The sequence below is a fragment of the Dethiosulfatarculus sandiegensis genome (genome assembly GCF_000931935.2).
Taxonomy (GTDB): Bacteria; Desulfobacterota; Desulfarculia; order Desulfarculales; family Desulfarculaceae; genus Dethiosulfatarculus; species Dethiosulfatarculus sandiegensis.
Window position 1 is genome coordinate 1 of record NZ_AZAC01000023.1, and the last position, 57,671, is coordinate 57,671.

The 57,671-nt window shown below is 52.1% G+C and carries 42 protein-coding genes, 1 pseudogene and 1 riboswitch (1 of these 44 running past the window's edge); of the genes and pseudogenes, 21 read left to right on the plus strand and 22 right to left on the minus strand.

Features of this window, described 5'->3' with window-relative positions; translation table 11 throughout:
• The 8 genes and pseudogenes from X474_RS26865 to X474_RS15205 all read right to left on the minus strand — a co-directional run.
• A pseudogene (locus X474_RS26865) lies at positions 1–519 on the minus strand (transposase); the annotation flags it as partial.
• Positions 520–1,066: 547 nt separating this feature from the next.
• Positions 1,067–2,020 carry a chemotaxis protein CheV gene (locus tag X474_RS15170; protein WP_044350095.1) on the minus strand — a complete coding sequence of 318 codons (954 nt, stop codon included), beginning with the start codon at positions 2,018–2,020 and terminating at the stop codon, positions 1,067–1,069.
• A 173-nt stretch (positions 2,021–2,193) separates the two neighbouring features.
• Positions 2,194–3,078 carry a 2-hydroxy-3-oxopropionate reductase gene (locus X474_RS15175; protein ID WP_044350096.1) on the minus strand — a complete coding sequence of 295 codons (885 nt, stop codon included), beginning with the start codon at positions 3,076–3,078 and terminating at the stop codon, positions 2,194–2,196.
• Between the two features lies 1 nt (position 3,079).
• Positions 3,080–5,680 (minus strand): ATP-binding protein, encoded by a 2,601-nt coding sequence (locus X474_RS15180; protein WP_044350098.1) that lies wholly within the window; start codon positions 5,678–5,680, stop codon positions 3,080–3,082.
• Between the two features lie 27 nt (positions 5,681–5,707).
• Positions 5,708–6,706: an ABC transporter substrate-binding protein gene (locus tag X474_RS15185; RefSeq protein ID WP_197282136.1), complete on the minus strand. Its 999-nt coding sequence runs from the start codon at positions 6,704–6,706 to the stop codon at positions 5,708–5,710.
• Between the two features lie 417 nt (positions 6,707–7,123).
• Positions 7,124–9,163 carry a formate dehydrogenase subunit alpha gene (gene fdhF / locus X474_RS15190; protein WP_082464402.1) on the minus strand — a complete coding sequence of 680 codons (2,040 nt, stop codon included), beginning with the start codon at positions 9,161–9,163 and terminating at the stop codon, positions 7,124–7,126.
• 46 nt (positions 9,164–9,209) lie between these two features.
• Positions 9,210–9,971 (minus strand): 4Fe-4S binding protein, encoded by a 762-nt coding sequence (locus tag X474_RS15200; protein WP_052515261.1) that lies wholly within the window; start codon positions 9,969–9,971, stop codon positions 9,210–9,212.
• A 124-nt stretch (positions 9,972–10,095) separates the two neighbouring features.
• Positions 10,096–12,138 (minus strand): FAD-dependent oxidoreductase, encoded by a 2,043-nt coding sequence (locus X474_RS15205; RefSeq protein WP_044350104.1) that lies wholly within the window; start codon positions 12,136–12,138, stop codon positions 10,096–10,098.
• Positions 12,139–12,699: 561 nt separating this feature from the next.
• Here X474_RS15205 and X474_RS15210 point away from each other — a divergent pair.
• The 9 genes from X474_RS15210 (at position 12,700) to glyA (ending at position 22,346) form a co-directional block, all read left to right on the plus strand.
• Positions 12,700–13,200, plus strand: coding sequence for a DUF2325 domain-containing protein (locus X474_RS15210; RefSeq protein ID WP_044350106.1), 501 nt, complete (start codon positions 12,700–12,702; stop codon positions 13,198–13,200).
• Between the two features lie 607 nt (positions 13,201–13,807).
• The gene (locus X474_RS15225; protein ID WP_044350111.1) at positions 13,808–14,551 is read left to right on the plus strand and encodes a GntR family transcriptional regulator; all 744 of its coding nucleotides are present in this window, start codon (positions 13,808–13,810) and stop codon (positions 14,549–14,551) included.
• Positions 14,548–16,050, plus strand: a complete 1,503-nt coding sequence (locus X474_RS15230; protein WP_044350113.1) for a xylulokinase — start codon at positions 14,548–14,550, stop codon at positions 16,048–16,050. Before X474_RS15225 ends, X474_RS15230 begins: the two co-directional genes overlap by 4 nt.
• Before the next feature lie 27 nt (positions 16,051–16,077).
• Positions 16,078–16,890 (plus strand): BtpA/SgcQ family protein, encoded by an 813-nt coding sequence (locus tag X474_RS15235; protein WP_044350114.1) that lies wholly within the window; start codon positions 16,078–16,080, stop codon positions 16,888–16,890.
• Between the two features lie 168 nt (positions 16,891–17,058).
• Positions 17,059–18,012 carry an ABC transporter permease gene (locus X474_RS15240; protein WP_044350116.1) on the plus strand — a complete coding sequence of 318 codons (954 nt, stop codon included), beginning with the start codon at positions 17,059–17,061 and terminating at the stop codon, positions 18,010–18,012.
• Between the two features lie 33 nt (positions 18,013–18,045).
• Positions 18,046–19,014 carry a sugar ABC transporter substrate-binding protein gene (locus X474_RS15245; protein ID WP_044350118.1) on the plus strand — a complete coding sequence of 323 codons (969 nt, stop codon included), beginning with the start codon at positions 18,046–18,048 and terminating at the stop codon, positions 19,012–19,014.
• Between the two features lie 104 nt (positions 19,015–19,118).
• Positions 19,119–19,886 carry an ATP-binding cassette domain-containing protein gene (locus tag X474_RS15250; protein WP_044350121.1) on the plus strand — a complete coding sequence of 256 codons (768 nt, stop codon included), beginning with the start codon at positions 19,119–19,121 and terminating at the stop codon, positions 19,884–19,886.
• Between the two features lie 316 nt (positions 19,887–20,202).
• Positions 20,203–20,982, plus strand: a complete 780-nt coding sequence (locus X474_RS15255; protein WP_044350122.1) for a FadR/GntR family transcriptional regulator — start codon at positions 20,203–20,205, stop codon at positions 20,980–20,982.
• 122 nt (positions 20,983–21,104) lie between these two features.
• Positions 21,105–22,346: a serine hydroxymethyltransferase gene (gene glyA, locus X474_RS15260; protein ID WP_044350195.1), complete on the plus strand. Its 1,242-nt coding sequence runs from the start codon at positions 21,105–21,107 to the stop codon at positions 22,344–22,346.
• A 72-nt stretch (positions 22,347–22,418) separates the two neighbouring features.
• On the opposite strand, the gene X474_RS15265 is transcribed toward glyA, so the two are convergent.
• The 8 genes from X474_RS15265 to X474_RS15300 all read right to left on the minus strand — a co-directional run bounded on the left by X474_RS15265 (position 22,419) and on the right by X474_RS15300 (position 35,190).
• Positions 22,419–22,667: an LDCC motif putative metal-binding protein gene (locus X474_RS15265; protein WP_156360789.1), complete on the minus strand. Its 249-nt coding sequence runs from the start codon at positions 22,665–22,667 to the stop codon at positions 22,419–22,421.
• 77 nt (positions 22,668–22,744) lie between these two features.
• Positions 22,745–23,053 carry a hypothetical protein gene (locus tag X474_RS15270; protein ID WP_044350125.1) on the minus strand — a complete coding sequence of 103 codons (309 nt, stop codon included), beginning with the start codon at positions 23,051–23,053 and terminating at the stop codon, positions 22,745–22,747.
• Positions 23,054–23,522: 469 nt separating this feature from the next.
• A complete protein-coding gene (locus tag X474_RS15275; RefSeq protein WP_044350127.1) occupies positions 23,523–24,515 on the minus strand; it encodes a DUF3089 domain-containing protein in 993 nt (330 codons plus the stop codon).
• A 487-nt stretch (positions 24,516–25,002) separates the two neighbouring features.
• The gene (locus tag X474_RS15280; RefSeq protein ID WP_044350128.1) at positions 25,003–26,403 is read right to left on the minus strand and encodes a sigma-54-dependent transcriptional regulator; all 1,401 of its coding nucleotides are present in this window, start codon (positions 26,401–26,403) and stop codon (positions 25,003–25,005) included.
• A 136-nt stretch (positions 26,404–26,539) separates the two neighbouring features.
• Entirely contained in the window at positions 26,540–27,577 is a 1,038-nt protein-coding gene (locus tag X474_RS15285) for an HD domain-containing phosphohydrolase (protein WP_044350129.1), read from the minus strand.
• 238 nt (positions 27,578–27,815) lie between these two features.
• Positions 27,816–32,417: a PAS domain-containing hybrid sensor histidine kinase/response regulator gene (locus X474_RS15290; protein WP_197282137.1), complete on the minus strand. Its 4,602-nt coding sequence runs from the start codon at positions 32,415–32,417 to the stop codon at positions 27,816–27,818.
• A gap of 373 nt (positions 32,418–32,790) precedes the next feature.
• On the minus strand, positions 32,791–33,885 hold the full coding sequence (locus X474_RS15295) for an NADH:flavin oxidoreductase (RefSeq protein ID WP_044350130.1): 1,095 nt from the start codon (positions 33,883–33,885) through the stop codon (positions 32,791–32,793).
• Between the two features lie 9 nt (positions 33,886–33,894).
• A complete protein-coding gene (locus X474_RS15300; protein ID WP_044350131.1) occupies positions 33,895–35,190 on the minus strand; it encodes a nickel-dependent lactate racemase family protein in 1,296 nt (431 codons plus the stop codon).
• A gap of 370 nt (positions 35,191–35,560) precedes the next feature.
• Here X474_RS15300 and X474_RS15305 point away from each other — a divergent pair, with 370 nt between their 5' ends.
• The 7 genes from X474_RS15305 (at position 35,561) to X474_RS15335 (ending at position 44,942) form a co-directional block, all read left to right on the plus strand.
• Entirely contained in the window at positions 35,561–36,292 is a 732-nt protein-coding gene (locus X474_RS15305; RefSeq protein WP_044350132.1) for a GntR family transcriptional regulator, read from the plus strand.
• 92 nt (positions 36,293–36,384) lie between these two features.
• On the plus strand, positions 36,385–37,914 hold the full coding sequence (locus tag X474_RS15310) for a UxaA family hydrolase (RefSeq protein ID WP_044350133.1): 1,530 nt from the start codon (positions 36,385–36,387) through the stop codon (positions 37,912–37,914).
• Between the two features lie 43 nt (positions 37,915–37,957).
• Entirely contained in the window at positions 37,958–39,622 is a 1,665-nt protein-coding gene (gene ilvD, locus X474_RS15315) for a dihydroxy-acid dehydratase (RefSeq protein ID WP_044350134.1), read from the plus strand.
• 310 nt (positions 39,623–39,932) lie between these two features.
• Entirely contained in the window at positions 39,933–41,009 is a 1,077-nt protein-coding gene (locus tag X474_RS15320) for a TRAP transporter substrate-binding protein (RefSeq protein ID WP_044350135.1), read from the plus strand.
• 123 nt (positions 41,010–41,132) lie between these two features.
• The gene (locus tag X474_RS15325) at positions 41,133–41,654 is read left to right on the plus strand and encodes a TRAP transporter small permease subunit (protein WP_052515263.1); all 522 of its coding nucleotides are present in this window, start codon (positions 41,133–41,135) and stop codon (positions 41,652–41,654) included.
• A 12-nt stretch (positions 41,655–41,666) separates the two neighbouring features.
• Positions 41,667–43,052: a TRAP transporter large permease gene (locus X474_RS15330; RefSeq protein WP_044350136.1), complete on the plus strand. Its 1,386-nt coding sequence runs from the start codon at positions 41,667–41,669 to the stop codon at positions 43,050–43,052.
• Positions 43,053–43,244: 192 nt separating this feature from the next.
• Positions 43,245–44,942, plus strand: a complete 1,698-nt coding sequence (locus X474_RS15335; protein WP_044350137.1) for an L-lactate permease — start codon at positions 43,245–43,247, stop codon at positions 44,940–44,942.
• A 76-nt stretch (positions 44,943–45,018) separates the two neighbouring features.
• Here X474_RS15335 and X474_RS15340 read toward each other — a convergent pair whose 3' ends face one another.
• Positions 45,019–45,825 (minus strand): mechanosensitive ion channel family protein, encoded by an 807-nt coding sequence (locus tag X474_RS15340; protein ID WP_044350201.1) that lies wholly within the window; start codon positions 45,823–45,825, stop codon positions 45,019–45,021.
• Between the two features lie 245 nt (positions 45,826–46,070).
• Between X474_RS15340 and X474_RS15345 the strand changes: the two genes are divergently transcribed.
• A complete protein-coding gene (locus X474_RS15345; protein WP_044350138.1) occupies positions 46,071–47,060 on the plus strand; it encodes a radical SAM protein in 990 nt (329 codons plus the stop codon).
• Between the two features lie 383 nt (positions 47,061–47,443).
• On the opposite strand, the gene X474_RS15350 is transcribed toward X474_RS15345, so the two are convergent.
• Both X474_RS15350 and X474_RS15355 read right to left on the minus strand, forming a co-directional pair.
• Positions 47,444–48,202, minus strand: coding sequence for a PEP-CTERM sorting domain-containing protein (locus tag X474_RS15350; RefSeq protein ID WP_044350139.1), 759 nt, complete (start codon positions 48,200–48,202; stop codon positions 47,444–47,446).
• Positions 48,203–48,282: 80 nt separating this feature from the next.
• Positions 48,283–48,362: riboswitch (cyclic di-GMP riboswitch) on the minus strand.
• A 155-nt stretch (positions 48,363–48,517) separates the two neighbouring features.
• On the minus strand, positions 48,518–49,882 hold the full coding sequence (locus X474_RS15355) for an MFS transporter (RefSeq protein ID WP_052515264.1): 1,365 nt from the start codon (positions 49,880–49,882) through the stop codon (positions 48,518–48,520).
• Between the two features lie 532 nt (positions 49,883–50,414).
• Between X474_RS15355 and X474_RS15360 the strand changes: the two genes are divergently transcribed.
• From X474_RS15360 to X474_RS15370, 3 genes are all read left to right on the plus strand, one after another.
• Positions 50,415–51,170, plus strand: a complete 756-nt coding sequence (locus X474_RS15360; RefSeq protein ID WP_231688341.1) for a FadR/GntR family transcriptional regulator — start codon at positions 50,415–50,417, stop codon at positions 51,168–51,170.
• Positions 51,171–51,298: 128 nt separating this feature from the next.
• Complete coding sequence (locus tag X474_RS15365) at positions 51,299–52,714, plus strand: sigma-54-dependent transcriptional regulator (RefSeq protein ID WP_044350140.1); 1,416 nt, start codon at positions 51,299–51,301, stop codon at positions 52,712–52,714.
• A 185-nt stretch (positions 52,715–52,899) separates the two neighbouring features.
• On the plus strand, positions 52,900–53,337 hold the full coding sequence (locus tag X474_RS15370; RefSeq protein WP_044350141.1) for a hypothetical protein: 438 nt from the start codon (positions 52,900–52,902) through the stop codon (positions 53,335–53,337).
• Between the two features lies 1 nt (position 53,338).
• Here X474_RS15370 and X474_RS15375 read toward each other — a convergent pair whose 3' ends face one another.
• A complete protein-coding gene (locus X474_RS15375; protein WP_197282138.1) occupies positions 53,339–54,277 on the minus strand; it encodes a homocysteine S-methyltransferase family protein in 939 nt (312 codons plus the stop codon).
• Positions 54,278–54,454: 177 nt separating this feature from the next.
• On the opposite strand from X474_RS15375, the gene X474_RS15380 reads away from it, so the two are divergent.
• The gene (locus X474_RS15380) at positions 54,455–56,437 is read left to right on the plus strand and encodes a GNAT family N-acetyltransferase (protein ID WP_082464407.1); all 1,983 of its coding nucleotides are present in this window, start codon (positions 54,455–54,457) and stop codon (positions 56,435–56,437) included.
• Between the two features lie 273 nt (positions 56,438–56,710).
• Here the strand turns inward: X474_RS15380 and X474_RS15385 are convergent, their stop codons facing one another.
• Together X474_RS15385 and X474_RS15390 are read right to left on the minus strand one after the other, a co-directional pair.
• Positions 56,711–57,163 (minus strand): CBS domain-containing protein, encoded by a 453-nt coding sequence (locus tag X474_RS15385; RefSeq protein WP_044350143.1) that lies wholly within the window; start codon positions 57,161–57,163, stop codon positions 56,711–56,713.
• Between the two features lie 74 nt (positions 57,164–57,237).
• Positions 57,238–57,671: the 3' end of an MFS transporter gene (locus X474_RS15390; RefSeq protein ID WP_197282139.1), read on the minus strand. It continues 769 nt past the right edge of the window; only the last 434 of its 1,203 coding nucleotides appear in the window; its start codon lies beyond the right edge, outside the window; its stop codon occupies positions 57,238–57,240.

The window sequence follows — 57,671 nt, forward strand, 5'->3', positions numbered from 1 at the left end:
TGACCCGCAGGGCGTCGAAGATCACCAGAGGGTAAAGGGCGTCCAGGGGCCGATTCTGCCATTCCCGAACCTCTTCCATAACGGCGTCGGTCACTCGCGAAATCAGGTCGGGCGAAACCTGGACTGCGTATAGCTCCTTGAGATGTGACTGGATTTCCCGGACCGTCATGCATCGGGCATACGAGGAAATGATCTTGTCGTCAAAGCCGTCGAAATGGCGCTGGCCCTTTTTGATCAACTGAGGTTCGAAGCTGCCGTCGCGGTCGCGGGGGACTGACAACTCATTTCGCCACCGCTTGACTTCACCCGCTTTTTGCCGAGGCCGTTTCGGGTGTTGCCGCTTTTGGCTTCCGGCTTCTTACCTTTCTCGTACCCCAGGTGGTGCGTAAACTCCGCTCCAAGCGCCTTCTCAACCAGGGCCTTCTTCAGCTCTTGGAATATTCCGTTTTCTCCCAACAGGTCTTCGGGCTTCTCATAGCCCTTGAGCAACTCATCAAGCAACTCGTCCTTGGTAGCCATTGCGCGTAATCCTCCGATGAAGGGGTGATTATCTCACAATTGACTCCATACACGAAATTCCTGACACTCCTCGGTAGGCTATCGCTCCGAAAATGGACCTGTCGTCAAGACCTTTGCATATCGGGGCGGTATAGTAGCCCGCATCAAGACCAACTGATTCCACCTTAAAATCAAAACGCTCTATCTATTTTACGAAGTAAGTGGTCCTGTGGAACCAACTCCACGATGATCACAAATTCTAACTCTGTCTGTTTATAGCCCTGTTCTTTTAGCATCACTCGTAATAAAAAATCCCCGCCGATAGGCGAGGACTTTGTCAACAGCCTGAACGCGGGCCAAGGACACACCCCTGAAAAATCTTTGATTTTCCGGGGACCCCGAATGACGGCCCGCCGAATTGCGAGGCTTTCTTAAGGTGAGTAATTCGAGCCACTTAGCAAAACCGCGTTTTTGCTAAGTGGTCTCTGACAAAGTCCAGGAGGACTTTGTCAGCAAGCTAAGAAGGCGCTTAAGAGCGCCTCCTTATGGGGGTAAAAAATTTAAAGGTTTATAGAGAAGGCAAAGCCTGATCAGTCAGACAGAAATTGTCTATTATCCGCACCAATTTTTCAGTCTCCGGTTTGGAGCAATAGGCGTTGGCCCCCACTTGGCGGCATTTTTCAGCCATCTCCTTATTAATCAAAGAAGAAAAAACCACCACAGGCACTTGGGTAAGCCCCAAGGTTTGGCGCACTTCCTTGCAAAGGGCCAGGCCGTCCATCTCAGGCATTTCAATATCAGTCAGTAAAAGGCTGAGATAATCAGACATCGACCTTTGCTCCTTGGCCGCCCTTTGGCGCAGGGAGCTGATCGCCTCATAACAGGACTTTCCGTCAATAAAGGTGCGCACTTCGCCGAATCCCAGGCTGGTGAGGATTTTGGCCACCTTTGAACGTATAACCGTTGAGTCTTCGGCAAAGAAAATCCTCACCCTGGATCTGCCCGGTACATTGGGCTGTTCGCTAAAGGCGGATTCATCATAGTTGATAACGCTTTGAGGATAGATCTCGCCTAAAATCTGCTCCATATCCAAAACCAGAACCCTGCGCTCGTCAATGGTAACCGAACCGATGACATGCAAGGTGTTTACGGCCAAGGCATGATTCAACGGCCTGAAATCCCTCCATGAAACCCTGTGGATATCATGAATGCCGTCTGTGACGAAACCCGCGATGGTGTTATTGAAATCCGTAACCACCACAATCTTGCCATGATCTTTTTCATTTTCACCAAGGGCAAGATGACGGTGAAGATTGATCAAAGGGACTGTGTCATTGCGAAAATCAAAGACGCCTTCCACAGAGTCATGACTGCCCGGCAAGACGCTGACATCCACACCTTTGGCGTCTTTGAATTCCCTGATTTTGGCCACATTGATGCCGAACTCCTGATCACCTAATAAAACCACCGCGATCTCGACTTCATTGGTGCCGCTTTCCAAAAGTATGTCTTGACGGGTCAATTAAGCCCCCTTTGCCTCTTAAGGTCTTTGATAAAAAGTCCCGGGTCATACCTCTTAACTAACTGAAGTTTCCACCTGATTATTCTATCTTGCCAAACCCGTTAAAAAAGCACAACCTCAGTCCTTAATCCAACTCATTTAAATTTAAGCCCAAAATAAACGATTTAGAGGAGCTATTCACCTTCGAGGCCGCTTAGTCCTTCCAGCAAAAGAGCTAGGCAGGAGTGATCCAGCTCCCCCTTGCCTTGCGCCAAAAGGGAATCCATCAAGCCCGCCACCAGGGATGTAGCCAAAAGGGGCACACACTGTTCATGTCCTGTTTGTTCGGCAATCTTGAGATCCTTTCTGTGCAGGGCCAGTTTGAAGCCGGGCTCGAAATTCCTCTCAAGATTACGCAGGCCGTGGAGATCCAAAACCCTACTCTGGGCGAAACCGCCCAACAGAGCCTCGCGCACCTTGGCCGGGTCCACTCCGGCCTTACGGGCCAGGGTAAGAGCCTCGGCCACTGCCTGGATGGTCACTCCCACCACGATCTGGTTGCAGGCCTTAGTCAACTGACCTGCGCCGGGTCCTCCCATGTGAACCTGATTTTGGCCCATAATCTCAAACAAAGGCACGGCTCTCTCAAAGGCTGCGGCATCTCCTCCAACCATAATGGAAAGCGTTCCGTTTTGAGCCCCCACATCGCCGCCGGAAACAGGCGCGTCCAAAGTTTTCACACCCAGCTCCAAAAACTCTCCATGCACCTTTTGGGCCGTCTGGGGAGAGATAGTCGACATATCTATAAAAAGCATGCCCTGGCTCAAGCCTTCCCTGACTCCTCCCGGTCCAAGACAAACCTTTTCCACATCCGGAGAATCGGGGAGCATAGAGATGACAATATCGCTTTTTTCCGCCACTTCTTTAGGCGAAGCCGCAGGCGTGGCGCCTTTTTCAGCCAGTTCATTTACCGAACCTTGGGATCGGTTATGGACCACCAGGTCATATCCGGCCTTCATAAGGTTCAAAGCCATTGGTTTACCCATTATGCCCAGTCCGATGAATCCAATCTTTTCCATGTCATATCCCTTTTTCCTGTTTTTTATCCAACACCGAACGCACTGTCTGTAGAAGATCTTTGGCCATGTAGGGCTTATTTAAAAAGGCGGCGACTTTTTCACCGGCAGCCCCCAATTTTCTCGACTCGGGAGCGTGCCCGCTGGCAATAATAATATTAAGTCCTTCATGGTGCGCCTCCAGCTCAACGGCGCATTCCGCCCCGCCCATTTCCGGCATATCCAGATCCAATACAACTAAAGCTATACCATTATCAGATTCTTTGCACAGATTGAGGGCCTTCCCGCCATTATCAGCGGTCAAAACCTTATATCCGAAACGCGTAAGCACTGACGAGGCAAAGCTGAGCACATCCGGTTCATCGTCAACCAAAAGCACGGTTTCCGTGCCTTTTACTTGTTTAGAAGTTTCCGTATCGGTGCGGGAAGCAACTTCTCCGGCCTCCACCAAAGCCGGCAGATAAATGTAGAAACTGGTTCCCTCCCCGGGCCTGCTGTAACAGGTGATCTTTCCCCCATGGGCCTTTACAATGCCGTAGGCCGTGGAGAGTCCCAGACCGGTTCCCTTGCCCGGTTTCTTGGTGGTATAAAAGGGCTCAAAAATACGCGCTATGGTTTCAGAATCCATTCCACAACCTGTATCGGTCACGGTCAGAAGTACATACTGACCCGCGTTAAGATCAGGCAGAGGTTCCTCTACATAAAAATTCTTGGTTTCAAAGGTTAAAATCCCCGACCCATCCATGGCGTCACTGGCGTTTATGCCCAGATTCATCAGAACCTGTTCCATTTGAACGGGATCAACCTGTACCATGTGCAGATCCTCAGCCAAATTGGTTTTTATCTCCACCATCTTGGGGATAGTGCGGAAAAGCATTTCCGCTACGGAATCAACCGATCGGTTTAAGGTTAAGGGTTCAAGGACTAGATCAACCTTGCGGCTAAAGGTGAGAAGTCTGCGAACCAGGGAAACCGCCCGTAGGCCGGCAGACATAATTTGCCCAACATGCTCTTCACGCTCCTTGGCAGACTCTTGCTCCATCTGCAAAAGTTGGCAGTATCCGATTATGGCTTGAAGGATATTGTTAAAATCATGGGCGATTCCACCTGCCAGGGTTCCTATGGCCTCCATTTTCTGAGCCTGCCTGACCTGGGCTTCCAATTTTTTCCGTTGGGTGATATCCGTTACAACGGAGATAAGGCATTCCTGACCACCCAACTTTATCTTTTCGGCAGACCAAAGAACAGTGTTCTTAAGGCCGTCTTTGGTAAACATTTCTGTTTCCGCTTCGCGCAGACTTCCCGTTTCCCTAAGGGCCTGTAAATGGAGTTTTCGGTCCTCGTTTTCGCCCCAGATGCCAAGTTCAACAGAAGTGCAGCCAATTATCTCCTGCCTTTTCTTACCTAAAGCCCGGCAAAAGGCGTCGTTCACCTCCAGAAACCTACCATCATGCAGGGTGACGATGGTCAGCCAATGGGGACTGGCGTGAAAGGCCTTTATGAACTTTTCCTGGCTTTCGGTGAGCGCTGTTTCGGTCTGGCGGCGTTCCTGAATTTCCTGGTTGAGTTCCTGCAAATTTTCTCTGAGCCTTTGGGCCATCAGGTTAAATACCGTGGCCAGATGGCCTATTTCATCCTGGCGGACAACTTCCGCCCTGGCTGAAAGGCACCCCTGCCGAAAACGGTTTACCACCTGCACCAGCCCGTCAATGGGGCCCACAATGCCCTTCAATACCACCAGGGCAAAAACAGCACCAAATATTAAAGCTCCCACCAGGATTAATATAAGTATCTTTAAGCTGTCATAAGCAGGCTTAAGGGCAATATCAGCCGGTAAAAACGCAACCACCTTGAAATTCCGCCCGGGAAACGACACTTTTTGATAGGCCAAGACCACTTCCTCGCCTTTAAGCCCCATTTGCTGGCCCTTTTGGACGATATGCCATGTGGTGCCTTTTAAAACCAAAGATTGATTGGGATGAGCTATTATGCGGTCTTTCTCATCAAGGATAAGCAGGGTATGGCCTGATCCGCCGCTATATCTCCTTACTATCTCCCATACATGCCTTAACCTCACCTCGGCCATAAGGACAGCGGGGACCTTGTCGCTTAACAGTTCATTAACAGGCAGGGAAATAATCATCAAAGGTTCATGGGTGTTTTTATCAAAGCGAACCGGTCCGTAATAAGTGTTTTTTTCACGCAAAGGAATCGTGAAAAATTTTTGCTTTGTAAAATCAGAATGATGCCCTGTAATATCCAGCTCCACCCTGGAGCCCCGGCCAAGCTGCTCTCCTTTTTCACTTAACAGGATAATTTTATTGAAGAACCGGAAACCAAGCTCGCCTATGACAGCATTACATTTTTTTACATCTCCCAAATGGGAGCTTAATAAGCTGGCTGTCAGGGTCATTTTCCCCGTTACTCTAGAAATAAAATCACTAAAACGCTCGGAGACCCTTAAGGCTGTTTCAGCCTGCATCTGGATTGCATCTTTTTTTTGGTGTTCAAACGTGCGCACCGAAAGCAGCAGACCTGTGGCCACAAGGGGTAGGATGGCGACCAAGATAAAAGATATGGTCAAGCGCTTTTTAATGCTAAGCATTGTTTCCTTCAGGATAGGTCACTAAAACTAACGAACTACAATATCCGCCTGTTTCACAATATGTTTGGGTAAAGAGATTTTCAGTTCCCTGGCCTTCGTCAGGTTGATCATTAAAAAAATTTCCGACATTTCAACAGGTAATTCTCCCGGATCTTCGCCCTCCAATATCATGGCCGCCAAGCGGGCCCCTTGCCGGCCACATTGATATTGGGTAAATCCATAACCAATCAAGGCCCCCTTCTTGACTCCGTAGAGATTGGGTGCGCTTACCGGCAAGCCCAGTTCATCGGCCCTTTTGACAAATATCTGCGCATTGGAACAAACCAAAGCATCGGCCGGAAGAAAAATCGCATCCATACTTTGGTCAACGGCTTGGGGCGAATTAAGCAATTCTTCACGGGTTAAAAGAGGGTGTTCCACAATAAAAAGGCCCAGCTCTTTGGCTGTTTGCTTGAGCTTATCCAAGGCAACCCTGGGACTTTTATCCCAAACCATATAGGGGACCCAGACCCGCTGGATATCAGGCTGAACTTTTAACAGCCATTCCAATCTCTTCCCCTCTTGCAGCCAAAAGGAAACCCCGGTTGTGTTTCCTCCCGGACGCTCCAGACTTGCCACCAGGCCTGCTCCCACGGGGTCTGAATTTGGTGCAAAAACAATCGGGGTGCGGCCGTCTTTTACCACCTTTTGGGCCGCCACTGTAGCGGGCATGGTAAGGGTCAATATCAAATCCACTTTTTGATTTAAAAGTTCTCGGGCCGCCTTTTCCAGCTCACTTATGGAGACTACCCCCTGGTAAAAATATTCAATGTTCTGTGGTTCTTTATAACCAGCCCCGGCCATGCCGTCCTTAAATCCCGTAATTGAACCCTCGGCCATAACCGCGTGATTTAAAATCCCGATTCTGACCTTTTCCCGGCCGCATCCAGGAGAAATTAGAAGCAACAGCACCCAAAGGCAGCAAACAGCAAAAATCACCGCATTGGCTTTATCCCTGGAATATCGCCCAAAGCTTATTGATTCCATGATCACCATTACTGTCAATGCCGGGGTTTTAAGAATGTAATTTAACAGTAAAATGAAGAAAGCGAATACGTTGGAGATTTAGATTAAGCGCCATCACGGAGAGTTAGGAAAGAATTACACTCAAATATCCACCAAAAGCACCACTGTTATTTCTAATCTATTATGTTACTACTATTAACCGAAAAATAACAAATCAGGATCACAACCTGTCCCATTAAAAAAAGTTGAAGAATCAATCACTCATACAGACTAAACCATAAGGGGTGCCGCCTCGGCGCTTGGCGGAATCAACGCGGGCAACCTGCCGACTTGTTCCTCATCATGTCAAAAACAGCCCATAACTATTTCATTTTCTCAATAAAAAAAGCCGTTTCAACCAGTTGGGCTGAAACGGCTTTGAGCTGAATTTCTTACAAGTCAGGAGATTCTTTCCACCTTAACTGAACAGACTTTATATTCCGGTATCTTGCAGATGGGATCAAAAACCGGATTAGTAAGCACATTGGCGCTGGCCTCGATAAAATGGAAAGGAACAAAGGCCACGCCAGGCTTGACCCGGTCCGTAATCATGACCTTGGTGGTTATCTCTCCACGCCTGGTGCTCAAGCGGACCTCATCACTTTCCTGAACCCCCATGGCCTCGGCATCTGTGGGGTTGATCTCCACAAAGCCCTCCGGCATCTGCGCGTGCAGGCTGGGAGAGTTTCTGGTCATGGTGCCGGTATGATAATGAACATGGGCCCTTCCTGTGGTGAGCCAGAAGGGATATTCATCATCCACTATTTCAGCCGGGGCGCGCCATTCAATTGCATGGAACAACCCCTTGCCCCTGGCAAACTTGCCATTGGCATGCAGGAACCTGGTGCCCTGATGATCGGGAGTCGGGCAAGGCCAGCAAATACCCTCGCCTTCCAGGCGTTCATAAGAGATGCCGCCATATTGCGGTGTCAGTTGGGCGATCTCCTCCATAATCCCTTTGGCGGAGGTGAAATCCATCTTAAATCCATACCGGTTGGATAAGTCCTGTAGAATCTCCCAATCGGCCCGGGCTTCGCCCACCGGCTCCACTGCCTTGCGGATCCGCTGCACCCTGCGTTCAGTGTTGGTAAAGGTGCCGTCTTTTTCCGCAAAAGAGGCGCCCGGTAAAACTACATGAGCCAATTCCGCCGTTTCATTAAAGAAAATATCCTGAACCAACAGTAGTTCAGCCTTTTTAAGGGCTTTGACTACATGGTTTGAATCCGGATCGCTCATCACCGGATTTTCTCCCACCACCACCAGCGCCTTGATGGAGCCGTCTTCCAGCCCGGCCAGCATATCGGGCAGTTTAAGGCCGGGTTTATTGCTTAAACTGACCTGCCAGGCGTTCTCAAACTTATGCTGCACATCAAGGGCATCCACTTTCTGGTAGCCCGGATAAACATCCGGCAGCCCGCCCAAGTCACAGGCTCCCTGCACATTATTTTGTCCGCGCAAGGGGTTTACACCGGTGGAGGCCCGGCCGATATGACCGGTGAGCATGGCCAGGTTGGCCAGGCATTTCACATTGTCCACCCCGGATGTATGCTGGGTGATGCCCATGCAATAAACAATGGAGCCGTTTTTCGCCTTGGCGTATTTTTCCGCCATGTAAGTCAGGTCTTCAACCTTGACTCCGGTAAGCTGACTAACTCTCTCGGGGGTGTATTCCTGCACCACCTTTTTAAAATCGTCAAAGCCCTCTGTGTTGGCGTCTACAAAATCCTGATTTTGCCAGCCGTTCTTTAGAATTATGTGGGCGATGCCGTTTAAAAGAGCCGCATCCGTCCCCAGGGCGTGGCTGACATAAAGATCCGCCATAAGGGCCAGCTGGATCTTTCTGGGGTCGGCCAGAATAATAGTTGCCCCTTTTTTCTTGGCCCGATAAAGTCGATCGGCCACCAGGGGATGGGCTGTAGTGGTATTGGAACCTATTACAAAAATAACATCTGAATCAGCCAACTCCTCTATGGAGTTGGTCATTGCTCCGGAACCGAATGCTGCGGCCAGACCGGCCACGGTGGAGCTGTGTCAAAGGCGTGCACAGTGGTCTATATTGTTGGTTCCCACCCCCGCCCGGGCAAATTTCTGAAGTACATAGTTGTCTTCATTGCTGATTTTGGCCGAGGCCAAAAAGGCCACTGAATCCGGGCCATGCTCTTTTACTATGCGTTTGAGCTCATCTGCGGCATAGTCCAGGGCATCATCCCAACCAGCCCTTGTCAATTCGCCGCCCTTTTTCAGCAAAGGACTTTTAAGACGGCGGGGACTCTGTACGAATTCATGTACATTCCAGCCCTTTACGCATAATTTGCCCATATTCACCGGGCCTGCCGCATTGGGCAATGTCCCTGTCAGACGGCCGTCCACAGTCTCCAGATAGAAACTGCACCCGCAACCGCAATAGGGGCACACCGTCAGGGTGGTTTTGTAATCCATGTTATTTGCTCCTAAAACCGAAAAGACTTGAGGCGAGTCCAAAAACTCAGCCCATGACAGTCTGTTCAGGACTCTGGTCGGCATCCTGCACCAAGGGCGAGACCGGAAGCAGGTTCTCCTGCCCCAGGACCCTGGAGACCATCCTGTACAGATCTTTCAGCGGGATGCCCGCCGGGCAAGCCTCTTCACACAATCCGCAATATACGCAACGACCCACCATGTGGACCGCCCTGGTAATTAAAAAGTTGGGCGTGGGAGGCAATTGGCGCTGAGGCACCAACGCGTCTTGCTCTACTGTGCACTCCTGACAGACACAGACAGGACAAACGTTTTTACATCCCATGCATTTCATGCAGGTCTGGGTGATGCCGAGCCATTGCTCCATAAGGTCGGGCAAAGTCTCGGCCCCGGTCTGCCCGGCCAGAATTACCGGTTTGGTCTTTTCTCCGGCAACCATCTGGTCGGGCCAGGGTTTATGGCACTGACAATGATTGGCCAGCTCCTCCGGGCAGGAAAAACCCACCACAACCACCCTGTCTTTGTGCAAAGGCGATGTACGATCCTCGTTTATAAGTACATTAAGCGCCCTTTCATCGCATCCTCTGGCCATAAGACCGAAGACTTCCTTGGGAAAACGGGCGGCCAGGTCGAAAAGCACCTTTACCAGGGGATACCGGCAGTCGCCGGGCCTGTCCTTGTCTCCCAGGCATAGGTCGTTCAGCTCATCGGGCCTGGTAAACAGATAAGGGGCTATCTGATCGCCTTGTTGCTTAAGACCCAGAAAGCCCCCGATTTGGCCCGATTCCATCAGAGTTCGGGCTCTTTTTATTACAGCTTCTTTTATCTCAACCACATCCTACCTCGCTGGTCATGCCAATTTGCCGCAAAAGGACGGGCCGTCCACGGCCCGTCCTTTTTACGAGCAAGGCATTCTAATATTTACTGCGGTAGTAGCAGATCAGGCCGCAATTCAGGCAACGCTTGGCCTCCTCCTTTACCGCTTCTTCATCCATACCCAATTCAATCTCACAAGTGGGGTCAACCAATTTTTCTTCATCGGCCATGGGCATGGGTTGCCTGGGGGCCACCTGGTTGAGATTCATCAGCTGATTTACATCCAGCACCTTGGTGAGCGAAGTAAGCATGTGGGCGGGCGGGGTGATTTCGCCTTCGCTCAGGTACTGGTGGGCCGAGGCTGCGGTCCTGCGCCCCGCACCGATGGCTTCCACCGCGGCCCGATAATCGCTTACCGGTTCACTGGACTGAAAGATGCCGGGATCATAATCCGTGGGCAGGCCATAGGGTTTGATAGCCTGCCAGGAATTATCCGCATATTGCCCGTTTTCATCAGGCTCGCCCTTGCGCACAAAAATCAGTCCCGGCAACCTGCCGCTGGCAGCGATGATATTATCGGCGCTCAGCTCGAAAACAGTTTCCTCGCTCCCATTGGGTGCGGTCTTGACCACGACCTTGGACACGGCCCCGGTCTCGCCCTCAAGGCGCACCACCCTGGAGTTAAATTTAATGCTCACACCCTTTTCAGCCAAGGCCTCCAAATCCTCATCCGTAAGGCCCATATCCTTTTGGGTGCGCCTCAAAACGATGACCACGCTTTCGGCCCCGTTCTCCAGGCATTTTTCGCTGGTGGCCAGGGAATCCTTACCGCCGCCGACCATAACCACGGATTTTCCCAGGGAGACCTTCTGCCCCATGGCAAGGGCCATAGTCATGGGCAGTAAAAGTTTCAACCCGGGAAGGGTCTCGTCGGCCCGGTTGGGCTGGCCCATCATCAGGGCGGCGTCCCATCCGCCGGTAGTCAGGACACAGGCTTCAAAACCATCATCAAAAAGGGAGGGCACATCAAAGTCCCGGCCAAACATCTGGCCGCACCTGGCCTCAACCCCCATCTCCAGGATGCCTTCAATTTCCCAATCCAGAATATCTCTGGGCAGCCTGGACTGGGGTATGGCGCTTCTAAGAAGGCCGCCCAGGTTATCCTGGGCCTCAAAGACAACCGGGGAATGACCTAATCTGGCCAGGAAGTAAGCTGCGCTCAAGCCGGCCACACCACCGCCGATCACCGCCACCTTTTTATCAGTGGGCGGGGCCTTGTAGGGCTGAACCCTTTCGCCGCTGGTCCGCTCGAGGTCCGCCACAAAACGCTTCAAGGGGTTTATGGCAACCGCTTCATCCTCAAGGTTGCGGCGGCAGGCCACTTCACAAGGGTGGGGGCAGATGCGCCCGCAGATCAGGGGAAGGGGGTTCCTTTCCTTAATGACCCTTAAAGCCCCGGCGTAATCGCCCTTGGCAGTGAGGTTTATCTGTTTGGGGATATCAATCCCCGCGGGACAACGCCTTTGACAGGGGGCCGTACAGTCATCGGTGGTCTGCTCGTTTAAGATCCTGGTGCTGACACTGGTGAGCCGCATTATGCCCATGGGGCAGGTGCGCACACAGGTTCCGCAGCCGGTGCATTTATAAGGATCAACCACAGGCAGATTATCAGGGCCTATTTCGAGGGCGTCAAAGGGACAGGCAGCCGCACAGGAGCCCAACCCAATACAGCCCACCGGGCACTCCTTGGGGCCACCGGCCAATTGCACAGCCGCCCGACAGTTGGTGACACCCTGGTATCTGTATTTAAGGTCCGAACGCTGGACCGGATAACGACAGCCCACCTGGGCGATCTGAGGTTCGGTTTCCTTTAGCTCAACCCCCAGGATGGCGGCAACCGCCACTCCCACTTCGGGGCCTCCGCCCACACATCCGCCGGGAGACATTTCACCTTTGGCGATAGCCTCTGCCGCCGAGCTGCATCCCGCATAGCCGCATCCGCCGCAGTTCGCCCCGGGCAATTCTTCCTCTATGGCAACCACCAGGGGGTCTTCTTCAACATAGAACACCTTGGCAGCCACACCTAAACCAGCGGCAGCAAGGCAACCGATTCCGCCGATGGCCAAAGCCTCAATCAGCATTTACCCGCCCTCCAAATTCAGTCGTAAAAACCAACTCCGCTTATGCCGATCCGGCTTAGCGGGGCACCTTCAGCTTCTCAAAACACAGCAACGACGCACCATAAGCGAAGTGATCGGCGACTAAAAGCGGCGCACAATTAAGCAGTATTTCCCAATAAGCCGGTTATGCTTGTATATCGCAAAAAAAGCCATCTGGTCAAGAAATGTATAATGATCTCATTTTTAATAGTATTATCAATAAATTAACCCGAGCTTTCCCAGCGCCCTACTCCCTGATTAACTCGTAACTACGGGAAAAGGCAGGAAATTTATAATCTCTAATCATACCCTGTATAGCGCCCCGAAAAGGGAGGGAATGTATTCTGTGCAGCCATATGTCAGAAAAATTAATAATTATTGTTGACAGCTCATTTTGTTTGGTGTACTTAATTTAGCAATTCAAGTTAACCCCACCGGTGAAACCCGGTTTTCCGACCCTTAATGCTTTGGGTTTTTTATTTGGAGTTTATTTTAGGGACACCTAATTTAATTAAAATTTCTTAACCTGGAAGGGGCTAAAAAGTGAAATCAAAGGCAAAACGGAAAAAAGCTAAAAAAATGAACAGTAACCGTTGTTTCAGCATCAATGGCAAGACAAGCGGCGAGCGGGGTTTCAGCCCCAGGAACCAACCAAAGTGCCAGCAGTTCTGTAAAGACAAGGACAGCCTGGTCTATGGCAAACACTGTCCCCTTCCCGATCAAGAATGCAGCTCCTGCCCTCTTAACGGCAAAACCATAGCCCTGATAGGCGGGTTGGACCGGCTGGAGCCCACTTATCGTCAAATGGTGGATGAAATGGGCGGCACCCTTTTGTTCCACACAGGCCGCATGAAAGGCGGCTCGGGCCGCATGCGCCTCACTGTGAACAAAGCCGATCTGGTTGTCTTTATAACCTCGATTAACAGTCACGGCGCCCTTGCCACGGTGAAAAGTGAATGCAAAAGGGCAGGTAAACGTTTTTGCGCCCTGAAGCAAACCGGCGCCAAATCCTTTGCCAGGGCGGTTCAGGGCATGGCCGCCTGAAACCAGATGCTCATAAGTAATAGGATGCTCCCCAAAAAAACTTCTTCCCAGTGATCAACCATTTTTTCTAAGGAGAGGCAGATGTCCCACAACCCGTCAAACCAAATTCCTGCGGATTCCAAAGACCATTCAGAGGGCTGCAAATGCACGGGCAAGGGAAAATGCCGAAACTGCCCCTGCCGCAAACAGGAAAAGTGAAAACAATATCCAGATCCGTCTTTGCCTCTGTCCCGACCATTCAGCCAGAGCCGATCCGGCCCCGCCACTTGGGGCGGATCGGCTTTTTCCTTTTTTAACCTGGTTCGCTCCTTTCCCCGGTCCCTTTTCGCCTAAATAGTCTCGCAAAGCCAGGTAAAAACCCCTATTTTTTTCCGGAACAAAAATCAATACTTGACTTGTATCAAAGTTGTATGCCCTATAATATAAGGCTAAGCCAAGACAATATTCCGATCAATCACCTTATGGGCCGGCTTTGTGCCAAGCCCTATTCATGCCGGCGCCTTATGTGGAAACCAATTTTTCACGGCGTTCTCACCAAACCGGTGGCAGGCATGAAGCCATTTTCGGCACTTTTGAAAAGCGAGGTATTTGATTGGCGACTTTTGACATGAATGAAAATAAAAGCCGCCCCAGGCCCATGTATAGGTTCATAGCCAGGGAGCTGAAGGCGGATATTATCTCAGGTGTATATGCGGACGGTGCTTCCTTTCCCTCAGAGGCGGATCTGCAGAACGCCTATGGCGTCAGCAGAGTGACGGTGCGTTCCGCCCTGAAAATCCTGGAGCAGGAAGGCCTGATCAAACGGCGGCAGGGCAGCGGCACTGTAGTCTCGGGCAGGGCCATTCACAAATCCCTTAATACGCTTTTGGACTTTCACCGCGAGGCAACGCTTCACTTAAGAAATCCAAGAAGCCAGGTATTGAGCCTGGCTGAACGCCCCAGCCGGGCCAGGGAAAGGCTGATTCTGGGGCTGGAAGGCGCAGAAAACTTAGTTGAATTAAAAAGGCTGCGTTTTTTGGACGAAGACCCGGTGGTTTTACAGACAACCTGCCTGCCCCTGGACCTGATGCAGGGCGTAAGCTCCGCGGAATTAAAAAACCGCTCTTTATACGACTTCCTGCAAAAAGAAAGAAATATCCAGCTATCCTATGCCGATTCTGTTTTGGAGCCCTATTCCATTGACAAAAGGGACGCCGCCTGGCTCAAACTGGCCCCGGGAGCAGCCGTGATGCGGGCCCACCGCACGGCGGTCGATAAAACAGGGCGCACCGTGGAATACAGCATCAACCTGATCAGGGGCGATTACTTTAAATATTCCTACAGGCTCATGGCCGATGAGATGGAACCATGAATCCGGTTTTGGCTTTTGATCTCGGCGGCACCTCTTTCAAAGCGGGCCTGCTTAAGGAAACCGGGGAATTTCTGGCTCAGGAGTCTCTTAAATCAGAGATCAGAGTTGATGACAACGGATTTTCGGAAATTGATCCGGAAATCTGGTGGCGGGGATTGATCAGCCTTACCGGCCGGATAATGAAAAATCCAAAAGCGCAAGGGGTCAAACCAGTTGCCATTGTCATAACAGGCCTCACCAGGACCCAGGTGTTTCTGGACAAGGACGGACGTTCAATCAGGCCCGCCATAACCTGGGCCGACGGACGGGCCCTGAAACAGGCCCGGCCCCTTTCCGAGGCGGTTGATTCCCTTTCTTCTACGGAAAAGCCCTATGGGCCGGTGAACGCCTACCACAATCTGGCCCGTCTTTTGTGGCTTAAGGAAAATGACCCACACACCTTGGAAAGCGCCCGCCATATTCTGGAACCCAAGGATTTTTTAAACTTCAGGCTCACAGGCGTTTATGCCTCGGACTTTATTTCAAGCTCCCGTCTCCTGGCCGGTCCTGAGCTTCGCCCCACTCACCGTCTTTTCGAACTACTGGGACTGGAAAAAGACCTCTGCCCAACCTGCAGATGGCCCTGGGAAGAAGTCGGCAAGGTGCAAAAGGGCCTGCCCGGGGTTTTCTCGGATCTGGTCGGCACGCCGGTATTCTCCTGTTCCATGGACGCTTGGTGCGGGGCATTGGGCATGGGCGCGGTAAAGCCTCATGCAGCCTATAACGTAAGCGGCACTTCAGAGGTCTTTGGCATTTGCGGCTTTGTAAATGCAGTCCAAAAAGGCCTGGTCACCATGCCCTGGGGAAAAGGCCTTTATCAGATCGGCGGCCCCAGCCAGGTGGGGGCCGACAGCCTCTCCTGGTTTGGCGAAGCCTTTTTATACCAAAACCAGACGCCTGATCCCCAAGAAGTCTTAAACCTCCTTAAAACCCACAAACGCCACAGTTCGCCCCTTTTATTTCTTCCCTATCTGAGGGGGGAAAGAACCCCCTTGTGGGACCCTGAAGCCAAGGGGGTGTTTTTGGGCGTTTTACGAGACCACAAGGCGGTTGATTTTGCCTGGGCCGTGCTGGAGGGTGTGGCCTTTGCCAACCGCCAGGTATTTGAGCTGGCCACCGGCGGCCAGACCGAACCCTTTGCCGAAGTCCGCATCAGCGGAGGAGCGGCCAATTCAGATGAATGGTGCCAGGTGAAAGCGGACATCCTGGCCAAGCCGGTAATCCGCACCGCTCACAAACAGACCGGGCTTTTGGGGGGCCTGATCTGCGCCTTGACCGGCCTGGGCAGATATTCCACCCTGGAAGCGGCTCAAGATCGCCTGGTCTTGGCGGACCGCACATTCCACCCACAAGAAAACAAAACCCGAGCCTATGACCAACTATATGGCAACTGGCTTGATTTGCAGAAAAAGACTCTTCCCATTTCCCATGCCCTGTCCCATATGACCGGCTGGCAATAAACGGGGAAGCCAAAGAAAGGCAACACAATGAAAAACCTGTTTGAAAAAGATCACGGCCACAAAAATTTCATGATCGGCATGGTGCATACCCTGGCCTTGCCCGGCGCGCCCAAGTATGACAAGGCCGGGGGTATGAAAAAGGTGATCAACCAGGCCCGCGAAGAAGCCAAGTACCTGGAAGACGCCGGTTTCCACGGGCTCTTGTATTGCAATGAATCGGATATGCCCTACCAGACCCGGATGCAGCCCGAAACCGTGGCCGCCATGACGGAAGTGGTGAGCGAAGTTCAGGCCCAAAGCAATCTGCCCCACGGCATAAACATGCTCTTGGACCCCATAGCCTCGCTGGCGATCGCCCATGCCACAGGCGGCAGTTTCGTGCGCGCCTTTTTAACTGGCACTTATGTGGGCGACCTGGGTTTTTACACACCGGACGGAGCAGCCATCCTGCGCATGCGTGAAAATATCGGCGCAACCGATATCCGCATTATCTGTAATGTCACCGCCGGTTTTTCCATTGACCTTGACAACCGCAGCGTGGAGCAGAAGGCAAAAGGCGCGGTCTTTATCGGCCTGGCCGACGCCGTCTGCGTAAGCGGCCCTGCCGCCGGGATGGAAGCGGATTTCAATCTGATCAAAAAAGTCGCCCAAAACGTACCGGAAACACCTATAGTGGTGGGCACAGGGGTCAGCGCGGACAATATCGAAACCCTTTGCCGGGACGCCCAGGCCTTTATAGTCGGCACCTCGCTTAAGGTGGATGGCAAGACCCTGAATCCGGTGGACCCCCAAAAGGCCAAGGAATTCATGGCCCGCGCCAATGCGGTGAAAAAAAACTAGTCCAAAGGGTGTCAAACAGCCCGGTTGGGTGTGACGGTGGGGCCGGGCCTTTAGCCCGGCGCTCAACTCATCCGGGCCACGGTAGGTTAATATACGCTCTGGCGAGGCAATATCATCAGTGAATAAAAAAGCCCGCTTAAGGGCCAGCGATGGGATTATTTTTTCGGCATGAACAAAAAGACCAAAACCTTTCTCGGCAAATACGGCACCGCGTTGGGCGGATTGGGGGTTTTTCTTTTCTTTGCTATTTTTGCGGAGAACTTCCTGAGCACCATAAACCTGCTGAACGTGCTTAAACAGATCAGTTTTTTGACTATCCTGTCCATGGGATTCAGCTTTGCCCTGACAACCTCTGAATTGGACCTTTCCTTTGCCAATGTGTGCAGCCTGGCCACAGTGGTGACAGGAGGTTTGATTCATTTTGATTATCCCGTTTCCCTGGCCATATTCATGGGGCTCATGACCGGCCTGGGAGCCGGCCTTTTAAACGGCCTCATCGTAACCGGACTCAAGGTGCCTTCCCTGATCGCCACCTTGGCGGTTTCTTCCGTGGCCAACGGCCTGGCCTTTTGGATCACCGAAGGTGTGGCCTTTGTGGGGCGCTGGCCCGAGGCCTTTGTCTATTTAGGCAGGGGCAAGATCCTGGGCATACCGGTCCTGGCCATCTGGATGATCATAATAGCCCTGGTGTCGCTTTTCATAATGAAGCAGACCAGGCTTGGCATTCATATGGTCTTTACCGGCGAAGCCGATGAAGCGGCCCGCTTAGGCGGCATCCAAGTCAAACGCATGAAGATACTGGGGCTTGCCCTTTCAGGCCTTTTGGCCGGTGTCACGGCTGTACTTTTGGCGGCCAGCCTTTCCAGCGCGGCCCCGACCTCGGCCGGTGATTTCATGCTCACATCCATGGCAGCCGTGCTTTTGGGCATGACCATGGTGGAGCCGGGCAGGCCCAATGTCCTGGGATCATTCATCGGGGCGCTCACCATAGGCATCCTGAGCAACGGACTGGTGCTCATGGGAGCCCCCTATTATGTGCAGGACATTCTTTTGGGAATTATTATCGTGGCTTCGGTGAGCATCTCCGCCAGCACCATCACCAAAGCCGCCTTTAATGTTTAGTTGACTTTCAACAGCACCAAGGAGGAGGTTCCCATGTCATTTCCCCGTATTGCGGCCATTTGCTGCCTTTTGGCCGCGGCCCTTTTTCTGGCCGCGCCGGCAAGCTACGCGGCTGACAAAACCAAGATAGGCGTGATCGCTTTTCAGATGTCTTCGGAAACCCACGCCCGCACAGCCAAGGCCGCTGAAAAGGCCGCAAAGGCCCTGGGTTGGGACGTCACCCTGCTCAACTCCAGGGGCTCTCTCACAGAACACGCCGCCCAGCTGGAAAACCTGATCCAGGCCAAGGTCAACGGAATTGTGGTCTGCATGGGTAAACCGGTTCAGTTCGACGGCCAGTTCGAGGCCGCCAAAAAGGCGGGCATCCCGGTCATAACTGTGATGAGCGGCACCAGCCCGCACACCCTGTTTGAAATCACGGTCAACGAGTACCAGGTCGGGGCCCAGGCCGCCCTTTATCTGCTTGGCTGCCTCAACTACCAGGGCAACATCATGGCCCAGCGTTTTGAAAGCCACGTGGGCTGCCGCATCAGGGGCAAACTCCTGGATGTGGTTTTAAGCGAAAACAAGGCGGTCAAGGTGATCGGCAATCACACCATGGCCCGCACCAAATCCTGGCGCGAAGACGTCAAAAACGGCATGGAAGCCCTGATCCTGAAAAACCAGGGCAAATTCCAGGGCATCTGGGCCTCTTTTGATGCCCAGGCATTTATTATCGACGATATCCTGAGCCAGCAGGGCATTAAAAAAGGCGATATCGCCCTGGTCAGCATTGACGGCGGCCAGGAAGTCTTCCGCCGCATCAGGGACCCCAAAAGCCTGATGACGGCCACTGTGGCGATTCCCTTTGAGATCATGGGTGAAAAGGCTGTGGAATCCATGGATCAAATCCTGAACCACGGTAAGACGAAAGAAGACCTGGTCCAGGGCCCCTACATGCTGCTCGACGCAGTGCTGGTGGACAAAAACAACGTCCCCGAAGAAGGTAAATGGCCCTTCTGATCTGAAAACGCCCCCTGCCGCCCCGGTCTTCAACCGGGCGGCAGGTTGACAAAACAATTCAAACAGACTTTAAAATCACTGATTGAGTTTTTTAAGGAGAACAAGTGGACGCCCTGCTGGAAGTTAAGGGAATTCGCAAATATTACGGGGCGGTGAAGGCCCTCATAGGTGTGGATCTAAAAGTGCGCCCGGGCGAGGTGCTCGCCATCTGCGGCGACAACGGGGCAGGTAAGTCCACCTTGATCCGTATTGTTTCCGGTGCTGAGACCCAGACCCAAGGCTCCCTTTTTCTGCGGGGTGAAAAAGTGGAATTCCAAAGCCCTGCAGATGCCTTGCGCAAGGGAGTGGCCACCATATACCAGGATCTGGCCCTTGCCCCCAGGCTCACCATTTATCAGAACGTATATATGGGCGCAGAACTTTTAAAGAATACCTTCCTGCCCATGGTCAAGGTTTTGGACAAACCCCAGATGAAAAAGCTGGCCGCCGGGTATCTCTCCAGGCTGAACGTAACGATCCAGGACCTCGAGGCCCCGGTGAACACCCTTTCCGGAGGCCAGCGCCAGGCGGTGGCCATCAGCCGGGCGCTTCGCTGGAACGCGGAACTCGTGATCATGGACGAGCCCACAGCCGCCCTGGGGGTCAAGGAGACCGCCCAGGTGCTGGAGCTGATCCGGCAGCTGAATAAACAAGGCGTCACGGTAATCCTGATCAGCCACAATATGAAAGACGTTGTCTCTGTGGCCACCAGGGTGGCCATCATCAAGGGGGGACTCAAGGTGGGGGAATGCACAACCGAAGACCTCACCCCGGAGGAACTCTCCAATATGGTCATGACCGGTAATCTGGGAGACAAAAACCTGCTTAACTGACCCAAGCCCCCCAAAAAAAGCGTTAAAGACACCGGGCCGTCATTGGAACACCCAAATTTTCAAAAATCAGGGGTGCATCCTTGGCCCGGTTTTTTTATCAATTTCCATGTCTGTTATTGGTACGACCGATAACCCCAATCGCTACAAAGCCCATCTGGCAAACAAAACCTCAAAAAAACACCTCTTTTTTTACGTAAAACAGAATTAGACTCTAAAATTATATTACAAAATGGATAGTTATCTAAAAAGTTCCAAGTTTGAGGCCATGTCATTTCTTGCTTGACTAGGGATTAAACTTCACCATAATAACGTGATTATGGTAGGACCAAACAAATATACCGCTCCCCAAAGCAAACCGGAGACAGTCTTCCACCCGGCCAATCCTGGCAGTGTGTATGCGGATATACTGGCCCAGGTGGAAGAAGCCATTGTAACCGGCACTTTTAAACCGGGAGACAAACTCCCTCCGGAAAGGGAGATGCAGCAGGTCTTCGACTGTAGCCGGGGACCGGTGCGCGAGGCTCTGAAGACCCTGGAGCAAAAAGGTCTTTTAACCATAAAAAACGGCCCCAGGGGAGGGGCGGTGGTCAGGTCTTTGGGCACCAGGCAGTTGCGGGACAGTCTGGGACTTTTGATACGCAATAAAAAAGTGCCGCCCTCCAGGCTGGCCGAGTTCAGGGAGGCGGTGGAAGGTGCGGCCGGCGGCCTGGCCGCTCAGCGCATTTCCCAAACCGAACAAAAAAAATTAAAAGATATGTTTCGGGAAATGGCTCTCCTGGCCAAGGGGGGCGATGCCCCGGACTTCTGGGCCATGGAAAGAAAGATGCATTGCGAGCTGGCCAAGGCCTCGGGCAACCTGATGTTTGAATGGGTTCTCACCTCCATACACCAGGAGCTGCCTTCATACGGAGACCTTTATCCCAGCGCTCAAAAGGGAATCGCCGAATCCCTGGACCATTGGAAAAACCTCTTGAAGGCCATTGACCAGGGAGACATCATGCTGGCGGCTTCACTCTCCAGGCTGCATGTCAGGCTTTCCCATATGCAACATCATCTTACAAAGGACGATTCCCGAGAAGGGCTGAAAAATTCTTGAAAAACCGGTCGCCAAAAAACAGGCGGCCAGTAAATATATGACACATCAGGCCAAGGGCCTGTTGCAAGAAGAACCCAGTTCAAAGGAAACCTGAAATGTCCAAATCAGCAGTTAACCAAAGCATGCTTGCCCCGATCGCCCAAGTTGATCCTGAGATCGCAGAGTTGATCGTAAAAGAAGACCAAAGACAGGATCAAGGCATAGAGCTTATTGCCTCTGAAAACATCACCTCCCTGGCAGTGCGCCAGGCCCAGGGCTCCGGCCTTACCAACAAATACGCCGAGGGCTATCCCCACAGGCGCTATTACGGCGGCTGCGAAGTAGTGGATGAGGTGGAAGACCTGGCCCGGGATCGGGTCAAGGACCTGTTCGGCGCTGAATATGCCAACGTGCAGCCCCATTCCGGCAGCCAGGCCAACATGAGCGTGTATTTCAGTTATTGCCAGCCCGGAGACACCATCCTGGCCATGGATCTGGCCCACGGCGGGCACCTGACCCATGGGGCCAAGGTTTCTTTTTCCGGCCGGATCTATAATTTCGTGCATTACGGCCTGAACCCGGAGACCGAGGCCCTGGATTACGACCAGATCAGGGCCATGGCCAAGAAACACCAGCCCAAGTTGATCGTCACCGGCGCCAGCGCCTACTCCCGCATTATCGACTTTGCCGAGTTCCGCAAAATCGCGGACGAAGTCGGCGCGGCCCTGATGGTGGACATGGCCCACATCAGCGGCCTGGTGGCCACGGGACATCATCCCTCGCCTGTACCGCATGCGGATTTTGTGACCTCCACAACCCACAAAACCCTGCGCGGCCCCAGGGGCGGTTTTGTACTGGCCAAGGCCGAGTACGGCAAAAAAATCAACAGCCAGGTCTTCCCGGGCATCCAGGGCGGACCTTTGATGCATGTAATCGCGGCCAAGGCAGTGGCCTTTAAACTGGCTGCCGAGCCTGAATTCAAGGATTACATGGAGCAGGTGGTCAAAAATGCGGCGGCCATGGCCAATGAACTGGCTGCCAAGGGCCTGCGCCTGGTCAGCGGCGGCACAGACAACCACATGGTCCTGGTTGATGTCACTCCCCTTGGCTTGAACGGCAAGGAAGCGGAGGATCTTTTGGGCTCAGTGGGCATCACGGTGAACAAAAACGCCATTCCCTTTGACCAGAAGCCCCCCAGCCTGGCCTCCGGCCTGCGCCTGGGCTCTCCGGCCGCAACCACCAGGGGCTTTAAAGAGGCTGAGATGGTCACCACCTCCCGCCTTATAGCAGAGGCCTTGGGCAATCCTGAATCAGCCGGGATCAAGGAAAAAGTCCACGCGGAAGTCTTGGAACTTTGCAAAAAGTTCCCCTTGTCCGACGACTGACAGCCGACTCATAAAAGAGCGGGAAGCGTCTTTAAGGCGCTTCCCGCTCTTTGACATTCGATTTTCGACAGCCTAGTGACAGCACGGTCCCTTTTTGCCAAATTGCTTTTCATTGGAGCGGGCCACTCTGTCCAGCCATCTTCCCCACCTGCCCTTTTCCGGCTGACAGGAACATCTACTTTGCAGGAACTTGTCACGGCAGGATTCAGAGCAGAAATACTTCTCCTTGCCTTCCCAACGCAGAGTACGCGGTCTGGATTGCGGGTCAACCTGCATCATGCAGATGGGGCAAGTTACCTTGGACCGGTTTTTAATTCTCATAACATCCTCCAAGCCCCGCCTCTTTAACGAAGTTTATCTCTCTGGATGCACCTTCTGACGCCTGTTAACCCTAACCTTCAGGATTCTTCTGTCTGGCCGGGGTTTTCATCCCCCTGCCATCCGGGTCGGCGCGATTCGGGCCGGGTCCTATATTCCTGTCTCTGATCATATCCCGGTGCGTAATAACGCCCATAGTGGTGATCTTGCGGGTTTTCGTTGCGCCAATATCCCATCTGCTCACCCGGTCTGTGATAGCCGTATCCTCCAGGGCCTCCACAATAGCCGCCTCCCCTGAGGCCGTAGCCATCGGCCCAGGCGCCGTTGCTTATTAACAGAGCCGCCGCAGCCAATACCAAACTCCCTGTAATTGCAAATATTCTTTTCATGGTCACCTCCTTGATCGTTTTGTAGTCATTATCAGAGCAATAACCATGCCTTTTTTCCCGGAAAACGGCCCCCTGCTTATTTCCTAGTTTAATAATAGGGCTTAAACGCCTTTCATTCCACCTTCCCGCTCTTTTTTTATTTCAAATGCCTGTAAATAAATTTCGCAGTTACGAAAACTTCGGGTAACTATTTCTCAAACCGGCATTCGACTACTCAAACCAGGATGCGAAAAGCTCCCCGGTTGTTATTGAGAAAATGCCGTGACAGGAGCAAGACGGAAAGAGATTCGGCCTGAACCAGGGGCTTTCCATGGTCCAGGCCGTTTTTGCATACACAGAATTAACTTTTAACCTGCCTTGGCCGGTTGCTTTATATCAGATCAAGAAGCCGCGGAGGCCGCTCATATGTTCCTGATCTTAAGAATTTTTTACCCGTCAGGCTTAAATTGGCGACCTGCCGGAGGTCTCATTACCTGAAATAGGCGTCTATGCGGTCTTTGACGTTCTTTTGCAGGTTGCGATACCAAAACGCGAAATCAAACTTGTGCAGCACGCCCTGGGGGAAATGCCCTATTTCCAGTTTTTCCGGCGGGGTGGTGACCAGGACCCCATTCTTCCGATCTATCTGCGCACCGGTATAGTGAGGCACTTCGCGCAGCACCTTGCCCCTGAAGTCATCGAAAAACACGGCCCCCATATTTTGATCCTTGTCCGCCGGAGTCTCGTCGGTTCTCCAGTTGAGGGGATTGATGCAGATAGCACCGGGACGCAACACCGGCGAGCCCGTTGCTCCGGGAGCCTGGGTGTTCCAGGAGATGATCACGCCTGTGTCGTCCGCCTTTTGCGCAGGCTTGAGCCAGGGGTATTGTTGCAAGTCCTTGCCTGTCACGGAGTAGCCTATCACGTAAGCCGCCACGAGCTGCTTTTGCAGTTTCGGATCCTTGAACCGGCTGCGTAGAAGATCCAGCATCACCACGGATCCCTGGCTATGGGATGCGAGGATAAACGGCCGCCCCTGGTTCAGAAAATTCAAATAGTAGTCAAAAGCCCGGTGTATGTCGTCCGCCCCTATGCGGAAATAGGAATTCAGCATAGTGTCCTCGGTGGGGTCCAGACATGTGAAGGAAACCTGACGGTAATAGGGTGCAAACAAGTTGGCGGAGTTGGAAAAGACTCCGGCCTGGGCCTTGAGCAGACCCTGCACATCCGCGCGCAGCTCCTGGTTGAAAACGTCCATGTTTTTGGGATAGGCATCGGGATAAATGGTGGGGTACACATAAAACACGTCCACTTTCTTATCCGGGTGCGCGGGTCTGGATGCCCAGCTTATCTCCTTGCTGTAATCCGGACAGGCCGGGACACAATCCGCATTTTTAGCCGTTTTGTCTTGTGCGGCATAGGCTGCACCACACAGGCAAAGGCAAAACAGAGAAATAAAAATTCCTGTCCAGATACTTCGCATACTTTTTTCTCCTTATTGATTATCAAGCCTGACCATACAAACAAAAGGCGGCATAAGGGACAATTCAACCGGGATTACGCGGCAACGGCAGCTTTGGGCGGTTTGGATGGCCCCTAGACAAAACGAGCAACCACTACCACGCATCCTCCTTTTGCTCCAAGGTTGCAAATTAAATATATACATCTAATATGACTTTTAAATCGGATAGATATATTGCCCACAGCATTACCAAACAATAGTAAAACACTACACCGCTCACCGTCAATCATCACCGTGGTTCCAGTTCAATACGTGACCGGCATTGCCTCAAATTGGCGTGACAAAGAAAAACAAAGACACCGGCCCCATCACCCTCTGGCAGACGAGCATTACCTTGTGATGTTTTTTAACCTGCCTTGTTTGTCAGGAAAGTTGCCGTCTGCCGGACAGGGCTTGAAACTGTCGAACCAGATGCCAACGGAGTTCTTTGGAGCCCAAAAGCAGGCCTTTACTTGCGCAGGCGGGGGGCTCCGTGTTTATTCAAAAGGGCATGCATACGGGATTCAGACAACCCCGCTATCTTGGCCGCTTCCTTTACCTTGCCATTGGTGTGGACCATCAAATTGCGCAGGTAGGTGGCATCCATCTCCGCCCGGTAATCTCTTATGCTTGGTATTTTTCCTTGTGAAAAGGCGGGCTGAGGTATTGAAGCACATTCCTGTGATGAGGTCTTTTCAGACTGGGGCAAACCGCTCAGACGAAGGTGGGCAGGCAGATGAAGGGGATAGAGGGTCGGCGAATCCAGAGCCTGGGCCAAGGCGGTCTCCAAGGTGTTTTTCAATTCCCTTACATTACCCGGCCAATCGTATTGCTCCAGGCAATCCAGAAACTCGGGGGAAAACCCCTTTATCGGTTTGTTCTGTTCTTTACAGTTTCGGGCAATATAGTGCAGGGTCAGCTCATAGATATCCTGACGGCGATGACTTAAATCCGGGACATTAATGCGCATGGCCCCCAAACGGTACAAAAGGTCGGAGCGAAAACCACCCAGAGCGGCCAATTCACCCAGATCCCGGTTGGTGGCGGCCAGCAGGCGGAAATCGCTTTTTCTCTCCTTTTTACTTCCCACCGGACGGTAACAATGTTCCTGCAAAACCCGTAAAAAGGCCTTTTGCATGGCAAGAGGCAGCTCCCCCACCTCATCCAAAAATAAAACACCCTGATGGGCATGACCGACCAGTCCGCCAGCGTCATGATCAGCGCCGGTGAAAGATCCCTTTACATGACCGAACAAAAGGCTCTCCACCAGAGTCTCGGGCAGGGCCGCACAATCCACCACCACAAACTCGTTCTGCGCGCGGGAGCTGTTTTCATGAATAACCCTGGCCATGAGCTCCTTGCCCACCCCGGTGGAGCCGGTCAGCAAAACTCCGGCCTCGCTGGCCGCGGCCTGGACCACCTGGTTAAGGCATTGCTTAATGGCCGGGGAACTGCCTATGACCTTGTCGGACTTCAAAAGAAACTTTCGCTGGTTTGCCTTTTTTTCCTCTCGGTATTGCAACACCCTGGTCAGGGACAAGGCGAGACCTGCCATGCTCAAGGGCTTTTGCACAAAATCCCAGGCCCCGTATTTAAAAGCTTTTTCCGCACCGTCCGGGTCACCCGCTCCGGTTATGATCACGACTTCCGGGCGCCCCGGCATCTCCCGTAATTTGGGCAACACATTGAGGCCATGACCATCAGGCAGGTTAAGGTCCAAAAAAACCACATCAAACCGGCCCTTGCGGGCAAGTTCCAGCCCCTCGCTCAAACACCCCCCTGTTGTGGTTTCATGTCCCAGACGGGTCATTTTGGCGGCTACAAGTTCGCAGATGGAATTATCGTCATCAATAATCAGAACTTTAGCCATCAGGCACACCTGTTTTGGAAATAAGATAAGGAAACTTACGACCGGAACACGCCAGTAGGAACCAGGCTCTTGTTTAACTGTAAGCAGAAAAAATGTGAGATCAAAACCAGTCAATCCAACTGGGCATTTCCCGCCCTTACTGGTTCTCTTTGAGAATCTCCATAACGTCCGGCAAGAATTCAATAAAAACATCAAACACATCAGGATCGAAATGCGAAGCCCGCCCCTCGTGCATGATCTCCATCACCTTATCGTGGGGCATGGCTTTTCTATAGACCCGGTCATTACTCAAGGCGTCAAAAACATCAGCCACCGCTGTAATACGAGCCTCCATGGGGATTTCCTCCCCGGCCAGGCCATGGGGATAGCCTTTGCCATCCCAGCGCTCATGGTGGCTCAAGGCTATTCTTTCGGCCATCTGAATAACCGAATAATGCGAGCCATGCAGAATAGAGGCTCCAATGGTGGTGTGGGTCTTCATAACCGCAAACTCATCGTCCGTGAGCTTGCCGGGCTTCAGCAAAATAGTATCCGAGATGCCGACTTTGCCCACGTCGTGCAGAGGAGCCGCGCCCCTTATCTCATCGGCCTGGGCGCGGGACCAACCCAGTTCCTGGGCAAAAAGTGCGGAAAAGAGGCCAATACGCCTTACGTGATCCCCGGTCTCCTCGTCCCTTGACTCCAAGGCGCTGAACAGACGGCTTATCATCTCGCCCTGGGTCTCTCTGATCTCCTCTGTCTGCTGGCTGACGATCTTCTCCAGGTTTTCTGAATAGCGGCGCAATTGGCGCTCGGCCTTGATCAGCCGCATGCCCACCTTGATGCGGACATCCAATTCGGCCGGGTCAAAAGGTTTGACAATATAATCATCCACACCGCCTTCCTTAAAGCCCCGGATCAGGTCCTTGGCCCCTCCCCTGCCGGTAAGGAAAATAATGTAGATATATTGAGACTCATCGCTCATGCTGCGAACCCGCCTGGCCAGCTCCAGGCCGTCCATCCCAGGCATCATCCAATCCGTAACCAGTACATCCACCAAGCCGGCCTGTTCACTGATCATTTCCAGAGCCTCAAGCCCATCCGAGGCCTCTTGCACCTCATGGCCCCAGGTCTCCAGAAAACGCCGAAGAATAGTTCGGGGAATAGTTTCGTCTTCAGCAATCAGGATTCGCATGCATTCGCTCCCTGCCCGGAATTTGTAAAGCTTGCAATCATTAACTGACTATTTAAAATAGTGTTCTTTATTATAAGCCAAAACAATCGACCACCGGAAAGCCGGCCCAAACCAAGACCGGAAGTGCCGCCTTAATTGGTATTCTATCAGTATGAGGTATACATCTGAACCGCCTTTTAACAGAAAAACCAATTATGGCTTTCGCACAGGTCCATGGAAGGTGCACTATCAATCAGGTTCAATCCTCAAACATGCCACGCAACGCTTTATTTAAAGTTTTGATCCAGCTCTTTAAAATCTCAAAGTCCTGTAGAGAATGGGACATATCACCGTCTTTGGCGGACTGCACCAGGGAAATGGCCGCATCAAAAACACTTCCCTTGTCAAAATAACCAATGGTGCCTTTAAGGGCGTGGGACAGTTTGTAGACCTTTTCCAGATCTTTTTCATTCAAGCCTGTTTTTATCTCTTCTATTTTCTGATCCGCACCCTGAAAAAACAACGAAATATTTTCCTTTAAAAAATCACGGTCACCAGAGAAAGTGACCATAAGCTGATCCATATCCAAGGTATATTCACCCGGATCAGGAAAATTTTGCGCGGCACTTAGGTCAGGCTTGGCGATCCCCGAATCTCCTCCGAGCACGGCCTGCTTATTTGCGCCAAATCTCTCAATGACTTCAAACAGCTCTGCCGGATCAAAGGGCTTTGAGACATAACCATCCATCCCGGCCTCAAGGCAACGCTCTTTGTCCCCTTTCATGGCATGGGCGGTCATGGCAATTATCGGGATATGTCCCCCATCTTGCCCGGCCTCGCTTTGCCGGATCATCCTGGTGGCTTCCAGACCGTCCATTAACGGCATCTGCACATCCATCAATATCAGGTCAAAGGTTTGTTCTTCTAGAATATTAAGGGCATCCAGACCGTTTTGGGCAACCTTCGGACTGTGCCCGAAACCCTCAAGCATGCGGCAGGCCACCTTTTGATTCACCGGCATATCTTCCACCAGCAAAATTTTGAGGCTGCGGCCGGTCTTCATTTTTTTAAGGGCTTCGGCCATGGGCCGATCTTGTTTCACCGGCCTGCCGGCCTTCCAGGTCTGCGCAATCGTGTTCATCAATTCCTCGGGGTTCACAGGCTTTATCAGGCTCGCAAAAAGTGCGGGCACGTCTTTAACGGCCGTGGTCTCCCTATCGTCCACACTGGTCAGCACAATGATCGGAATCCGGGCCCCGTGCTCCGATTCCTGCATTGCCCTGATAAGGGCTCCGCCATCCATGTAAGGCATATGCCAATCGGCAAGAACAAGCTCAAAATCCTGTTTACCCTGGTGAGCATTATCGATCATGGCAAGGGCGGATGAGACGCTTTGAGCTTCATGGGCCTCAATCTCCCACATGAAAAGGGTCTCCATAAGTATGCGCCGGTTGGTCTGGTTATCATCGACCACCAGCACTTTTTTACCTTTGAAAAGGCTTTTATCCGACATGACGCTCACAGGGGAAGGCCCGGGGGCCAGCCTGAAATCAAGTTCAAAGGCAAAGGAGCTGCCTTTGCCTTCCTGGCTGGAAAAATCCAATTTTCCGCCCATGAGTTCAACCAACTGATGGGTAATGGCCAATCCCAATCCAGTGCCGCCATATCTTCTGGTAATTGATCCGTCTGCCTGTACAAAAGGCTGAAAAATATAACCTTTTTTTTCTTCGGGTATTCCTATGCCGGTATCTGAAACCCTGAAACCGATCCGGGCTTGATATTCATCCGCATCAATGGGAGCGACCTCTAGCAAAACCTCGCCCCGGGAGGTGAACTTAAGCGCATTGTTAACCAAATTAAGAATTATCTGCCGTAATCTGGCCGAATCCCCCACCACATGATCCGGTGTATCGGTAGAAACATGTATTATCATCTCAAGCCCCTTGGCATGTGCTTTAGGGGCCAGGGGCCTTAAGGTGTCATACAGCACTTCCCGCAAGCCGAAATTAATGTACTCGAGGGTTAGTTTGCCCGCCTCTATCTTGGAAAAATCCAAAATGTCGTTAATAACCGTGAGCAGGGCGCCGGAAGACGATTTTATGGCATCCACATACTCTGCCTGATCATTATTGAGCATGGTGCCCGTCAAAAGGTCCGCCATGCCCATAACCCCGTTTAAGGGGGTCCTGATTTCGTGGCTCATATTAGCCAGAAAAATGCTCTTGGCCCGGTTGGCCGCTTCGGCCGCTTCCTTGGCCTCGGCCAGCTCAGAGTTGGTCAGGGTCAGTTCGCTGGTGCGCGCACTTACCCTTGCTTCCAACTCCTGATTGATCTTTTGCACCTCAAATTCGGCGTTTTTACGTTTGGTAATATCCTGACTGATTATCTGAACCTCGCGCAGGCGGCCCTTTTCATCACTTACAGGCTGAAAATTACATAAAAGCCACATTTTACCGGTGGGGAAATGAACAAGATTCTCAAAACGGCTGGATTCTCCGGTCTCCAACACAAAGGCCAGGCTGGCCGCCAGTCCGTCTCTGTCTTGGGGGAAAAGATCATAGATTGCCCTGCCGATAAAATCCCTCGGCTCTCCGCCCAAGGCCCGGGCAAAATACCTGTTCATCATGATAAAACGGCCGTCAAGATCGCAGACCGATGCATAAACGTCTGCCTGCTCAAACAAAAGCCGGTATTTTTCCTCGCTTTGCCTTAATTTCTCCTCAGTTTGAAGCCTTTTGCTTATATCCTTTGCAAAAACACAATCATATTCATCTCCTTCGAATTCGAAAAAGGTACAGGTCGACTCCACCGGGTAGGTTTTCCCATCCTTTGCCTGATGACTGGTACGCCAATTTATAGTTCCGTTCCGCTTGAGTTTTTGCCAAAAATCCACCCGGGTTTCCTTGGACATTTCAGGGTTGATATCCAGGCTGCTCATCTTAAGCAGTTCATCTTTGAAATACCCCAACTTTCGGGATGCGATCTGATTGGCATAGGCAATGGACCCGTCCGGGTGCACTATATAGGCCTCGTCAATGGAATGATCCACCGCAAAACGGATCAGCCGCAGTTCGTCCTCGGCATTTTTACGGGCGCTTACGTCCTCATGAGTCAAAACCACCTGCCTGATCTTGCCGTTGGTGTCTTTGACCGGGTAGAAATAGCTGGTCACCCAAAGAGGCCTGAAGCCCGCAACTCCACCGGGGAGATCGCTCAACACTTGAGCCTCGTATTCAATCAAAGGCACATGAACCGAGACTCCGGAAAAGGCCTTTCGCACATATTCCAGGACCCCCTTTTCGGCAAGTTCATTATCCTCAAAAATATTGTAATTTTCCTTTAAGTACTTCAGCTGGTCATCGTCTAAGCCCCAAATATCCTTAAAGGCCTGATTAAAGCTGACCATGCTTCCGTCGACGTTCAGAATCAGCATGCTAAGGGGAGATTGCTCCACCAGGGTGCGAAATCTGTTCTCAGACTCCAGAAGCTCCCTCTGCGCCTTTTTACGTTCTGTTATATCTAAAAAACTGATCAGATAATGATCCTCGCCACCCCATTCCATAACAGCCAGACTGGCAAGTACTGGTATTTCCCTGTTACAGGCGCTTAAAAGAATCCATTCCTCCTGCCGCATGGCCCGGCCTTTTTCAGCGATCCGCTCAGATATTTCCAGGTCTCCCTCAAAAAAGGACCGCCAATCTCTGCCAAGCACTGTTTCCCTGGTAAGGCCGGTCATCTTAAGGGCCAGCCAATTGGCCTCCTTGATAAGGCCGCTTTGCGCTTCAGCCATCATGATGCCCACATCCAGGAAGGCCAGGATCTTGTCTATGCGTTCTTCCCTTTCCCTCAGGGCCTCGTTGGCCTGCCTTAAATCAGCGGTTCTGGCTTTCACCCTTTGTTCCAAGGCCTCGCGCTTGGCCAAAACCTGATCAGCCATCAGGCGCATTCCGGTAAACAGAAAATCTATTTCCCGGATAAGGGGCCGTTTGGCCGGAGGTTCCGGTTTCTTTTCTTGCCCCACTTCCTTAACCTGGGCTTCAAGCAGGCTGAGAGGCCGGACCAAAAGCCTTTTTCCCACCCAAAAAGCCGCCAAGCCTCCGAAAGCGGCCAATAAGGTCAGCACCAAAACGACCCGGGACACCAATCTGTTTCTGGCTTGCAGAATATCTGCCGTGTTAGCGGTATAGACCAACTTTATCTTGAGATCACCCATTTCATGGGTTACAGTGCTGCCGTTTAACTTATCGCCAATCAAGGCCAATCTCTTGTCACCATGAAATAGAGTCAAACGGCCATTATGGATTTTCTGGCGCAGCCTTAAATCACCCATCACATGTGAAAATGGAATCATCGCCAAAAGAGCGCCTATGACCTTGCCCTGCCGCCTTACCGGTACTGCCAAGCCCAAAAAACACGGGTAGCTCCCAACTTCCAATACAGACCAGCCTTGGGCGGTATTCTCCTTCAGCACAGGCTTGAGCAGGGCAAAATCAGGTTTGGTCCAATAAGGCGCGGTATCATGAAGCACACCGCCATCGGCATTAATGAAAATCAGCCTGTACTTTCTTCCCAAAATGGTAATTGCATCTAGATATTCGGACAGTTGACGCATATTGCCATCAGGCTTGCCAAACGTATCTTTCAGTAACGGCAAGCCGACAAAATCACGCAAAAGAAGGGTGCGGTTTTGAGCATACAGGCGAATGGAATCAACGATGTCTTCCAGGCGGGAGGCGGCAGCGTGTTGAATATATTCTTCATAGGTTCGACTGAACCCCAAAATAGTGATCACAGACCCGACAAAACAAAAAGCCACCAGCCAGGCCACCAGAATCATGCCCATGATTTTAGATATCGGCATTGGGTTCATGGAGTCTTATTACCGCTGTTTATATCTTATCTGCCTTATTACTTAATAATCGGATCTTCACCTGGCATCCACTTTTAAAGCGGGGTTGTCTATTCATCATAAAGGCAGTCTATAAAGAAGCATAGTCAACCACAGGTAAAAACAATTTAACTACCGATTTTTAAGAGCACTTCCCTGAAAAAGCTACAAGGGGATGTGCGACGCTTTTCAATTAATAATATAGTGTAACACGGATATTTTAAATGTCAGAAAACGTGCTGATATTGGCAAAATCCAGAAGGAAGGGACTTAAGCTTTTTTAAAAGGCGGGCAGGTAGTTTAAACCGCCGAAGGCCCCCAAAACAGGCCTCCGGCGGTAGTTAAATCATTTCTCAAGATGGGGGCAAGAAACGCCTTTGCCCGCATAGATTGGTTTGTAGCAAAGATTGTCCGAAAGGCATTCGGCGGGCCTGGTGTCTCCTTTTTGCCAACGCTTGATCAGGTCCGGCTCTCTGATCAAGGGACGACTTAACGAGATATAATCACAAGTCTTTTCATCAAACAATTGTCTGGCAACATCCAGAGATCTGATGCCGCCCACCAAAATCAAAGGGCAGCTGATCTGAGCCCTCACCGCCTTGGCCTGGTTTCTGTAGTAGGCTTCTGTTTGCGGAGTAATCTTTCCCGGCCTGGCCGGACGGAACTTGGGGTCCAAAAGGTTGCCCCCGCTCATTTCAATGGCATCCACCCCGGCCTGGCTCAAAAGGCGGCATGCCACCAGGGAATGGGCTTCGGAAAGTCCGCCGTCTAAAAAATCGCCGGAATTTATCTTGACCAGTACAGGGTAATCTTCCCCTACCTGTTTGCGGACAGCTTCATAAACCTCTAACAACATTCTGGCCCTTTGTTCAATGCCGCCGCCGTAAATATCTGTGCGACGATTGAAAAAAGGCGAAAGGAACTGGCTTAACAGATAGGTGTGGGCTGCGTGAATCTGAACCCCGTCAAACCCGGCGTCCTTGGCCCTTTGGGCGGCCAGGGCAAAATCCCGGGTCAATCGGGCGATATCAGAAACCGTAAGGGCCTCCACCTTTCTGTTGTAACCCTGGGCTGTGGCCGAAGGGGCCACTGCCGGAAGGCCGCTCAGTTCGGTATTGGCCAAAAAACCGGCATGGGCAAGCTGAGCCGCCACCTTGCCTTTGTTTTCATGCACAGCCTTGGTGAGCCTTTCATAGCCCGGCGCCAGGCTGTCATCATAAATCCCAAGCTGGCCCAAACCGGCCTTGCCCTGAATCGTTACATAGGCATGGCTGGCGATGATAAGCCCAACTCCGCCCTTGGCCAACCGGGCATAGTATTCAATCAACTGGTCGGTGACCGCCCCTTTTTCATCGGCCATGCCTTCCCAAGTGGCGGAGCGCACAAAACGGTTGGCCAACTCCATGCCCGCCAACCGATTAATTTCAAACAAATCAGACATATGCCATCCTCACGACACCCCGCAGGCTGCGGCCGGGCGGGGTATTACATAAGGCCCTTCGGGGATTACAACCACTTCCCTGTCCTCTATCTCGTTTACCCAGGCGCTTACTTCAGCGGACAGGTCCATGACTCTGTTCACACCGGTGAGCTCATGATCTTGATCGCCAAGGCCTTCGGTGAACAGGTAAATCCCGCCCGCCCTCATGGCCTTGACCTGCATCTCTGTTTGCCATTCATCTATGTCGGCCCTGGCCTTGGGCAAAAGGCTTGCCAAAAAAGCCTCCGGACCCATTTGGACCAGGCGCCTTTGAGCGTCTATAAAATCGTCTGAGCCTATTCCTTCGCTGCAAGCCGAGGCGATGAACATCCTGCCCCCAGGGGCCAGGGCGTCCATGGCCCCCACCATGCCCTTCACAGTCTGGTAATAGGTGCTGTCCAAAGGATAGCCCGCACCTGATGTTATCACTGTCCGGTATTTTTTAGTCAATGGTATTTCAGTATAGGCGCGAATATATTTAACCGCTTTCAAGTGGCTTTCCCTGATCTCCCCGTAACTGAAAAAGCAGGGACGCCTTTTTTCATCTATCACTACGTTTACACAAAGCACCTTGCCCAAACGCGCCACTATATCCAGTTGTTCCTCATGCAGCGGGTTGCCTTTAAGTATGCAGTTGGCGGCCTTGGGATTCTCTAAAAAAGTGGCGGTGTGGATATGGCCTATGGTGTTTTTGTGACAAATGCCCGGTACGATAACCTTGCGTCCGCCCGAATAACCGGCCATGAAATGCGGTTCCACCAAACCGGTGACAATCTTCAAATCCGCCTCAACAAAACGCCGGTCCAAAAGAATCTTTCCCCCGCTTTGGCTCATGCCCAGAAAAACATGATCCTCGTCTTTCTTGGCATAGTGGTTTTGAACCTTTACCGTATTCAAGACCCAATCGTTTCCGATCAGTTCCCTTAACTCGTCGTCCAGATTGGGGCGATGCAGACCTGTGGCCACCAGCACGGTTATGTTGCCCGGCTCCATGCCTGCTCTGATCAACTCTTTGATGACAGGCTCCAGAATAAGCCCGTTGGGCACCGGCCTGGTTATATCGCAGATCAAAATACAGGCTGTATTTTGGGACTTAGCCTCTTTTTGAAGGGAGTTTGCCGCAAAAGGCTCTGTCAGGGCATTTTCCAGGGCGGCCTTGGGATCAGCCAGCACAGGCATGGTTTTCTTTTCGATCAGGTGAATACCCAGATCGTCCGGCAAGGCCAGAACCAGGCCCCTTCTGCCATAATTCAGAGTGATCTCCACTTTGTTTTGACCTCCCCGGCAAACCGGTATCGGAAAATTATTATTCCCCTATACAAGTTCGGGTCAAAAAACTTTTTGAAACCGGTTTTTTAAAAGGTTGAGTGCGCCTTGGATAAAATTCATATCACAGAGCTTCCGCCAGCGTCAACGTATTGTTTGAAAAGATCTTTTTTGCAATATTACAATAAGTTACAAGGAAGGATAATTTTATTCTTGACTGTTGACACCAGACGATGCATATGTATACAACAAGTTGTTGTATACATATGCATCACACAGGTTGTATATATATGCAGTAACTTACTCATATCCTAATTACCGGCTTAATCAGCCCTTGGGCGGGGAAGTATTTAATCAGGAGATTCAAGAAGTGCCCTCAGAAACAATATTCAAGCTCAAGCGCATTCGCTCCCGGGGCAATCTGGCCGAAAAAGTCTACCAACGACTCAAAGAAGCCATCATCAGGGGACACCTGCCCCCGGGCTGTCTTTTGCAGGAACAGCTTGTAACCAAGGCCATGAGCATCAGCCGCACACCTCTTAGAGAGGCTTTCAACCGGCTGAAAGCGGAAGGGCTTATTGAAGTCACCACCCATAAAGGAGCCAGGGTGGTGGAGTTGAATGCAGGTGAGTTGGATGACCTGTTTGAAGCCAGGGAGGCCATTGAAACCCTTTTCTTCGAACGCTCGGCCAAAAACATAAGCAAGGAAAGCCTGCTGAAGATAAGAGACGACCTGGTTCAGGCGGAAGAAAAGATTCATCAGGCTGTGGATCCCGAGGAGCGGGAACAGGCCATGCACCACTACCTGAGGCTGGACCGTGCCTTCCACGATGAGTTGATAACCGCTTCCGGAAATAAATACTGGCAAAAGGTCTATCTGAACATCAGGGACAGAATTGAAATCTGCGGCTACCAGGCAAGTCAGAAAGACGACTTTCAGATAGTCATGGATCAACACCTGGCAATAATCGACGCTCTTTTACAAGGGGAGACTGATGAAGCCTGCCGGATAATGCGCAGACACATAACGGCAATGAGAAAAAGAGTGGAGGATTTTGCAAAAGAACTCCATCCCCAAAGTCAAGGGGGGCGGCCTGAGTAATCCGCCGATACGGATAACAGGGCCGGGCATAATTTTTCACCAACCTCTTAAGCCGCCAAAACCAAACGGCGGTCATTAATTGGAGAGTCATCTTGGCTGAAGCCAAACCCAGAGTCATCCGCTTGAGGGATGAAGACAGTGTAGCCCTGGCCATACGGAAACTGGACCAGGGAACCGAAATCGAAGAGCTCAACCTCACCACCGGCCAGGAGATCCCCAGCGGTCACAAACTGGCGGTAAAGGCTATAAAAAAGGGTGAGCCCATCACCAAATACGGTCAGGTAATCGGCTTTGCCTTCGAAGACATAAAGGTCGGTTGCCACGTACACACCCACAATGTGGAGGTTAAGGCCTTTAAGCGGGATTACGCCTTTGGATCAGAGACCAAGGAAACCGAATACCTGCCTGAAGACCAATGCGCCACTTTCCAGGGCTACCTGCGCCCCGACGGCCAGGTCGGCACCAGGAATTACCTTGGAGTGCTGGCCACGGTCAACTGTTCGGCTGGGGTTTCCCACCTTTTAAGAAGGGCCATCAGCCAGGAAGAGCTGGCCAAATTCCCCAATGTCGACGGCATTGTGGCCCTGGGCCACGGCAGCGGCTGCTGCCTGCCGCCCGACAGCGAGGCCCTGGCCCAACTCAGGAGGACCATCGCCGGTTTTGCCCGCCACCCCAACTTTGCCGGAGTGCTTCTGGTGGGGCTGGGCTGCGAAGTGAACCTGGTGGACACCCTGGTGGAAAAGGAAGAACTCATAACCGGCCCCAGGCTGCGCACCTTAAATATCCAGGATCTGGGCGGCACCGGCAAAACCGTGGAAAAGGGCGCCGAAATCCTGCGGGAGATGCTCATCCAGGCCAACCAGCAAAAACGCACCCCCCAGCCCGCCTCCAAGCTTAAGGTGGGGTTGGAATGCGGCGGCTCCGACGCCTATTCCGGCCTTACGGCCAACCCCACCCTTGGCGCGGCCATGGACATTTTGGTAAAAAGCGGCGGCACAGCCGTTTTGAGCGAAACGCCCGAGATCTACGGAGCAGAGCACCTGCTCACCAGAAGAGCGGTTTCCAGGGAAGTCGGAGACAAGCTGGTTAAGCGCATTCGATGGTGGGAAGAATACACAGCCCAAAACGGGGCCCAGATCAACAACAACCCCACTCCGGGCAACAAGGCGGGCGGCATCACCACTATCTTGGAAAAATCCTTAGGTGCAGTGGCCAAGGGCGGCTCCACCAACTTAGTTGATGTGCTGCTTTATGCCGAGCCCATCACCCAAAAGGGTTTTTTATTTATGGATACTCCGGGCTATGACGTAGTCTCCATCACCGGCATGGCCGCCGGAGGGGCCAACCTGATCTGCTTCACCACAGGCAGGGGCACGGTGTACGGCTGCGAGGCAGTGCCCACCCTCAAACTGGCCTCCAACTCAGATATTTACAACAGACTTGCCGAAGATATGGACGTAAATTGCGGAACCATACTCGAGGGCGAGACAACAATTCCGGAAAAAGGCAAGGAACTGTTTGAACTGATTCTGGAAACAGCCTCAGGCAAGCAGACCAAAAATGAAAAATGGGGTTTCACGGGCCATGACATGGTGCCATGGCACCTTGGTGCGGTCCTGTAGCCAAACCCGAAAACGCCGAACCTTCCAGGAGGAGGAAAAAATAATGATCAGTGATCGTATGAAACAAGGCCCGCAGCGCCTGGCCCATCGCTCGCTCATGCGCGCCCTGGGTGTGGACAAAGACGATATAAAGCGTCCCATTATCGGTGTGGTCAACGGATTCAACGAAATCATTCCCGGTCATCTTCATTTAAACGATCTCGTCAAGGAAGTTAAGGCCGGGGTCTATATGGCCGGAGGCCAGCCCCTGGAATTCCCCATGATCGGCGTTTGCGACGGCATCGTCATGGGCCACGAGGGCATGCGCCAGTCCCTGCCGAGCAGGGAAATGATCGCCGACAGCATTGAGCTGGTGGCCAGGGGCCATGCCTTTGACGGCCTGGTTATGGTCACCAACTGCGACAAGATAGACCCCGCCTGTCTCATGGCCGCCGCCCGTATTGACATCCCTTGCGTGATCGTAAGCGGTGGAGCCATGCTGCCCGGCGAGTACGCAGGCAAAACCATGGACGTAGCCACTGCCTTTGAGGCCGCGGGCAAGCTGGTCAAAAACCAAATAACCGAAGAAGAGGCCTATCAGGTCGAATGCGGCTGCTGCCCCACGGTCGGCTCCTGTGCAGGCCTTTTCACGGCCAACTCCATGAACTGCATGATAGAGGCCTTGGGCATGGGGCTTCCCTTTAACGGCACCATCCCGGCCCCCTACTCTGACCGCCGGATCATTGCCCGGGACAGCGGCAAGGCCGTGGTTGAGCTGGTGAAAAACGATATCAAACCCTCCAAGATCCTGACCAGGCAGGCATTTTTGAACGCCATCGCCGTGGATATGGCTATCGGCGGCTCCACCAACACCCTCTTGCACCTGATGGCCGCTGCCCAGACCGCGGGAGTGGACCTGACCCTGGAAGACTTTGACAGGATCGGCCGCCAGGTTCCCAACCTGTGCCATATCAGCCCCTCGGGCGAACACCGCATTGTGGACCTGCACCATGCCGGAGGCCTCCCCGCCATTCTGCGCCTTTTGGGCGACAAGGGCCTTTTGGATCTTTCCGCCATGACCGTGACCGGCCGGACCATGGATCAGTCCATTGGCCAGGCCCCGGTCCTGAATGAGACGGTGATCCGTCCCTTTGACGATCCCTACGCCGCTCAGGGCGGCCTGCGCATATTGCGCGGCAACTTGGCTCCCAAGGGGTCGGTGATCAAGGTTTCGGCCCTGCCGGCGGACTGGCAGGGGCACAGTGGACCGGCCAAGGTCTTTGAATGCGAAGAAGACGCAGCCGACTTTGTCTTCTCCGGCCAGGTTGAAGCAGGCCAGGTTCTGGTTATCAGAAACGAAGGTCCCAAGGGCGGCCCCGGCATGCGCGAGATGCTGGTCCTCACCGCCGCCCTGGCAGGCATGGGGCTCAGCGAAAAGGTGCTCTTGCTCACCGACGGCCGTTTCTCGGGCGCATCCAGAGGCGCCAGTGTGGGTCACATCGCCCCTGAAGCCGCAGACGGAGGCGCAATAGCGGCGGTTAATGACGGTGATGTCATTGAACTCAACGTAGCCGAGAGGACCCTTGACCTCAAGGTTGACGAGCAAGAGATCAAACGCCGCGTCGCGGAATACAAGGTTCCTGAGAAACCGGGTATAACCGGGTACCTGCGCAGGTACGCTGCCAGTGTGGGCGGCGCGGATATCGGCGCTGTCTGGAAAGAAGATTAATAACGGGGGCTGTAAGGGTTTGGTTGCCTTTACAGCCCTTTTTCATTAGGGGTTATTTTTTTTACAGTCAATTCAGACGATGTTGCATATTTTGACATGTCTAATTTGACATTAGGACTAAGTTAAGTTGATCCAAATAATTACTAAGTTCTGCTATCGGTTTTTAAGGGAGAGGCCGGTATAGGCCTTCCCCTTTGAAAGCCGGGGAAGATAGGCAAACCCGGGAGGCGCCACCGGCCGCAGCAAGCCAAAAGAAGGCCGCTAACCGGTAAAGACAATGTCTGGTTATTTTCATTAAGGGAGGAACGAGATGCCAAGATTGAAATCCTTAACCCTGCTGGCAACAGCCGTGGCCCTGGCCCTGTTCATGTGCGCCGGTCCCGCAGCAGCCAAGGTGGTCGTCAAAACCCAGCTTCTTTACAACACATCCCTGCCCTGCTTAGGAGAGTCCACCCCCTGGTTTGCCGAGCAGATCAAGATTGCCAGTGACGGCCAGCTTCGTTTCAAGCTGTTTGATCCCGGCAAACTGGTTCCCCCCATGGAGATTCTGGAATCCGTTTCCAAGGGCCGCATCAACGCCGGTTCCACGGCCGCGGGTTTCTGGGCAGGCAAGATCCCGGCAGCTCCCCTTTTCTCCTCCGTGCCCTTTGGCCCGGAAGCGCCTGAATACGTTGCCTGGCTCCTGGAAGGCAACGGCATGAAGCTTTATCAGGAGATGTATGACCAGGCCGGTTACAACGTCAAGGTGCTCCCCATGGCGATCATAGCCCCTGAAACCGCCGGTTGGTACACCAAGGAAGTGAACAGCCCTGAAGACTTGAAAGGCCTCACCATGCGCTTCTACGGCCTGGGCGGCCAGGTTATGCAGAAGCTGGGCGTGAACGTTACGCTTCTGCCCCCGGGTGAAATCTTCCCGGCCCTGGAGAAAAAAGCCATCGACGCCACCGAGTTCTCCATGCCTTCTTTGGACAAGAACCTGGGTTTTTACAAAGTCTGCAAATACAACTACTATCCCGGCTGGCACCAGCAGGCCACCATCACCGAGCTTTTGATCAACAAAGATTTCTGGAATAAAAAACTTAACGACTCCCAGCGCAAGCTGATCGAGCTCACCTGCATGGCCACGGTCCTTAAGATTCTGGCCAAGGGCGAAGCCACCCAGGCCGCCATCATCAGGAGCAATGCTGAAAAGCACGGCGTGAAAAACATGTACTACTCCAAACAGATGTTGGACACCTTCCGCAAGGCCTGGGAAGAGGTTGCCAAAGAGCAGGCGGAAAAAGACGCCTTCTTCAAGAAAGCCTATGAGGATTTGACCGAGTTCCGTAAAAACTACTCCACCTGGAGCCGTTTGGGCTTCCTGCCCAGGGACACAGGCGCTGAGTAGCATTTTAAAACACCACGCTTGATTCTTCCCGGTGCGGGGTTTTTCCACTCCCCGCGCCGGCCAAGTAAAACCCTTGGCTTCAGGCATCCCGGAGTTCAGACACTGGGATGTGCGGTGCAATCAATGGATTCAAACAATACGAAGGCGCCGGAAATAACCCGAAAGATGGATAATTTCATCACCCGGGTCGGACATATTACAGCCTGGCTGAATGTAGTTTTGATAGCCGTAATCATCGTCCAGGTGGTATTGCGCTATGCCTTTGAAATGGGCATGGTCTCTTTGGAAGAGATGCAATGGCACCTGTATGCCGTATTGATAATGCTGGGCCTTTCCTATGACGTAGTACATGACGGCCATATCAGGCTTGACCTTTTACACAGAAAATTTTCCAAACGCACCAAGGAGCGGGTGGAATTCTTTGGCCTGCTTTTCCTGGTCGCACCCATGGTGGTGGTGATTTTCATCCATGGCCTGGATTATGTGGGCACATCGATTAGAGTGGGGGAGAGTTCAGACTCCCCCCTGGGCCTGCCCTACCGCTGGATCATCAAGTCCTTTATCCCCATCAGCATGGCGCTTTTGGGCGTGGCCACGGTCTCCCGCATGATTCGGGCGGCCAAGACGGCCTTCTGCAAGTCCTAAGGAGGTCTTTAAGTGGAAGTTGAACATATCTTAGTCATAGCCATGTTCCTGACCTTCATCGGGCTTTTGTTCACCGGCTTCCCCATTGCCTTTGTGTTGGGCGGTGTGGCCATGCTTTACAGTCTGGTCGGATATCTGGCTGACATTTATCTGGATACAGCCACCGGGCTGGACTTCAACATGATCGGCATGGTGGTCAACCGAATATACAAACTCATGAGCAACTGGGTGCTTGTGGCCATACCCATGTTTGTCTTCATGGGGCTTATGCTGGACCATTCGGGCATTGCCGAACGCATGATGAAAAATATGCAGGACCTTTTCGGCAAGGTTCGCGGGGGGCTGGCTATTACGGTGGCCTTGATCGGCATCATTTTAGCCGCGTCCACAGGTATTATCGGGGCCTCGGTGGTCTTGCTCGGCGTACTTTCCCTGCCGGCCATGCTGCGCCAGGGATACAGCAAAACCCTTGCCCTGGGAACAGTGGCCGCCTCCGGCACCCTGGGTATTCTGATACCTCCGAGCATCATGCTGGTGATCATGGCCGACCAGCTCAGCCTTTCGGTGGGCGATCTGTTCATGGGCGCAGTCTTCCCGGGAGTTATCCTGGGAGCACTCTACATTGCCTATATTCTCATAACCGGCCTGGTCAAACCTCAATCAGCCCCGCTCTCCCCGGAACTGCGGCCCTTGAATATGAAGGTCTTTATCGATGTGCTTAAGACCATCATCCCCCCGGCCGGACTTATACTCCTGGTTTTGGGATCCATATTCGCGGGCATGACCACCCCCACCGAGGCCAGCGGGGTGGGCGCCCTGGGAGCCATGCTTCTGGCCGCCTACAACAAGAGGCTGAGTTTCAAGGTCATCAAACAGGTGACCATCGACACCTTCAAGACCACAGGCTATATCTTCGGCATCTTTGTTGGAGCCACCTGCTTTGCCCTGGTCTTAAGGCTCTTGGGCGGCGACGAATTGATTGAAAACGCGCTCACCGGTCTGCCCCTGGGGCCCTACGGCATTGTGGCCGTTATCCTGGCGGTGGTGTTCTTACTGGGCTTTTTCCTGGATTGGATTGAGATCAGCCTTATCATCCTGCCTCTTCTGGCCCCGGTTATCAAATCCCTGGGATTTGAGATAGACGGCTACGGCGTGGTTGACAACCCGGAGCTGGTCTGGTTCACCATTTTGGTGGCAGTGACCCTGCAGACTTCATTCCTGACACCACCCGTGGGTTTCGCCATATTCTTCCTGCAGGGTGTGGCGCCCAAGGAATGCACCTTAATGGACACCTATAAGGGAGTTATTCCTTTTGTTATCCTGCAGGTGACAGGACTTGCCCTGGTGACCCTCTGGCCCCAGCTTGCCGTGTGGCTGCCGGCGATTGCCTATGATTAAAGGGAAGTCATTCCCAACCGGCCCGCAGCCAATATTCACAAGGCTGCGGGCTTTTTTTACCGCCGCAGGGATAAAAACATCCCAGCGAAAAGATAAATTTAATCTGCTATAATCCCATCTGCCCTTTTGGGAAAAAGCTAAAGATACAGACCTTCACAGACTTACTCCAACCAGCCCAAAGGTAAACACGTTATGCCCGGTTTCACTGCCCCTATTCTGGCCGCCCTTCCCATAGCGCTCGCGCTTTTTCTGATGGTCGGTAGAAAATGGCCTGCCACCAAGGCCATGGCCCTGGCCTGGCTGGCCACTATCCTGACCGGTTACGGCTACTGGCAGATGAGCCCCGGTTTTCTTTTGGCCTCCAGTCTGGCCGGCATGGTCAGCGCCTTAAATGTATTGATAATCGTTTTCGGGGCCATGGTCATCCTCTACACCCTGCAGCAAAGCGGAGCCATGAGTGTCATCCATCAAGGGCTCAGCAATTTAAGCCCGGATCGCAGGGTGCAGACCATTATCATTGCATTTTTGTTTGGGGCTTTTCTGGAGGGAGCCGCCGGGTTTGGAGCACCGGCGGCCATAGCGGCTCCACTTTTGGTGAGCCTCGGCTTCCCAGCCCTGGCCGCGGTGATGGTCTGTCTGGTCTTGAATTCCTTTCCGGTGAGTTTTGGGGTGATCGGTACGGTCATCTGGTTTGGCCTGAAAAACTTAGCCCCGCAGATAAACCAGCTTGCAGGACATGGCCTTGCCTCAGGCATAAACGGCATGGCGGGCTATGAAAGGCTGGTGGGTGAATGGGCAGCCATTTTCAACCTACCGATCATTTTTCTTTTGCCCCTTTTCGTGATTTGTTTTTTAACCCGGTTTTTCGGAATGGAAAAAAGCTGGAGCAAAGGACTGGGGGCCTGGAAAATTTCCTTGTTCGCTTCCTTTTGCTTTGGACTGCCCTATGTCCTGACCGCCTTTTGGCTTGGGGTGGAGTTCCCCAGCCTGGCCGGGGGCCTGGTGGGCATGGCCCTTGTGGTGGGAGTGCTTAAAAAAGGATGGCTTTCACCCGCCGAAAACTGGGACTTCTCACTGAGCGCCCCAAAGGAAAAAACACCTCAAGTAAATCAAGCCCAGCCCCGCTCCCCTGAGCTTAAAAGACCTGCTCTAAGCCAGTTCAGGGCCTGGTCACCCTACCTGATAATCGGCCTGATCCTTTTAGTGACCAGGCTGGAAAACCTTCCCTTTAAAGCCTGGCTCAATTCGATTGTCATTTCGTTTCCGGCAATTTTAGGGCACCCCACTGTGAACGTATCCCTTAAACCGTTTTATCTCCCCGGGATCAATCCTTTTTTATTGGCAGCCCTATTGTGCATATTTCTACACCGCATGACAAAAAAACAGGTTAAAGAGGCTTGGCTAAAGGCGGTAACAGGCCTGAAAAGGCCTGCCATTGCCCTCTTCTTTGCCGTGGCCCTGGTGGAAATATTCAAACAATCGGCCCACAACCCCATGCACATGCCTTCCATGCCCCTTTGCCTGGCCAACGCCGGTGCTGATGCGGCCCAGGGGGCTTGGCCCCTTCTTTCCCCTCTGGTGGGAGCCCTGGGGGCCTTTATCACAGGTAGTAATACAGTCTCCAATCTGCTTTTCAGTGATTTTCAATTCAATATCGCCCGCAATCTTGAATTGCCCACCCAGATTGTAGTTGCCCTGCAGGTGGTGGGCGGATCCATGGGCAATATGGTTTGCGTACACAATATTGTGGCGGCCTCGGCCACAGTGGGATTGGTTGGGGCTGAAGGGGTTATTATCAAAAGAAACGTTTTGCCCCTGTTTTTATATGCGGCAATAGTCGGTGCAGCGGGATTGTTATTTTGCCGGTTCTTGGCGGGAAGCTTGTTTTAAGCCAAACCAGCCAGGGTAAAAAAGGAAAAAGGCGCGGCCTGTAAAAGGTCCGCGCCTTTTGTTATAACAATCAGCCTCAAGCGGCCTGTTCTTCCTTTTTCATGTGCACATCCATCTGCGGGAAAGGAATACCGATTCCCTGCTTGTCAAACTCAAGCTTTATCATCTCTGAAAGATCCCATTTGGCCTTCCAGTAATCATCCTTATCCACATGGACTCGCACCGCCAAATTAACACTGCTGTCGGCCAGCTCCAGTACAAACACCTGGGGGGGAGGATCTTTTTTGGCCCTTTCATATCCCTCGACCAAGCGGTTCAAAACCTCTTTGGCCTTTTCTATATCATCGTCATAACCTATGCCCACCACCAGATCGGCCCGCATCACATCCCTGACCGAATAATTAATCAAACGGTCCCCAAAAACCTTGGTGTTCGGCAGGATAACCGTGCGCCCGTCCGCACACTTCAGGATTGTCTGCATTATGCCTATTGATTCCACCGTGCCGACCATGCCGTTGGTTTCTATGACCTGCCCCAGGTTAAAAGGCCTGAAGATAAGGATCATTATTCCGGCGGCCAAACTGGAAAGGTTGGATTGCAGAGCCAGGCCCACAGCCAAACTGGCCGCACCCAAAACCGCGATAAGAGAGGTGGTCTCAAAGCCCAGTTGATTGAGGGCTGCCATGATCACAATAACGATCAGGAAAAACTTGGTCAGTTTGCCCCCAAACGAGACCAGGGTTTGATCCATATTGCCCTTTTTCATTGCCTTTTGAATGGCCTTTGTCATAAATTTTGCCGCCCAAAGACCTAGAACCAAAATGGCCAGGGCCCCAGCCACTTTTAAGCCATAGAGAGTCAACCAGCCTTGAATTACCTCCACTGAAAACCAACCTTTCCAAGCCCGCAAATTAACTATTCTGGGCTTAATCTTTGGTAATTTAAGCAAAAAACATCCTTGACCACAAAGATCAAGGGTATAGAAAGGCATTTGGAAGCGCCTTTAATTATTGTAAAGGAAAAAAATTTATGTATTAGCAAAAAATAATTTCAAGAAAGTTATAATTTGACACCCATCCCAATAGGTTGAAAAATAATTCCATCGTAAAACCATTACAAAGGGGAGTCATGCAAACCTTTAAGGCCCCCGGCCGCCTTTTAAGCGGAGGATTGATTACCAACTACAAGTGCCCCTCAAAATGCGCCCATTGCCTTTATGCCTGCGGGCCTGAACGATCCTGGCAGTATATTGATTATGAGACCGCTCTTGCCTGTTTCAGGCAAGCGTCCCGGTTGGGAGCCGGTTCCATGCATATTGGCGGAGGAGAGCCTTTCCTTAATTTCAAAGGCCTGGCCAGGGTGATCGAGGCGGCCGGAGACGCCGGGGTTAAGGTGGATTATGTGGAGACCAACTCAGCCTGGTTTACCGACCATGAAACAGCCTGTCGAATCTTGGGCAATTTGAGGCAAAAAGGGCTGACAACGCTTTTAGTATCCATAAGCCCTTTTCACAACCAATTCATCCCCTTTGCCAAGGTGCTCGGCGTAATCAGGGCATGTGAAGAAACCGATCTCAGAGTGTTTCCCTGGATAGCTGATTTTATCCCAGAAATCAGGTCATTGGATGTGGAAAGCACTCACGGCCCTGAGGAATACATGAGAAAATTCGGCGAGGATTACCTGGCTGCCCTGCCCGGCCGCTATTGGGTTCACATGGGGGGCAGGGCCGCTTTGACCTACAATTCGCTATGGCCCCCAAAACCCCTGGAATCTATTTTGGAAGACACCCTTCCTTGTCCTGAACTCTTTGATGTCTCCCATTTTCATATTGACCCGTATGGCAATTACCTGCCCGGCCTTTGCACAGGCCTGGCCCTTGGCATGGAGCTTTTGGGTTCTACTCTCTCCCAAAACGACTTTCCTGTTTTAGGTGTTTTAGCAGCTAAGGGAATTGCAGGGCTTTTTGATTTAGCTCAAAAGGAAGCCGACTTTGAACCCCAGGGGGCCTATTTAAATAAATGCGCCCTATGTCTGGATATAAGAAGTCATTTGGTGAGGCGAGGCTATCCTGCCCGAGAACTCCAGCCCAAGGGATTTTATCGGGCCCTTGAATCATGAGCAAAAAAAGAGCCGCCATTTAAAAAGGCAGCAACTATTACTTGCGGCCAAGGTCCTCCTGGACTTCGGTAGAGGCCAGTCAACAAAGACAATTTTTTCTAACTGGTTCGAATTACTCGCCTAATGGTCTCGCAATTCGGCGGGTGTTCATTCGGGGTCCCCAAAACGCTTAGCGTTTTAGGGGTGTTCATTCGGGGTCCCCAAAACGCCTAGCGTTTTAGGGGTGTTCATTCGGGGTCCCCAAAACGCCTAGCGTTTTAGGGGTGTTCATTCGGGGTCCCCAAAAAATCAACGATTTTTCAGGGGTGTATCCTTGGCCCGCAAAAAAAGAGCCGCCTTTTGGAAGGCGGCTCTTTATTAATCAATTTTGTTCTAAATCAGGTTCAAGCCTTGGCAACCTTGCCCTTTTTGTTCTTACGGCGGCGCACTACGCCCGCACCGAACAGGGCGGAGCCAAAGAGAATCATGGTGCCTGGTTCGGGCACTGTGGAAGGTACGGACTTGCTGGCCAACATGAGTTCCTGGGCCCTGCTCTCGGAGTCCATCTTGTAGACATCCTTGGCATTGGCAGACCAGGTAATGCTGTCAAGACCAATGACGCCGCCGTATTTGGTGGGCAAGGCGTTCAACATGGACTGGGCCAGTTGCCGGATCCAGTAATTAGTGTTGTAGGTCAGGTAAAAATTACCCGAACCAATATCAAATCTGCTGCTGCCGGTGTCATAGACAATGCTCCAGACTGCCGACTGCAAAGCCGCAATGGTTGTACTCAAACTATAATTACCTGTGCTATTGCCAAGCCCGGGCGCAAATTGATGGATTAACCAGGCCGCTTCTTTCTGGTTCTGGTTAAACGATCCAAAGGTCTGCAGGTTGCCCACGTTATAGGTGCCCGTGTCTATTGAATTGCTCAAGTCCACACAATATCCGATAGCGTTAAAGTCTCCGCCACCGGAAGTGTAATTCTTAAGGGTGACATCAAATTGGGCGGTGCTGCCTGAGTCATAGGTGCCGTTCAAATTGTAGGAAACATTACTGCCCATAGTATAGGCCACATCCATCTGCACCGCCTGCGCGGCCAATGGAGTGACCACAAGCAAAGCCAAGGTCGCAAAAATTGAAACGATGATGTTTCTACGCATGACTACCTCTCAAATGCGCGGCTTGTTTTTGCCCCCCTAACCGACCTTGGCTGAAAAACAAAAATCCGGGCCGCCGATTTGGAGGCAACCCGGCCATCTTTAAATTAAAGATCCGTTGGCTTTCCGTCCCCGCCTCACGACGGGTTTGGCTTTTTCTCATTATTTTTTTATGACCAAACCGCCACACCATCCCTGAAGGGCAATTCGGCCACTATACCTACAGATAAGTGATAGATTAAAAAAGCCTATAGTATTTGTCAATATATATGTGCCTAAAAAGGTTTTTTTTTGTATCGTCCAGTAGATTCTTATCATTTAAACATTATACGACTGCGGGTGAGTATCCCTTGCCAGGCAGATTGAAACCAAGGCTATGGCAAAACCTGCCAGATAAATTAAAAATGCGCTGCCATAGGCCTCAGTGGTAAAGGCCTGGGCCGCTCCGGACCGCCACTCCAAAACCCAGCCGACCAGCGGTTGCAGTAGAGAAGCCCCCAAAAAGGGGAATACATTCACCACACCGGTTGCAGTCCCGGCCAAATGCAGAGGGAAAAGTTCTTTCACCGTGGTGACGCACATAACGGCAATGGAGGCCGCGGAACAGCCAAAGATGACAAACCAAAGATAAAAAACCCAAACCGGCAGGCTGTCTATAAAAAAGGTGAGCAAAAACATCAAAAAAACATTAATGGAACTGGCGCCGATCAAAACCTTTTTGCGGGAGTCCAACACCTTATCTGAAAGATAACTCAAGGCAGGAGCGCCCAGGATCAAGCCCAAGGCAATCATGGACAGTATGCCGCCCACCTGAGACTTGCTGAGCCCATACACCTGTTGCAGGTAAGGGCCTCCCCATAGGCCGCCAAAGCTGAAGAAAATGCCGTTGGTCAATAAATTCCATATGGCCAAAGGCCAAAAGGCGGGTGTTTTACAGACCTGGACCACCCCCTGCCAAAGTTCCCGGATACTTTGTTCTTTGGGTTCGATCCGCAAGGAACTCACCGATGGAAGTCCCATCTCTTCCGGGGTGTTGCGCACAAAAAACCAGATGCAACCGGTGAGAAGCATGGATAATGCCCCTATGGCCAAAAAGCATCCCCGCCAACCCAGCAAGTCGCTTAAAAAGACCAGGGGATCGGACGAGGTGTAAACACCTATCCCCCCAACCGCCATTATCAGCCCGGTCATTTTGGCAAACTCGGTTGCTGAAAACCACGAAGTAAGGATTTTTAAAGTAGCCACAAAAACCATGGCCACCCCCAGGCCCACCAGGGTGCGCCCAACAATTGCCCACAACAGACTGTCCGCCAGTCCGAAAACAATGGAGCCCACTGCCGCCAAACCGAAAAACAGGGTGATTGAGCGGCGCGGCCCCCAAGAGTCGCTTAACATACCCACAGGGATCTGCATCACTGCGTAGGCGTAAAAATAGGCCGCGGCCAATGCCCCCATGGCAGTAGCTCCAACCTTTAAGTCGGCCATCATCTCGACCGCTATCACGGCTGGTGAGAGTCTGTGGAAATACACGAAAAGGTAAGCCACCGCCAAGGTGGAAAACACAACCCAGCGATACCTGCCGGGGCCGTTCCCGGGTGCTGGACGGTTAACTTGCTTTTGCTTGGCTGAAGATGCAAGGCCATGGTTGGGCCGGGGCTGATGCCTGCTTGATTGGGTGCTCACGTCTCTCAGATCCTGTTTAGGTGTTTTTTATTGACCTTTTTAAAGACACACTCATCTGTCCGAACTAAGCGGATGTCGTAAAACCCGTTATGGGCACCCAACAGCGGCCTTTTCTCAACTGGTTGTTGGCCAATCAGCCTGCCCCAAAAAAGGATCACAACCAAAAGCCTTAACGCCACTGGAAGGCTGGAGGCGCTGGTTTGGCCAGGGCCTTAAAACAAAAAAGTGTTTTCAGGGAATTTGGCTCAAGCGTGTTATGTATGCCCTATTTGAACCTTATTGAAATCCTCTTTAACATTTGCCTGGGCAAGGCGAACATGACCTGCCTCACCCCACATATAGTTGGTAAGAGGTTTTGCCTTTTGATAAAATGAATTTGCTAAAAAAGCTTTGGATATTAATCTTACTGGCCAGAAAAAAAGCGTCAACCGTTTGAAATGATTATTTATCCAATATAACATCTTGAACGCGGACCTTTGATCCGAGTTCTTATTTTTTCTGGCATATTCCCCCGGGAGACTTGAAATTGTCCGTGACCATCCAAAAAATTAGAAGAATACCCAGCCTTTACGAAGAAGTGGTGGATCGGATTAAAAAGGCCATTTTTGCAGGGGAATACCGTTCCGGCGAGGTTTTACCCAGCGAGGTGGAGATGGCCGAACAATTGGGGGTCAGCCGCCCCGTGGTAAGGGAAGCATATAAGTCCTTACAATCTTTAGGATTTCTAGAGATACGCCGAGGCACCAAAGGCGGAGCCTTTGTCTGCGACCTGGATAACTTAAGCTTTGCGGAAAACATCTCGGACCTGATCAGACTGGGAAAAATCAGCATAGACAACCTGGTGGCCACCCGCCTGTTTCTGGAACCTGAAATTGGACGACTGGCCGCCACCCACGCCACCCTGGAGCAGTTGGATGGGCTGGCTGAAATTGCACAGGAATATGCCGACGTAACCAACCCCAGGGATCAGATCAGGCTTAACTCCAAATTCCACCGATTCATAGGACGCGCCTGCGGAAACCCTTTATTTTCAGTGCTGCTGGACAGCATCATGGACTTTACGGAAACCTTTCTGGAATCCATTTGCCCTCAAAACAAGGTTTTGCATCAACCCCAGGAACACATGGCTATTCACGCCGCACTCTGCGCCCGTGACCAGGACTTGGCCCGGGAGTTGGTTCACAAGCACATCAGCAATATATCCACCCGCATGCACAACCTGCAAAATTCCTATTTAAAGGGCTTTTCCGAACAGGAAAGCAAGCAGGAATCCGAACCCGAAGGTTAACAATGGCCTTGCCCGCAAAAGATTAACTCATTACAATTAAATCATACCAGACTTACATCCGAGTGATTGTAGGTTTTCTTATTGCCGGATCAGCCAGGTTAAACCCTAGACAATCAGGCAAAATACAAATGTCAGAAATCCTTATCATCGATGATGATCAAGCCATCTGCGACCTCTTGACTGAACGCTTAAGCAGGCTGGGGCACGAGGCCAGCTGCGCCACTGATCTTGCCGGTGGTCTAAGCGCTGCTCAAAAGGGAAGTTACGAGGTCATATTCCTGGACGTATGTCTGCCCGACGGCAATGGCCTCATGGCCCTGCCGAGCCTGCGCAACGCGCAAAGCTGTCCCGAAGTGATAATCATGACCGGCCAGGGAGATCCCGACGGAGCCGAGTTGGCTATCAAAAGCGGGGCCTGGGATTATCTTGAAAAAGGCAATTCTCTATCCGACATTCCCTTGATATTGAACAGGGTGCTGCAATACCGCCGGGAAAAGGCCTCCACCAGACCGATGGTGGCGCTGAAGCGCCCCGGCATTGTGGGCAACAGCCCCAAAATGCTCAAATGCTACGATCTTCTGGCCCAGGCCTCGGCCAGCGAAATGAATGTCCTGATCCAGGGGGAAACAGGCACCGGAAAAGAACTCTTTGCCAGGGCCATACATGAGAACAGCAGCCGCAGCCAGGAGCCCTTTGTGGTGCTCGACTGTGCGGCCCTGCCCGAAACTCTGGTTGAAAGCATCCTCTTTGGTCATGACCGGGGGGCCTTTACCGGCGCGGACCGCACTCAGGCGGGCCTGATCAAACAGGCGGACCAAGGCACCCTTTTTCTTGATGAGGTGGGCGAGCTGCCTTTGAACGTGCAAAAATCCTTTTTAAGGGTGTTGCAGGAACGCAGTTTCCGGCCGGTCGGCAATCAAAAGGAAGTTAAAAGCGATTTTCGCCTGGTGGCGGCAACCAACCGCAGGCTGCAGGACATGAGCGAGGATGCATCTTTCCGCAAGGACCTGCTCTACAGGTTGCAGTCTTTGGTTATTCCCCTGCCCTCACTGCGTGAGCGAAAAGACGATATTAAAGAAATCGCGGTTATGCATATTGCCCGCCTTTGCGAACGTTACAGCATCAAAACCAAGGGTTTCAGCCACTCATTTGTGGATTTATTGCAAACCTACTCCTGGCCGGGAAACGTCAGGGAGCTGATCAACGCCTTGGAGCACTCCATTATCGCGGCCGGCGACTCTCCCACCTTGTTTGAACGCCATTTGCCGGAGGCAATGCGCATCTCCCTGGTCAGGGCCTCTTTGGCAACCCACCTGCCCGCCCCCCAAAACCAGGAAGACCTCCCCAATGAAAAAGACGGGCATCTGCCAAGGTTGGCTGAACTGATCAACTCCGAGACCGCCAAATTGGAAAAATGGTATTTAGCCGAGCTTATGAACCGCACCCAAGGCGACCTGAAACAGGCTTTAACCATCTCCGGCCTGGGGCGCACGGCCCTATACGACCGCCTGAAAAAATACGGCATCTCCCGTCAAGGGTCCTGAAAATCCGGTATATGCGAACCTCGTACGGAACTTCCGGATAAATATAAATATCTTTAGCCACCCGGCCCAAGCCCCGAACCAGTAACCACCCGATAGTTAGAGCATATCTGCCATATACTGCCTTCAGGCACATTTTTTGCTGTTACAGATCCAAAGCGACCCAATTCCCTAAGGCAGGTGCCAAGATGCTCTTTATTCTCTATAGTCAAGAACCGAAACTTTTTTACCAAAAGCTGAGTTTCCCGGCGCTTAAGGTTTCCTCCCAGACAAAGGTGGAGGAGTACAGCAACCTTGAAGAACTGGAGGCAAGGTTAAAAAAACCACTGGGCAACACCATGATTGCCCTTTTGGTGCTTAAAACTCCCCGCGAACTGGACCGGGCCCTTTATCTGACGCCTTTGTTGGCCGATTACAAGGTGATACTGGTTCTTCCGGAATTGACCGCAGGGCAGGTGGGAAAGGCCCTTTTGTTAAAGCCCAGTTATTTCACATCCCTTGAAAGCGATTATTCGGACCTAAAGGCCGTATTGAAAAAAATGTTGAATTTTGAAAGGAAAACAAGCCGGGCCTCTTCGATTCATGATCTCTATGTCTCTCACTTGACCAGGCAAAAGGCCTCCTGAATCAAGTCGTTGTTTTTTTATATTGAAGTATCAATTCCTTCAGGTGGTCACTTGTAGTGCCGCAACAACCGCCCAATATGTTTATGCCGTGTTCCATATTCAAGTCGAGCATTCCCCTGACCCAAGCCTTAAGGTCATCAGACTCAAGGGACTTGGCGTTATCCAGTTGGTCATGATCCAAAGACGAGGCATTGGCCTGGTATCCCATGAGCCTGGCCAAGTTTTTTGGCATCATCTCCTTTGGCTTAAGAAAACTGGGATGGGCACAGTTGATCATGAATCCCAAGGGCTTCTGGGGACCCGTTTTCCGATCAATGGTTGCAAAGGCCTCATCCAGGCTGGTTCCGTCCAGAATCCTTCCCTGAGAATTAATTACAAAACTGATTATATATTCCAGACCGGTGCGGGAAAGGGCCTGAGCCATGCCCAGGGCTTCATTTAAGCAAGGCAAGGTGGCGGCCATGAGATAATCAACCCCGGAACCCGCCAGCGCCCTGGCCTGGGGTTCGTGAAATAAAAAGGCTTCTTTTTGGTCAAGCCCTTCTTCGGGCCGGTAGCTGTCGTTTTTACAACCCATAAGACCGCCGATCAGCACCTTGTCCGCCCTTTGGCCGTATTCTTCACGCAGTTTGAGTAAAAAGCCGGCTGCCTCGGCATTGAAATCAACCGAAAGGCCCTCTCCGGCCAGGCGTTCGGGATTGGCCCTCCAGGTGGGGGTGGCCAACAATATCGGCAGATTATGCCCCACTGCCAGATCCACGAATCCCTTATACAATTTTTTTAATGCAGCCCGACCACCTGGCTCTGTTACCAAAAGGGCGTTCTCCAGGCTTGGATGTAGTTCCACCCCGCCTCTGCGCAGGCTCTCTATCACCGCCGCCTCCATTAAAACCAGATCGTTGGCATCAAGACACTCGGCTAATTTTTTTTCTGTATTCACCGCCTCTTCCTCTCCCATATACTTATCTCTAGGGCATGAACCGTAATTCAGGTTTGGCTGGACACATAAACACCGGCATACTATCCTTTGTCAAGGACAACAGGTCGGCCGCTGACTTCAAAGGCTTTAGCCCAATTAAGGATAAAAGGTTTTTCCATTTTGCCCAGGGGTGCGAAAATGGCCAAGAAAAACATACCTCCCTGGAAAAAAAAGATCGTCAGCCCGGAAACGGTTCTGAAAAAACTGGAACCCGGCATGAGTATCTTTGTCAGCACTGGTGCGGCAGAGCCCCGCACCATGATCAAGCATCTCATGGAGAGTGATGACGGCAACCTCCAGGACCTGGAACTCATTCAGCTTTTGAGTTTCGGCGAAGCGGTGGGCGCAGGCGAGGCAGTGGCCAAAAAATTCAGGCTTAAAACCTTTTTCTCCGGTTGGGTGGCGGGAGAGGCCATTACCTCGGGCAAGGTGGACTTGATTCCCAGCCGCTTTTCCCTGATACCCAGCTTGATCCACACAGGCCAGATACCGATAGACGCGGCTTTTGTTCAGATCAGCCCGCCGGATGAGTCAGGCTATGCAAGCCTGGGCATGGCAGTGGACGTGGCCCGCCAGGCAATGAGCCGGGCCAGCCTGGTGGTGGGAGAGATCAACCCCAAGGTGCCTGTGACCTTTGGCGACACCTTTGTCTCTGTGGATGAGCTGGACTACCTGGTGGAATCCACTGAACCGCCGCTTTATTTTCCCCGCTGGCCGGTAGGCGATGTGTACAACAAAGTGGCGGCAAATGTGGCCTCCGTAATTGAGGACGGCAGTTGCCTGGCCTTTTCCATAGGCCCTCTTTTCGAAGCCCTGGCCAAGCATCTTATGTGCAAGAAAAACCTGGGACTGCATACGCCAGTCTTTACAGACGCCCTTATGGATCTGGTCAAGTCCGGGGCGGTGACCAACCGGGCCAAGGGTATATTCAGGGGTAAATGCCTGGTCTCCTACGCCATGGGCACCAAGGAGCTTTTATCCTGGCTCAATAAGAACCCGCTGGTGGAGTTCCAGGGCATGGATAAGGTCTTCCATCCCATGGGAATCGGTCAGAACAGGAAATTCGTGGCGGTTTTTCCGGCCCGCAAGGTGGGGCTCACCGGCCGGGTGGCCCTGCACGTGGGTAAGGGCAACGTCACTGCGGGACCGGGAGAAGGCATGGATTTTATTAACGGAGCCGAACTCTCCCCCGGCGGTTTCACCATATTCGCCCTGCCCAGCCGCAACCTTAAAAACGAACCCAACATAAAGGTTTCCATAAGCGACTACCCCAATATATTCACCATGCGGGAAGCGGTTCACATGGTGGCCACCGAATTTGGAGTAGCCACCTTGGACGGACGCACCGTGCGGGAAAGGGCCCAGGCCCTTATTGATATCGCCCACCCCGAAGACAGAAGCGAACTGGTGGAAGAGGCCAAGGCCAGGAACATGATTTTTCCGGACCAGATCTTCCTGGCCGAATCCGCCCATCTCTATCCCTCTGAGATATCCTTAGACCATGTCTTTAAAAACCAGGTCTCTGTGCATTTCCGGGCCATACGCCCCTCGGATGAGGAAGAGATGCGCAGGCTGTTTTACCGTTTTTCCGACGAATCGGTTTATTACAGATATTTCAGCCCCATACGCTCCATGCCCCATGCCAAGATGCAGGAGTATGTCAATGTTGACTACCGGACCACCATGTCCATTGTGGGGATAGTCACTGAACGGGGGCAAAAGAAACTCATCGCCGAAGGCCGCTATACGCGTTATCCCAATCGTCCCTTTGCGGATGTGGCCTTTATTGTCGACGAAAAATACCAGGGACTCGGCATAGCTTCCTTTACCTTAAGCCTTTTGACCCAACTGGCCCGTGAAAGAGGGGTGCAGACCTTTACCGCGGACGTCTTGAACACCAACCGAGGCATGATGAAGGTGTTTGAAAAAAGCGGGCTCAAATTCAAGGCCCATTTGGAAGGGGGAGAATATCATCTGGAAATCCCCTTGGGCGAACCTGAGCCGAGCCAGGAGATCACAGGCAGAACTCCGCCCCGGGGGAGCGGCAATAATGAAAACACCCTGGGGCTGGGCAGGGCCATCCTGGCCAGATTGGGCAACAGAAGCAAGGAAAAGCCCTGAATCAAGGGGGCAAGGCACCAAGACAATTCCGTTTGCAGGAATAAAAAAGCAAGGCCCGGCAGCCTTGCTTTTTCAGGCTGTTGACAAACAGCCTGAACGCGGGCCATGGACGGCCCGCCGAATTGCGATGATTTCTTAAGACGAGTAATTCGAGCCACTTGGCAAAACCGCGTTTTTGCCAAGTGGCCTCTGACAAAGTCCAGGAGGACTTTTTCTGCAAGCTAAAAAAGCAAGGCCCGGCGGCCTTGCTTTTTCAAATTCTTCTCAAGTCGATTAGTTGGGCATAAGGGTGCGCAGCACATCCTCCTTGCCCACCACCCCCAACAAAATACCGTCTTTTTCCACCGGCAGGGTATGGTAGTTACTGTCCACCATAAGGCCGGCTACATCTTCTATGCTGTCCTCCGGCCCCACAGTCACAGGTTTTTTGGTCATGGCCTGTTTAACCGTGGATGCGGCGATCTTGTCTACTTGAGCCTGAATCTGGTCCATGGAGGTAAAGGAGATATAACCGTCCAAGATAGTGAAAATTGAAGGTAAAGGTAAGCGTTTCTGCTGGGCGATCAAATCACTTTGACACAAAATTCCCAAAAGTCTGCCCTTTTCATCCACTACAGGGGCTCCATTGATGCGGTTTTTCAAAAGCAATTTGGCAGCCTCTGTGATCTCTGTCTCCGGTTTAAGAGTGATAACATTTGAACTCATGATGTCTTTGACCTTGAGCATGGCGGCTCCTTTTTCGAAGATTGCTGTAATACCAATTCTAGCAAGCCTTCAGGTTAAAGACACAGGAATTGTCTTTATCCGGGCATCAGTTTGTGATAAGAAGCCCGGCCTTTGCGATTCAGGCATGTAAACACCACCACCGGCAAAAGGCATAACCCTGCGCACATAGCGAACAAAAAGGCATAGCCGAACCTCTGGGCAATCATGCCGCTTAAGCCCATGGCAATCATGCCGCCCAAAAAGGCCAGAGATAAAAAGGCCGTAAAATCGGTACCTTCTCTCCCCAACCTGGCCAAGGACATGGCAACCGTATTAAGCACTGTGCTGATAATGGCAAAAGAAATGTAAATTCCGGCCAAGGCCCAGACAACCATAGCTCTGCTGGATGCGGGAAATGAGGCTGCCGCCAGATTGAGGCAGGTAAGCACCGCTATCAAAGCACCGAGCATAAAAATTTTGGCCGCGCCCCACCTCTTTATACATATGCCGCTTAAAACAGCGGCAGGGA

Excerpts from the sequence above, each read along its gene's own strand:
- X474_RS15180 (WP_044350098.1), bottom strand. The coding sequence starts at position 5,680 with ATGCTTAGCATTAAAAAGCGCTTGACCATATCTTTTATCTTGGTCGCC.
- X474_RS15380 (WP_082464407.1), top strand. The coding sequence starts at position 54,455 with ATGGCCAAGAAAAACATACCTCCCTGGAAAAAAAAGATCGTCAGCCCG.
- X474_RS15270 (WP_044350125.1), bottom strand. The coding sequence starts at position 23,053 with ATGAAAAGAATATTTGCAATTACAGGGAGTTTGGTATTGGCTGCGGCG.
- X474_RS15205 (WP_044350104.1), bottom strand. The coding sequence starts at position 12,138 with ATGCTGATTGAGGCTTTGGCCATCGGCGGAATCGGTTGCCTTGCTGCC.
- X474_RS15235 (WP_044350114.1), top strand. The coding sequence starts at position 16,078 with ATGAAAAACCTGTTTGAAAAAGATCACGGCCACAAAAATTTCATGATC.
- X474_RS15285 (WP_044350129.1), bottom strand. The coding sequence starts at position 27,577 with ATGCGAATCCTGATTGCTGAAGACGAAACTATTCCCCGAACTATTCTT.
- X474_RS15200 (WP_052515261.1), bottom strand. The coding sequence starts at position 9,971 with ATGGAATCGGGCCAAATCGGGGGCTTTCTGGGTCTTAAGCAACAAGGC.
- X474_RS15290 (WP_197282137.1), bottom strand. The coding sequence starts at position 32,417 with ATGCCGATATCTAAAATCATGGGCATGATTCTGGTGGCCTGGCTGGTG.
- ilvD (WP_044350134.1), top strand. The coding sequence starts at position 37,958 with ATGATCAGTGATCGTATGAAACAAGGCCCGCAGCGCCTGGCCCATCGC.
- glyA (WP_044350195.1), top strand. The coding sequence starts at position 21,105 with ATGCTTGCCCCGATCGCCCAAGTTGATCCTGAGATCGCAGAGTTGATC.
- X474_RS15385 (WP_044350143.1), bottom strand. The coding sequence starts at position 57,163 with ATGCTCAAGGTCAAAGACATCATGAGTTCAAATGTTATCACTCTTAAA.
- X474_RS15185 (WP_197282136.1), bottom strand. The coding sequence starts at position 6,706 with ATGGAATCAATAAGCTTTGGGCGATATTCCAGGGATAAAGCCAATGCG.
- X474_RS15345 (WP_044350138.1), top strand. The coding sequence starts at position 46,071 with ATGCAAACCTTTAAGGCCCCCGGCCGCCTTTTAAGCGGAGGATTGATT.
- X474_RS15230 (WP_044350113.1), top strand. The coding sequence starts at position 14,548 with ATGAATCCGGTTTTGGCTTTTGATCTCGGCGGCACCTCTTTCAAAGCG.
- X474_RS15255 (WP_044350122.1), top strand. The coding sequence starts at position 20,203 with ATGGTAGGACCAAACAAATATACCGCTCCCCAAAGCAAACCGGAGACA.
- X474_RS15240 (WP_044350116.1), top strand. The coding sequence starts at position 17,059 with ATGAACAAAAAGACCAAAACCTTTCTCGGCAAATACGGCACCGCGTTG.
- X474_RS15350 (WP_044350139.1), bottom strand. The coding sequence starts at position 48,202 with ATGCGTAGAAACATCATCGTTTCAATTTTTGCGACCTTGGCTTTGCTT.
- X474_RS15175 (WP_044350096.1), bottom strand. The coding sequence starts at position 3,078 with ATGGAAAAGATTGGATTCATCGGACTGGGCATAATGGGTAAACCAATG.
- X474_RS15295 (WP_044350130.1), bottom strand. The coding sequence starts at position 33,885 with ATGTCTGATTTGTTTGAAATTAATCGGTTGGCGGGCATGGAGTTGGCC.
- X474_RS15370 (WP_044350141.1), top strand. The coding sequence starts at position 52,900 with ATGCTCTTTATTCTCTATAGTCAAGAACCGAAACTTTTTTACCAAAAG.
- X474_RS15325 (WP_052515263.1), top strand. The coding sequence starts at position 41,133 with ATGGATTCAAACAATACGAAGGCGCCGGAAATAACCCGAAAGATGGAT.
- X474_RS15335 (WP_044350137.1), top strand. The coding sequence starts at position 43,245 with ATGCCCGGTTTCACTGCCCCTATTCTGGCCGCCCTTCCCATAGCGCTC.
- X474_RS15320 (WP_044350135.1), top strand. The coding sequence starts at position 39,933 with ATGCCAAGATTGAAATCCTTAACCCTGCTGGCAACAGCCGTGGCCCTG.
- X474_RS15265 (WP_156360789.1), bottom strand. The coding sequence starts at position 22,667 with ATGAGAATTAAAAACCGGTCCAAGGTAACTTGCCCCATCTGCATGATG.
- X474_RS15365 (WP_044350140.1), top strand. The coding sequence starts at position 51,299 with ATGTCAGAAATCCTTATCATCGATGATGATCAAGCCATCTGCGACCTC.
- X474_RS15245 (WP_044350118.1), top strand. The coding sequence starts at position 18,046 with ATGTCATTTCCCCGTATTGCGGCCATTTGCTGCCTTTTGGCCGCGGCC.
- X474_RS15275 (WP_044350127.1), bottom strand. The coding sequence starts at position 24,515 with ATGCGAAGTATCTGGACAGGAATTTTTATTTCTCTGTTTTGCCTTTGC.
- X474_RS15280 (WP_044350128.1), bottom strand. The coding sequence starts at position 26,403 with ATGGCTAAAGTTCTGATTATTGATGACGATAATTCCATCTGCGAACTT.
- X474_RS15225 (WP_044350111.1), top strand. The coding sequence starts at position 13,808 with ATGAATGAAAATAAAAGCCGCCCCAGGCCCATGTATAGGTTCATAGCC.